Source organism: Ponticaulis profundi (assembly GCF_042659465.1).
GTDB lineage: Bacteria > Pseudomonadota > Alphaproteobacteria > Caulobacterales > Hyphomonadaceae > Ponticaulis > Ponticaulis profundi.
Genome location: NZ_JBHSSW010000017.1, coordinates 53,304 through 110,974 on the forward strand (window position 1 = coordinate 53,304; position 57,671 = coordinate 110,974).

General features: G+C 56.5%; 48 protein-coding genes (2 of these 48 cut by a window edge). 27 read left to right on the plus strand and 21 right to left on the minus strand.

Translation table 11 applies throughout. The features are described 5' to 3' along the window. Positions 1-173: the 3' end of a tRNA epoxyqueuosine(34) reductase QueG gene (queG, locus tag ACFQDM_RS12685; RefSeq protein ID WP_377379596.1), read on the plus strand. The gene continues 946 nt to the left of window position 1, outside the view; the window shows 173 of its 1,119 coding nt (coding positions 947-1,119); the start codon falls outside the window, past its left edge; the stop codon is at positions 171-173. Positions 174-176: 3 nt separating this feature from the next. On the opposite strand, the gene ACFQDM_RS12690 is transcribed toward queG, so the two are convergent. Next, positions 177-839 carry a hypothetical protein gene (locus tag ACFQDM_RS12690; protein ID WP_377379598.1) on the minus strand — a complete coding sequence of 221 codons (663 nt, stop codon included), beginning with the start codon at positions 837-839 and terminating at the stop codon, positions 177-179. Between the two features lie 53 nt (positions 840-892). On the opposite strand from ACFQDM_RS12690, the gene ACFQDM_RS12695 reads away from it, so the two are divergent. Then, positions 893-1,738 (plus strand): SDR family oxidoreductase, encoded by an 846-nt coding sequence (locus ACFQDM_RS12695; RefSeq protein WP_377379600.1) that lies wholly within the window; start codon positions 893-895, stop codon positions 1,736-1,738. A 46-nt stretch (positions 1,739-1,784) separates the two neighbouring features. On the opposite strand, the gene ACFQDM_RS12700 is transcribed toward ACFQDM_RS12695, so the two are convergent. The 4 genes from ACFQDM_RS12700 to ACFQDM_RS12715 are packed head-to-tail and all read right to left on the minus strand — an operon-like array spanning position 1,785 to position 9,863. After that, a complete protein-coding gene (locus ACFQDM_RS12700; RefSeq protein ID WP_377379602.1) occupies positions 1,785-3,941 on the minus strand; it encodes a M13 family metallopeptidase in 2,157 nt (718 codons plus the stop codon). Positions 3,942-4,000: 59 nt separating this feature from the next. Beyond that, positions 4,001-7,222: an efflux RND transporter permease subunit gene (locus ACFQDM_RS12705; protein ID WP_377379604.1), complete on the minus strand. Its 3,222-nt coding sequence runs from the start codon at positions 7,220-7,222 to the stop codon at positions 4,001-4,003. After that, on the minus strand, positions 7,219-8,439 hold the full coding sequence (locus tag ACFQDM_RS12710; RefSeq protein WP_377379606.1) for an efflux RND transporter periplasmic adaptor subunit: 1,221 nt from the start codon (positions 8,437-8,439) through the stop codon (positions 7,219-7,221). The genes ACFQDM_RS12705 and ACFQDM_RS12710 overlap by 4 nt, the downstream gene beginning before the upstream one ends. Next, a complete protein-coding gene (locus ACFQDM_RS12715) occupies positions 8,436-9,863 on the minus strand; it encodes an efflux transporter outer membrane subunit (protein WP_377379608.1) in 1,428 nt (475 codons plus the stop codon). Before ACFQDM_RS12715 ends, ACFQDM_RS12710 begins: the two co-directional genes overlap by 4 nt. A 198-nt stretch (positions 9,864-10,061) precedes the next feature. Here ACFQDM_RS12715 and ACFQDM_RS12720 point away from each other — a divergent pair, with 198 nt between their 5' ends. The 7 genes from ACFQDM_RS12720 (at position 10,062) to ACFQDM_RS12750 (ending at position 17,886) form a co-directional block, all read left to right on the plus strand. Then, positions 10,062-11,579, plus strand: a complete 1,518-nt coding sequence (locus ACFQDM_RS12720) for an ATP-binding protein (protein WP_377379610.1) — start codon at positions 10,062-10,064, stop codon at positions 11,577-11,579. A gap of 39 nt (positions 11,580-11,618) precedes the next feature. Next, positions 11,619-12,851 carry a phosphate ABC transporter permease subunit PstC gene (pstC, locus tag ACFQDM_RS12725; RefSeq protein ID WP_377379612.1) on the plus strand — a complete coding sequence of 411 codons (1,233 nt, stop codon included), beginning with the start codon at positions 11,619-11,621 and terminating at the stop codon, positions 12,849-12,851. After that, on the plus strand, positions 12,838-14,580 hold the full coding sequence (gene pstA, locus ACFQDM_RS12730; RefSeq protein ID WP_377379614.1) for a phosphate ABC transporter permease PstA: 1,743 nt from the start codon (positions 12,838-12,840) through the stop codon (positions 14,578-14,580). The genes pstC and pstA overlap by 14 nt, the downstream gene beginning before the upstream one ends. A 2-nt stretch (positions 14,581-14,582) precedes the next feature. Further along, positions 14,583-15,389 (plus strand): phosphate ABC transporter ATP-binding protein PstB, encoded by an 807-nt coding sequence (gene pstB, locus ACFQDM_RS12735; protein WP_377379616.1) that lies wholly within the window; start codon positions 14,583-14,585, stop codon positions 15,387-15,389. A 5-nt stretch (positions 15,390-15,394) separates the two neighbouring features. Continuing rightward, complete coding sequence (gene phoU, locus ACFQDM_RS12740; protein ID WP_377379618.1) at positions 15,395-16,099, plus strand: phosphate signaling complex protein PhoU; 705 nt, start codon at positions 15,395-15,397, stop codon at positions 16,097-16,099. 16 nt (positions 16,100-16,115) lie between these two features. Further along, a complete protein-coding gene (phoB, locus tag ACFQDM_RS12745; RefSeq protein ID WP_377379620.1) occupies positions 16,116-16,817 on the plus strand; it encodes a phosphate regulon transcriptional regulator PhoB in 702 nt (233 codons plus the stop codon). 94 nt (positions 16,818-16,911) lie between these two features. After that, complete coding sequence (locus ACFQDM_RS12750) at positions 16,912-17,886, plus strand: NADPH:quinone oxidoreductase family protein (protein ID WP_377379622.1); 975 nt, start codon at positions 16,912-16,914, stop codon at positions 17,884-17,886. Here ACFQDM_RS12750 and ACFQDM_RS12755 read toward each other — a convergent pair. Next, a complete protein-coding gene (locus ACFQDM_RS12755) occupies positions 17,876-18,835 on the minus strand; it encodes a hypothetical protein (RefSeq protein WP_377379624.1) in 960 nt (319 codons plus the stop codon). The genes ACFQDM_RS12750 and ACFQDM_RS12755 overlap by 11 nt on opposite strands. Positions 18,836-18,928: 93 nt before the next feature. Beyond that, a complete protein-coding gene (locus tag ACFQDM_RS12760) occupies positions 18,929-19,828 on the minus strand; it encodes a response regulator (RefSeq protein ID WP_377379626.1) in 900 nt (299 codons plus the stop codon). 432 nt (positions 19,829-20,260) lie between these two features. On the opposite strand from ACFQDM_RS12760, the gene ACFQDM_RS12765 reads away from it, so the two are divergent. Then, positions 20,261-20,602 (plus strand): P-II family nitrogen regulator, encoded by a 342-nt coding sequence (locus ACFQDM_RS12765; protein ID WP_377379816.1) that lies wholly within the window; start codon positions 20,261-20,263, stop codon positions 20,600-20,602. Here ACFQDM_RS12765 and ACFQDM_RS12770 read toward each other — a convergent pair whose 3' ends face one another. The 4 genes from ACFQDM_RS12770 to ACFQDM_RS12785 all read right to left on the minus strand — a co-directional run bounded on the left by ACFQDM_RS12770 (position 20,603) and on the right by ACFQDM_RS12785 (position 24,719). Next, the gene (locus ACFQDM_RS12770) at positions 20,603-21,082 is read right to left on the minus strand and encodes a hypothetical protein (RefSeq protein WP_377379628.1); all 480 of its coding nucleotides are present in this window, start codon (positions 21,080-21,082) and stop codon (positions 20,603-20,605) included. Between the two features lie 70 nt (positions 21,083-21,152). Beyond that, positions 21,153-21,980, minus strand: a complete 828-nt coding sequence (locus tag ACFQDM_RS12775; RefSeq protein ID WP_377379630.1) for a mechanosensitive ion channel family protein — start codon at positions 21,978-21,980, stop codon at positions 21,153-21,155. Positions 21,981-22,052: 72 nt separating this feature from the next. Continuing rightward, the gene (locus ACFQDM_RS12780) at positions 22,053-23,675 is read right to left on the minus strand and encodes a cisplatin damage response ATP-dependent DNA ligase (RefSeq protein WP_377379632.1); all 1,623 of its coding nucleotides are present in this window, start codon (positions 23,673-23,675) and stop codon (positions 22,053-22,055) included. Between the two features lie 45 nt (positions 23,676-23,720). After that, on the minus strand, positions 23,721-24,719 hold the full coding sequence (locus tag ACFQDM_RS12785) for a S1 family peptidase (RefSeq protein ID WP_377379634.1): 999 nt from the start codon (positions 24,717-24,719) through the stop codon (positions 23,721-23,723). 165 nt (positions 24,720-24,884) lie between these two features. Here ACFQDM_RS12785 and ACFQDM_RS12790 point away from each other — a divergent pair, with 165 nt between their 5' ends. Further along, on the plus strand, positions 24,885-25,559 hold the full coding sequence (locus ACFQDM_RS12790) for an SOS response-associated peptidase (protein ID WP_377379636.1): 675 nt from the start codon (positions 24,885-24,887) through the stop codon (positions 25,557-25,559). On the opposite strand, the gene ACFQDM_RS12795 is transcribed toward ACFQDM_RS12790, so the two are convergent. After that, complete coding sequence (locus ACFQDM_RS12795) at positions 25,556-27,211, minus strand: MFS transporter (protein ID WP_377379638.1); 1,656 nt, start codon at positions 27,209-27,211, stop codon at positions 25,556-25,558. The genes ACFQDM_RS12790 and ACFQDM_RS12795 overlap by 4 nt on opposite strands. A 104-nt stretch (positions 27,212-27,315) precedes the next feature. Beyond that, entirely contained in the window at positions 27,316-28,344 is a 1,029-nt protein-coding gene (locus ACFQDM_RS12800) for a ligase-associated DNA damage response exonuclease (RefSeq protein WP_377379640.1), read from the minus strand. Between the two features lie 127 nt (positions 28,345-28,471). Here ACFQDM_RS12800 and ACFQDM_RS12805 point away from each other — a divergent pair, with 127 nt between their 5' ends. Next, on the plus strand, positions 28,472-29,311 hold the full coding sequence (locus ACFQDM_RS12805; protein WP_377379642.1) for a carbon-nitrogen hydrolase family protein: 840 nt from the start codon (positions 28,472-28,474) through the stop codon (positions 29,309-29,311). A gap of 7 nt (positions 29,312-29,318) precedes the next feature. Here ACFQDM_RS12805 and ACFQDM_RS12810 read toward each other — a convergent pair whose 3' ends face one another. The 3 genes from ACFQDM_RS12810 to ACFQDM_RS12820 form a co-directional block, all read right to left on the minus strand. Continuing rightward, on the minus strand, positions 29,319-30,719 hold the full coding sequence (locus ACFQDM_RS12810; protein ID WP_377379644.1) for a mechanosensitive ion channel domain-containing protein: 1,401 nt from the start codon (positions 30,717-30,719) through the stop codon (positions 29,319-29,321). 87 nt (positions 30,720-30,806) lie between these two features. Further along, positions 30,807-31,289, minus strand: a complete 483-nt coding sequence (locus ACFQDM_RS12815) for a hypothetical protein (protein ID WP_377379646.1) — start codon at positions 31,287-31,289, stop codon at positions 30,807-30,809. Positions 31,290-31,304: 15 nt separating this feature from the next. After that, positions 31,305-32,327: an aldo/keto reductase gene (locus ACFQDM_RS12820; RefSeq protein ID WP_377379648.1), complete on the minus strand. Its 1,023-nt coding sequence runs from the start codon at positions 32,325-32,327 to the stop codon at positions 31,305-31,307. Between the two features lie 139 nt (positions 32,328-32,466). Between ACFQDM_RS12820 and ACFQDM_RS12825 the strand changes: the two genes are divergently transcribed. Together ACFQDM_RS12825 and ACFQDM_RS12830 are read left to right on the plus strand one after the other, a co-directional pair. After that, a complete protein-coding gene (locus ACFQDM_RS12825; protein WP_377379650.1) occupies positions 32,467-33,036 on the plus strand; it encodes a manganese efflux pump MntP in 570 nt (189 codons plus the stop codon). A gap of 21 nt (positions 33,037-33,057) precedes the next feature. Then, complete coding sequence (locus ACFQDM_RS12830) at positions 33,058-33,522, plus strand: nuclear transport factor 2 family protein (RefSeq protein ID WP_377379652.1); 465 nt, start codon at positions 33,058-33,060, stop codon at positions 33,520-33,522. Between the two features lie 111 nt (positions 33,523-33,633). On the opposite strand, the gene ACFQDM_RS12835 is transcribed toward ACFQDM_RS12830, so the two are convergent. Further along, positions 33,634-34,317 (minus strand): hypothetical protein, encoded by a 684-nt coding sequence (locus ACFQDM_RS12835; protein WP_377379654.1) that lies wholly within the window; start codon positions 34,315-34,317, stop codon positions 33,634-33,636. Positions 34,318-34,460: 143 nt separating this feature from the next. On the opposite strand from ACFQDM_RS12835, the gene ACFQDM_RS12840 reads away from it, so the two are divergent. Continuing rightward, positions 34,461-36,956: a ligase-associated DNA damage response DEXH box helicase gene (locus ACFQDM_RS12840; protein ID WP_377379818.1), complete on the plus strand. Its 2,496-nt coding sequence runs from the start codon at positions 34,461-34,463 to the stop codon at positions 36,954-36,956. Here the strand turns inward: ACFQDM_RS12840 and ACFQDM_RS12845 are convergent. Then, complete coding sequence (locus ACFQDM_RS12845; protein WP_377379656.1) at positions 36,953-38,323, minus strand: MBL fold metallo-hydrolase; 1,371 nt, start codon at positions 38,321-38,323, stop codon at positions 36,953-36,955. The two genes, ACFQDM_RS12840 and ACFQDM_RS12845, sit on opposite strands and share 4 nt — an antisense overlap. Before the next feature lie 267 nt (positions 38,324-38,590). Between ACFQDM_RS12845 and ACFQDM_RS12850 the strand changes: the two genes are divergently transcribed. Next, positions 38,591-39,385, plus strand: a complete 795-nt coding sequence (locus tag ACFQDM_RS12850; RefSeq protein ID WP_377379658.1) for an enoyl-CoA hydratase — start codon at positions 38,591-38,593, stop codon at positions 39,383-39,385. A gap of 46 nt (positions 39,386-39,431) precedes the next feature. Here the strand turns inward: ACFQDM_RS12850 and nhaA are convergent, their stop codons facing one another. Then, on the minus strand, positions 39,432-40,664 hold the full coding sequence (gene nhaA, locus ACFQDM_RS12855) for a Na+/H+ antiporter NhaA (protein ID WP_377379660.1): 1,233 nt from the start codon (positions 40,662-40,664) through the stop codon (positions 39,432-39,434). 300 nt (positions 40,665-40,964) lie between these two features. On the opposite strand from nhaA, the gene ACFQDM_RS12860 reads away from it, so the two are divergent. From ACFQDM_RS12860 to pdeM, 3 genes are all read left to right on the plus strand, one after another. Continuing rightward, a complete protein-coding gene (locus ACFQDM_RS12860) occupies positions 40,965-41,873 on the plus strand; it encodes a LysR substrate-binding domain-containing protein (protein ID WP_377379662.1) in 909 nt (302 codons plus the stop codon). Between the two features lie 106 nt (positions 41,874-41,979). Then, the gene (locus ACFQDM_RS12865; RefSeq protein ID WP_377379664.1) at positions 41,980-43,233 is read left to right on the plus strand and encodes an O-antigen ligase family protein; all 1,254 of its coding nucleotides are present in this window, start codon (positions 41,980-41,982) and stop codon (positions 43,231-43,233) included. A 45-nt stretch (positions 43,234-43,278) separates the two neighbouring features. Beyond that, the gene (gene pdeM / locus ACFQDM_RS12870) at positions 43,279-44,016 is read left to right on the plus strand and encodes a ligase-associated DNA damage response endonuclease PdeM (RefSeq protein ID WP_377379666.1); all 738 of its coding nucleotides are present in this window, start codon (positions 43,279-43,281) and stop codon (positions 44,014-44,016) included. Positions 44,017-44,026: 10 nt separating this feature from the next. Here the strand turns inward: pdeM and ACFQDM_RS12875 are convergent, their stop codons facing one another. After that, the gene (locus ACFQDM_RS12875) at positions 44,027-47,527 is read right to left on the minus strand and encodes a peptidoglycan-binding protein (protein WP_377379668.1); all 3,501 of its coding nucleotides are present in this window, start codon (positions 47,525-47,527) and stop codon (positions 44,027-44,029) included. Between the two features lie 224 nt (positions 47,528-47,751). Between ACFQDM_RS12875 and ACFQDM_RS12880 the strand changes: the two genes are divergently transcribed. From ACFQDM_RS12880 to ACFQDM_RS12915, 8 genes are all read left to right on the plus strand, one after another. Next, complete coding sequence (locus tag ACFQDM_RS12880) at positions 47,752-48,255, plus strand: MerR family transcriptional regulator (RefSeq protein WP_377379670.1); 504 nt, start codon at positions 47,752-47,754, stop codon at positions 48,253-48,255. Between the two features lie 79 nt (positions 48,256-48,334). Then, positions 48,335-50,125: an acyl-CoA dehydrogenase C-terminal domain-containing protein gene (locus tag ACFQDM_RS12885; RefSeq protein WP_377379671.1), complete on the plus strand. Its 1,791-nt coding sequence runs from the start codon at positions 48,335-48,337 to the stop codon at positions 50,123-50,125. A 69-nt stretch (positions 50,126-50,194) separates the two neighbouring features. Further along, positions 50,195-50,707, plus strand: coding sequence for a hypothetical protein (locus ACFQDM_RS12890; RefSeq protein ID WP_377379673.1), 513 nt, complete (start codon positions 50,195-50,197; stop codon positions 50,705-50,707). Between the two features lie 171 nt (positions 50,708-50,878). Beyond that, a complete protein-coding gene (locus ACFQDM_RS12895; protein WP_377379675.1) occupies positions 50,879-52,045 on the plus strand; it encodes an acyl-CoA dehydrogenase family protein in 1,167 nt (388 codons plus the stop codon). Positions 52,046-52,227: 182 nt separating this feature from the next. After that, the gene (locus tag ACFQDM_RS12900) at positions 52,228-52,662 is read left to right on the plus strand and encodes a PaaI family thioesterase (protein ID WP_377379677.1); all 435 of its coding nucleotides are present in this window, start codon (positions 52,228-52,230) and stop codon (positions 52,660-52,662) included. A 36-nt stretch (positions 52,663-52,698) separates the two neighbouring features. Continuing rightward, positions 52,699-53,904, plus strand: a complete 1,206-nt coding sequence (locus tag ACFQDM_RS12905; RefSeq protein WP_377379679.1) for an acetyl-CoA C-acetyltransferase — start codon at positions 52,699-52,701, stop codon at positions 53,902-53,904. Positions 53,905-53,910: 6 nt separating this feature from the next. Further along, positions 53,911-54,078 carry a hypothetical protein gene (locus ACFQDM_RS12910; protein WP_377379681.1) on the plus strand — a complete coding sequence of 56 codons (168 nt, stop codon included), beginning with the start codon at positions 53,911-53,913 and terminating at the stop codon, positions 54,076-54,078. A 32-nt stretch (positions 54,079-54,110) separates the two neighbouring features. Further along, positions 54,111-56,342 carry a 3-hydroxyacyl-CoA dehydrogenase NAD-binding domain-containing protein gene (locus ACFQDM_RS12915; RefSeq protein ID WP_377379683.1) on the plus strand — a complete coding sequence of 744 codons (2,232 nt, stop codon included), beginning with the start codon at positions 54,111-54,113 and terminating at the stop codon, positions 56,340-56,342. A gap of 58 nt (positions 56,343-56,400) precedes the next feature. Here the strand turns inward: ACFQDM_RS12915 and ACFQDM_RS12920 are convergent, their stop codons facing one another. After that, on the minus strand, positions 56,401-57,671 hold the 3' portion of the coding sequence (locus tag ACFQDM_RS12920) for a lipase family protein (protein ID WP_377379685.1). It continues 298 nt past the right edge of the window; the window shows 1,271 of its 1,569 coding nt (coding positions 299-1,569); its start codon lies off the right edge, out of view; its stop codon occupies positions 56,401-56,403.

Genomic DNA, 57,671 nt, shown 5'->3' on the forward strand with positions numbered 1-57,671 from the left:
TTGTACCGGATGTGGTCCGCTTGCTGTCAGACGAGCATCCTCTTATCCGCGGGGCTGCTATCTGGGCGCTGAGCGAACTTGCGCCGGATCAGTTCGTCATCGAACGAGACCAGCGCCTGCCAGACGAAACAGATGAAAGTGTTCGCCGCGAATGGCAGGGCCGGGCAGGCTAGCACCTATTCGCTTGCGAGCCGTTTGGCTTCACGGATGTCTCCCCGCAAAACAAGCGCTTCAATGTTTGTCTTGTCGATGGCGCGGGCCTGCTCAACATCACCCATGGCATCGTCATAGCGATCCTGACGCAGGCGGGCCTCGCCGCGCAGAAGATAAGCTGTGATATCGCCGGGCTGCATCTGGATCGCCTGATCGAGATCGGCTTCGCCTTCTTCCCATTTTTCCTGCAGCAAATAGGCGCGTGCCCGATCTATGAAGATGGTCGGATCATGCGCAGCAAACTGCATGGCATCGGTGAAGGCAATGACAGCTTCTTCGGGCAGTCCCGCGAGCAGCCATGCATTCCCGGCCTGTGCGAGATAGATGGCGCGGTCTTCGAGCGTGCCGCCATCGGGAGCGCCAGCAAGCGCTTCGAGCCGGTCAGCGCCTTCCACATACTTCCCAAGCTGGATAAGAGAGGTGGCCGTACAATAGCGGGCCGCAGGGCGATTGCCCTCGCTCAGCCAGGCCAGGCCGTCTTCATAGGCTTCTTCGGGTTCTTCGATCTGGCGTTCCAGACAAGCGTTCAAACGGGCCTGTTCTTCAGCCTTGATGTCATCGGCGACCGTCTGTGCATTCACAGAAATGGCAAACAGGCCATAGATGATTGGGAACAGGGATACCATATGACACTCCAGAGATTTGAGTATCTCGTGACGCGTTGCAGGGAGAAAAGCAAATGAAGAAACAGCAACTCACCCTGTTTTGTATCGGCTATGGATACTGCGCTCAGCAATTGGCAGAGACATTGGGGCCGAAGACGCAGATCTATGCGACCGCGCGAACCGACGAACAGGTGTCGCAATTGACCCTGCAAGGCATTCGCCCGGTTGATATCCGAAAGCCGGATCTGGCGGCGCTTCCGCAGGGTGCGCACTGGCTGGTATCCGCCCCGCCGGGGGAGGCAGGCTGTCCGGGCTTTGAAGCGTTTGGTGATGCCGCCAAAGAGGCAGGCTGGATCGGCTATCTGTCGACCACAGGTGTCTATGGTGATCTTGATGGTGGCTGGGCTTTTGAATGGAGTGCGCTCAATCCTCAGAGCGAGCCTGGCAAGCGTCGGGCGATCGCCGAAGCGCAATGGCTTTCCACGGATGGCCCGGTTCAGATCTTTCGGTTACCAGGCATTTATGGGTCTGGAAGATCGGCCTTTGATCGGCTGAAAACAGGCAAAGCACGCCGCATCATCAAGGACGGACAGGTGTTTTCGCGCGTGCATGTCGAGGATATTGTCAGCGCGCTTATGGCGAGCATGGAGCGGCCACGAACGGGTGGAATCTACCATCCCTGTGATGATGAACCCGGCCCGCCGCAGGATGTCATTGCGTATGCGGCGAAGCTGTTGGGCTTGCCGGTGCCGCCCGATCTGCCAATCGAATCCGTCAATCTGTCTCCGATGGCGCGGCGCTTTTACGACGAGTGCAAGCGGGTTTCGAATGCCCGCACCAAGTCAGAACTGGGCTGGGCACCGGCTTACCCGAATTATCGTGTCGGCCTGAGCAGCATTCACGCTCTTGAGACGGCATAAAAAAAGGAGGCCGACTGGCCTCCTTTCAATTGGCTATGAGTGTCTTCTACCAGATTGAGACGCGCTCTTCTGGTGGCAGATAAAGCTCATCATCTTCTGAGACGTCGAACGCGTCATACCATGCGTCCAGATTACGCACGATACCATTGATGCGGTAGTTCGCAGGTGAGTGCGGGTCCGTCATCAGCTGCGTGCGCAGGGCATCTTCCCGATAGAGGCGTTTCCAGACCTGTGCCCAGGCCATGAAGAAACGCTGGTCGCCTGTGTAACCGTCGATGATTGGCGCTTCCTCGCCGTTCAGGGACAGCTTGTAGGCTGTGTAGGCCATGGACAGGCCGCCCAGGTCACCAATGTTCTCACCGAGGGTGAGCGCACCATTCACGCAGACCTTGTCGTCGTCGTTATCGATTGGGCAGAAGCCATTGTATTGCGCAACTAGCGTTTTGGTGCGGCTCTCAAAGGCTTCCTTGTCGGCATCTGTCCACCAGTTGCGGAGCGTGCCGTCACCATCGGATTTTGCGCCCTGGTCGTCAAAACCATGGCCCATTTCGTGTCCGATGACGGCGCCAATCGCGCCATAGTTCACGGCTGGGTCAGCATACAGGTCAAAGAATGGAGGCTGCAGAATGGCCGCCGGGAAGACGATTTCGTTGCGGTTCGGTGAGTAATACGCATTCACCGTCTGAGGGTACATGAACCACTCGTCGGTATCGATCGGCTCACCAAGTTGAGAAATCATGTCCTCATACTGCCATTCGCTGACAGCCATTTCGTTTCCGAACGCATCGTCGCCAGCGACAGACAGGCTGTCATAGGTTTCGAAGGTTTCAGGATAACCGATTTTCGGCGTGAACTTGGCCAGCTTGTCATGCGCTTCGACTTTGGTGTCGTCGCCCATCCATTCCAGTTCATCCAGATTTTTCGCCATGGCTTTGCGAAGATTCTCAACGAGATCTTCCATTGCGTCTTTGGCTTCCGGCTTGAAGTGCTGCTCAACATAGATTTTGCCGACCGCTTCACCGACAGCGCCTTCCGTCGTCGAGACGGCACGTTTCCAGCGCTCACGTTGTTCCGGCTGACCGCGCAGGGTCTGGCCGTAGAATGCGAACTGCGCATCATCGATCTCAGACGGCAGGACATCTGCGTGAGATGACAGGAAGTGTGCGGTGAGATAAGCTTTCCACGCATCGAGGTCAGCTGTCTGCGCCACTGACAGAATGCCTGCAATGCCGCCGCCAAGCAGGGCTTGCTGTTCTTCTGTCAGACCATTTTCTTCGATTTCTTCTGCGGTCGGTGTGACCTGACGCACGACGAAGTTTTCCTGATCGGCGAGACCAAGACCCGCGAGCAGGGTTTCAACCGGGAAGTCGCCGCCGAGCGCAATCAGCTCGTCCTTCGACATTTTGTTGTAGGTCAGATTGCGGTTGCGACCGAGCGCGCGGTCCCAATGTTCTTCTGCGATCTGATATTCAAGCTGATAGACAGACTCTGCAGCTTCTTCCGCATTCTCATAGCCAGCTTTTTCCAGCAGCGTTGCGAGATAGCTTTTATACGCTTCGCGGATTTCTTCGTTCTTGGCGTTATCTTCCAGATAGTAAGAACGATCCGGCAGGCCCAGTCCGCCTTGTGTGACGTAGAAAATGTACTGGTCTGTCTGTTTGGAATCGACGTCGACCCAGCCGCTCACTGGTGAACGGAAGCCGGTTGCAGCAAAAATCTCGGCGAGATCTTCACGTGTTTCCATGGCTGCAATGCGGTCCAGATAGGGTTGCGCCGGTGCCAGTCCGGCAGCGTTGATCGCATCGACATCCATATAGGCGTTGTAGATTGCAGCAATCTTGCCTTCCAGCGTGTCAGCGGCAGGAGATTTCGCAGCAGCCTCTTCAATAATGTCGCGAACCTGCTCTTCGGCTTCGTCTGCAAGGCGGGTGAACATGCCATAATTCGATTTGTCCGCCGGAATTTCGAAGGTATCGAGCCATTTGCCGTTCACATAGCGGTTGAAGTCATCACCCGGTGTGACATCAAGATAACGGTCATCGAGTTCAATACCCCATGCGCCCAAAACCGGATGGTTGGTCGTGTCCGCAGCGGCTGTTTCCGCGCTGGCTTCAGGTGCTTCATCCGGATTGGCAAGCGCGATAGGCGCGCTCGCAAAGGTCAGTGCAGCAAACGAAGATGCTGCCAGGAGAATATTTTTCATTTTCTTCCTCTCAGGTTTACTCAGGCGAAAAGGCCCGGATCGCTCCCGGCCTTCAGCCATTACTCAGCAGGTGCACCATGATGCACGTGATCATCGCGGTCAGTCACGCCGGCGACTGCATGTGAGTCGTAGGTGGCTCCGATCGATTGATAAGGTTTGCCGCTCCAGAGCCAGCGGAAGACGCGGGCAACTTCGGCGCCGACGGCATAGAGCGCTGGCACAAAGAGCAGGCTGACAAACAGGGCGAAACAGACCGCTGCGCCAAGCGACATGACCATCGGTTTCAGGAACTGTGCCTGAACGGACCGCTCATTGATCATGGGCAGGACGCCGACAAATGTCGTGACGGATGTCAGCAGGATCGGCCGGAAACGAGAGACGGCAGATTCAACAAGCGCCTGCACAGCTCCCATTCCCATTTCGTCACGTCGCCGGTTGACGTTGTCGATCAGGACGAGGTTGTCGTTGATCACAACGCCGGCCGCTGCCGCGATCCCGAAGATTGAAAACATCGCGAACGGCACACCCGATATGAAGTGTCCGAAGACAGCACCGGCAAAGGAGAATGGCAGGGCCATCATCAGAAGCAGAGGCTGCCAGTATGACGAGAAGGCAATGGCCAGCAGGACATACATCAACAGAACCGCGCCGAGATAAAGCAGTCCAAGATTCGCGGTGAACTCAGCCTGACTTTCCGCGTCACCGAGGCGTCCGCGTTTGACTTCCGGGAAACGTTCTTCGAACTGTGGCCAGAAATTCTGCTCCATGTCCGACATGATCTGCCCGCGCACATCACCGGAAAGTTCCGAGAACACGGCAACAGACCGCACGCGGTCACGGCGATAGATGCGGTTGATACCCGGCGCGAACTCGGTTTCGGCGACCTGATCGAGCGCGATCTGACGACCATCCTCTGTACGGATGCGAAGATCGTTCAGACTGTCGAGCGACCGACGTGTCTCTTCCGGATAACGCACCATCACGCGAACATCTTCGCCGTCACGTGGAAGGCGTTGCGCTTCCTCACCATAATAGGCCTGACGGATCTGGCCGCTAATGGTGGTCAGTCCAACGCCCAGGGCCTCAGCGCCGGGGCGAAGTGAGAACCGCAATTCCGGTGCTGCTGAGGACAGGTTGTCGCCAATGTCATACGTGGTGTCATAAGTTGCGAGCTGATCTTTCACCATGTTGGCGGCTTCACGCAGCAGATCCAGATCCGGGTGGCTCAGCGCCACACGATATCCAGAGTCATTCTGGTTCACCGTGAAGGAGAAAGAGATTTCCTCAGCATCCGGGATGGGGCCGGTTGCTTCGCGAAGAGCATCAGCAAAGACCTTTGTCCGCATTCCGATAGGGCGTTCTTCTGGCGCCAGCGTGCCGATGAAAGCGCGAACCTGGCGTTCATTGGCAATGATCGCGGCGTCGAGGAACAGATCACCTTCGAGATCAGGATATTCGTCAGCCAGATCGATCTTCGCTTGATTATAGCCATTATAGAGCTGGTCCCGCACAGCCAGTGTCCGACTGAACGGCGTGCCATCTGGGAGCTCGATTGTGACCATGACCATGTCATCGTCGATCTGTGGCATGAAGCGGAAAGGCACATAACCGTTCGCGAGCAAGCCAATCGCCAGCATGAAGAGTGAGATGAAGAGAGCGACGGTCGCATACCGGAAACGGATGGCGACTTCGAGGACCGGCTTGAACAGATTCTCGGCAAACCAGATCAGACTGTCTGCGATCCGGCGCTGAAACTGCAGGAACATACCCTGTTTGCCGGAAAAGTCCTGCTTTTTCATGTGCGCAAGGTGCGCTGGCAGGATCAGCATGGATTCGATCAGCGAGAAGCTGAGGGCTGCAACCACAACATAGGTGATCTGAGCGGTAAACTGGCGCTCAGGGCCTTCCAGAAGCGCCCACGGCGCAAACATGATCATTGTGGTCAGAACGCCGAAAATAACGGGCTTTACGACCAGCTGCGTACCCATAACGGCGGCGGTAAGGCCTTCGCCGCGTCCGGCTTCAATCTCTTTGTGAATGTTCTCACCGACGACAATTGCGTCGTCCACAATCACGCCAATCACGAGGAGCACAGCAAAAAGCGAAAGCGTGTTCAGCGACACGCCAAAAAGCGGCAGGATCGCAAAGCCGCCCGCGAACGCCGTACAGATCCCGACGGTCACCCAGAAGGCAACGATCGGACGCAGGAAGAGCAGGAGAACGATCAGAACGAGCACCGTACCCACAAGGGCCGAGTTCGAAATCGTTGCCATCTGCCCGCGGAACATGTCGGCCTGATCGAACATGATGTCGGCCCGCACCGCTTCGGGCAGGATTTCTTCATTCGCCGTTTCCAGAAACTCACGGATGCTCTTGGAGTATTTCGCAATCTGCATGGTTTCCGGCGGCTGGATCATAATGAACGCCGTCGGATCGCCATCGAATGTGGTTTCGAGTTCTTCGTCGACAAAGCCGTCAATGACGGTGGCAACGTCTCCCACGCGAATGGTTGCGCCCGATTCCAGCTGGCGCACGATGATGTTTTCGAATTGCTCTTCTGTATCGGCGAGTGCGCGTGTCTGAAGGGAGAAGCGCCCGATATCGGTTTTGATGCCGCCGCCAGACGAGTTGACGGACGACCGGCGTACGGCATTTGCAACGTCAGAGAAGGTCAGATTGTAGCGGCGCAGCGCTTCTTCCGACACCTCAATGGAGACTTCTTCATCGAGCGTTCCCAGCACCTGGGCCAGCTCACCACCTTCAATGGAGGCGATGCGATCACGAAGGTCATCGGTGATGCGCTTCAGCTCCATCCGGTCGACCTTACCGTGCACAGCAATGCCCATATACTGGTCTTCATTGCGCCAGCGCTGGACCTGTGGCGGGTAGGTCGCCTGTGGCAGGTTGTTGATGGTGTCGACGCGAAGCTTCACTTCCTCAATGAATTTTTCGAGGTCGTAATTGTTGTAGGTCTGCAGGTTCACATAGCCGACGCTTTCGCGCGCTGTGCCGGACATCTCCTTGAGACCGTCCAGGTCGGCCATGACCTCTTCAAGGCGCGTAACGATTTGCTCCTCGACATCCGTTGGAGACGCGCCGGGCCATGAAATCGAGACCGACACGCCGTTAAAGTCGGCTTGCGGGAAAACTTCACGTTCGAGGCTGTTAAAACCGATGACGCCAAGAACAAAACTCAGCACCATCAACAGGTTGGCGGCAACAGAGTTGCGCGCCCACCAGGCGACGATGCCCTTCATCGGACGATCGGAGCTGCCACTCATGACTGTTCATCCGTTGTGTCTGCAACGGTATTGGCCGAGCTGGCCTGACCGCCAATGTTGATTTTCATACCATCAAACGGAGCCTGAATCGGCGACGTAATCGCGTATTCGCCGGCCTCTACGCCGGAGCGCACATATACGCCTTCCGGGCTTGTGTAGACGACATCCACGGTTCGAATCGACATGGTGCTGTCGTCCGGATTGGCGATGAAGATCTGGTCGCGTTTGCGCAGAGCCGGGCGCGGGGCCATCAGAACGTCGTGCAGCATCTGGCCTTCGATTTCGGCCGAGACGAACAGACCGGGTGCGAGCGGTGCATCTCCATCAGCGCCTTCGCCAAACGGGTCATCCACGGTCGCAATCGCCGAAACGAGACGCGTGGCCGGATCGACGGCAGCCGATGTCCGGGTGACGCGTCCTTTCCAGGTGCGCGGCTGACCGGCGACATTCGTCGTGAAGGTTACGGCAGGGCCGCGATTGTCAGCGCTTTCTTCAAACGCCAGCGACAGTCCCAGACGACCAAGTTCGTCGTCGTTCAGGGGCAGGGTAACTTCGGCAATGTCTGTTCCGAAAATGCGACCAAGCTCCTGACCCGGGCTGACATACTGCCCGAGATCAACTTCTTTCGTGCGGACGCGTCCGTCAAAAGGCGCTCGAATAATGGTTCGTTCCAGCGCGAGTTCAGCGTCACGCAATTGCGCTTTGGCCGCTTCCAGCGAGGCGCGTGCCTCTGCCAGCTGTGGTTCGCGAAGCGCAAGTGGTGATGGATCGCCTGTGCCGAGTTCTTCCCAGTCACGACGTGCAATGTCTGATTCAGCCTGTTCGCGGACAAGCCCCTGTTCCGCACTTGCGACCTGAGACTGCGCGCGAATACGTGCCAGCTGGTAGTCTGCATCCTCAATGCGGAAGAGAATCTCGCCCTGACGCACAAAAGCACCATCGATAAAAGATGGTGACACAGATGAAACGCGGCCGGAAATTTGCGGTGAGATCGAAATTTCTCGCCTTGGTCTGACTTCACCCTGACTGGACACAGTGAGTTGCAGGTCAAGTTGCTTCACGGGTTCGTAGAAAACAGCGAGTCCCAGCGGTGCTTCGGCCGCTTTTTCCGGCTTGGGCTTCAGCGCACCAAGTGCGATGAAGCCACCAAAACCAAGGACACCCAGAATGGCGACTGGCAGCCCGACAGCCAGGATCGCAGATCCGGTTTTGCTCATAAATCAGATCCTTCAGAAAATTGATCTTCCAATTCCGTATTTTCTGGCAGATTTCCCCCTAATGCCAGATGAAATTGAACTCGATTGATCGCACGCGCATTTTGAGCGGTGATCAGACTTGCTTCCGCATTGATCCGACGTGTTTGCGCATCAATGAGGTTAAAAATGGTCGACAGACCGTTTTGATACTGGCGTTCCGCGAGGATTTCAGCCTGTTCGGCTTCGTCCAGGGCGCGTGCCTGTGACTCGACCTGAGCGGCAAGGAGTTCGTCTGCGGCCAGCGCATTCTCGACTTCCTGCCAGGCGGTCAGCACGGTGGTAACATAATTGGCAGCTGTCAGGCGAGCCTGTGCTTCAGCGGCTTCAATGTTTGCCTTGATCGTTCCGCCGTTGAAGATCGGAGCGGTCAGGGAGCTGGCAACCTGACCTGCAATGAAGGCCGGGTCGAGGGCGTCGACGATGTCAGCGTTCGACGTGAACAAGCGTGCTGTCAGATCGAGTGATGGGCGCAGGGCAAGCCTTGCCTCTTCAACCCGGAAGCCTGCTGCTGCAATGCGTGCTTCAGCCGCGTTGATATCGGGACGACGCGCCAGGAGGCTGGTCGGGTCACCGGTGCCTTCAATATCGGTCAGTTGGATGACGCCGTCGCTGGCTTCGATTTCATTCGCCGGGTAGCGGCCGAGGACGACTTCGATGGCGCGGCGCGCTTCACCGGTCGAACGCATCTGATCGAGCTGCGAGGCGCGTGCGGTCTCAACTGCGCTTCGTGCGAGACGAACATCCAGCGCGCCCGTCAGACCATTTCGAAAACGACGTTCGGTGAGGCGCAGCGTACGCTCCCGGGCGTCCAGTGTCTCGTCGGCAAGGTCGAGCTGTCGAACGGCCGTGTTCAGCTGGATCCAGGCAATCGCTGTGCTGGCTGTGATGGAGAGGCGTGCGGCCTCAAAATCAGCTTCCGCAGCAAGCAGGTCTGCATCAGATGCGGCAACACCAGCGGCCAGTCGGCCCCAGAGGTCTGGTTCCCAGCTGGCAATCAGGGAAAGTCCGAAGCCCGGTCCTTCTGATCGTACCGCATCGTCATTCACGTCGATTACGTTGCTCGTCCAGTCTGCATCGGCGCCACCATTCAGAGAGGGCAATGTGCTGCCATATTCAGCAGCGGCGGCTGCGCGGGCAGCCTGAACGCGGGCAGCACTGGCCTGCAGATCCGGACTGTTGATAAGGGCTTCACCGATGAGGGATGAAAGGGTGGGATCATCAAAGCTTGCAACCCAGTCTCCCGTGACCGGAATGGGCGCGCGTTCACCATTCGTCCAGCTGGCAGGACGCTCCGGTTGCGGAACTGCCCATGGTTGCTGGCCGGTCGTGGTGCTCGCACAGCCGGCGAGAGCTGCAAAGCTGAGTAGTGTGAGCTGAGCTCGCATCAAAAACTCCTGTTCTTGGCTCTCGAATAAGACGTAGATTTCTGACTGTCAACAAAAAGTTATCGTTTAACGATATAAATTGGGAGTAATGATTTCAGAAAAGAAATCTCCCCCTATCGTCATGAAGTTGATACGTTGTTTTGCGACAAGTGGTTTTGGTGTGAGTCCGGTATTACACGGTGCAGTATAGGAAAATCTGTGGATTTGACAGAGGACGTGGAAGAAAACGGGGCAAAAGAGAAGTCCGCTCGATTTGAACTCGCTTTGCGTGCGCGTCGACGGGACTTTGCTGTGCTTACAGCCCTTACGATGGCGATTTTGCTCATCCTGTTTGCATCCGGAACACTTGCGCTGAGTGAGGCGCTGACGGCTGCGCTGATTTTCATTTTCTCGGCGACGGCGTTCTACCTGTCCTCGGATGCTGACGCGCGTGATGGTCAGATCATGACCCAGTTCGCTGCGGAGCGCCGACAGGACGCTATGGGCGAACGCGCTTTGAGTGCAGGTCGACAGGTTTCTGGTGAAGATGTTCGCACCTTGATTGAAGCGTATCCGCAACCGGCCCTGATTTCTGATTTTGATGGGCGGGTTTATTTCGCGAACGCAGGCGCTGGCGATGTTTTCCGTCTGCCAAAAGGTGGCATCGGCATTGGCCCTTCCATCATCCGCCGTGTCGACATGTTGCGTCGCCTCGACGCGATTAAGGCGGGGCGACCGCCGGAGCCGATGGAAATCGAGATTGAAGGTACGCCGGATCGGCATTTCTCCGTCTGGACGGCGCCGCTTTCGATTCATGGTGAGCCACGTGTCCTTGTCGTGCTCATCGAACTGACGGAACTCAGACGGGCCGAGAAGGCCCGTGCTGACTTCCTGGCCAATGCATCGCATGAATTGCGTACGCCGCTGACCTCGCTGGCTGGCTTCATTGAGACCATGCGCGGCCCTGCCAAAGATGATCCGGAGGCCTGGGATCGGTTTCTGGAAATCATGTATGGTCAGACCGAGCGCATGCGCCGCCTCATTCATGACCTGTTATCGCTCTCGCGTATCGAGCTGTCTGAACACCGCCGTCCCGACAAGGTTGTCGATTTCGGTGCGCTGGTCGAAGAGAATTACGAAGCCATGTTGCCGGTGGCGCGCGAGCGCGGCATCAAGCTCGAATTCCTGTCTTCGGTTGATCAGGCAAATGTCTATGGCGTGAAAGACGAACTCACTCAGGTTCTGCAGAACCTCATCGATAACGCGATCAAGTATACAACGCCGGGATCGAGCGTGCTGGTCGAGATTGCATCCGGACTGGATCTGGAAGAGGCACGTCTGTTTACGTCGCGGCGCTGGAATAACGCAGCGCGCATTTCGATCAGCCAGGCGCGACCCGATGCCGATGTTCCATTGGTCGCAATTCGTGTGAGCGATGAAGGTCAGGGTATTAACCGTGAACATCTGCCACGTCTTGGTGAGCGTTTTTATCGTGTCGATGAAGGACGTGATCGCACTGTGGGGGGGACCGGGCTTGGTCTTGCCATTGTGAAACACATCATCACCCGGCACCGGGGCGGCTTGCTCGTTGAAAGTGAAACCGGGCGAGGGTCGGCCTTTGGTATCTGGTTGCCGATGGTTGGACAAAAGCTTGCACAGCTCAAGAATTCAGATAACACAGACGCTCCGGCTTCGGATGAAAAGACGTCTTCCACTTCTTTACCGGATGCGTCTTAGGTCGCCGGCATTGCCGTCCTCCGGTCGTTTGTAATCGCCATGAATTATCCAGCCTATCAGCAAAGCCTCACGCTTATCGCTTTGATTGTCTGTTTTGCCTTTCTGGCAGGACGGATCTGGGCTGTGCAGCTGGCGCGCAGGCGCGCAAATCATCTGGCGTCATTGCCGATCTATTACGGATGGTATGGTGCGCTTGGTGCATTGTTTCCGGCCATGACGCTGGGCCTGCTCGGCTGGTTTCTTCCAATCCCATCGGCTGTTCTGAATATCGCGATTCCTCTGGCATCCTTTGTCGGAGCGATGGTCTGCCTGTTTCAGATCAGTCCCCAGCTGACGGCTCAGCGCCGGGTCGAGCGGATGATACGCTGGCTGCTCATGGCGAGCGGTGTTGTCGCGATCATGACAACGCTTGGCATTATACTATCGCTCGTCTTTGAGACGTTTCTCTTCTTCGGTCACCCGGATGTCAGCGTGATCGACTTTTTCACCGGCACAGAATGGAGTGCGCAGACATCCAGCCGTTTTGGCGCTGTACCGCTTTTCTTCGGGACATTCTTTGTCGGACTGATCGCGCTGGTGATTGCGGCGCCCGTGGGCCTGTTCTCTGCGATCTATATGTCAGAATATGCTTCTCCGCGCACCCGGCAGATTCTGAAGCCGTTCCTTGAAGTCCTGGCCGGTATTCCGACCGTCGTTTATGGCTTCTTCGCGATTCTGGTCGTGGCGCCTGCCGTCCGATCTGCGGGCGATGGTCTGAATGATTTGCTGCGCCCCTTTTTTGGCGGCGCAGATGTGATTGCGACGCAACCCAAGAGCGCGCTTGCCGCCGGTATCGTCATGGGGATCATGATTGTGCCGTTCATTTCTTCACTCTCCGATGATGTCATTCGTTCCGTGCCGCGCAAGCTGCGCAATGGCGCGATTGGTCTTGGCGCGACCACATCTGAAACTCTGAAAGATGTTGTCCTTCCGGCAGCTTTTCCAGGATTGATGGCCGCCATGCTGCTCGCCGTTTCCCGTGCGATCGGTGAAACCATGATCGTGGTGATGGCGGCTGGCGAACGCGCCAATATCACGCTTAATCCGTTTGAAGATGTGACCACTGTGACGGTTCAGATCGTGGCACTGATGACGGGTGACCCAGCATTTGACAGCCCACGTACACTTTCCGCCTTTGCGCTTGGGGCGGTGCTGTTCTGCATAACGCTCGCGTTCAACGTGCTTGCGCAATGGATCGTGGATCGACAGCGGAGGCGTTATGCCGGTTTCTGATCTGCAGGCTGTCACGCGTACCGATGCTTTCGAAGCCCGTCTGAAAAAGAGACGGCGTGCGGAAATGCGTTTCAAGACTTACGGCCTGACGGCGATCGGTTTCGCGGGCCTGTTGCTGATCGTTCTGCTGACGTCGGTTGTGCTGGAAGCGCAAAGTGCGTTCACACGATACAATCTGCGTCTGGAGATCAAGCCCGAACGCGCTGATACCCGAGTCATTTATGATCAGATCCGTGGTCAGATTTTCGATATTTTCCCGGAGGTTGAAAACGATCGGAATGAGCGCATCGAAGTGGGTGGACTGGTCACCATTCTTGCAGCGCAGCCTGTCGCCGAGAAACTGAAGACAGCCGAGATCGGACGTGCTGGCCGCCTGAAGAAAATACTGGTGCCGATTTCTGATCAGGCCGACATGTATTTGAAGGGCGAAATCACAGGTCAGGTGACCGGCCGTGTCGAGGTTGTTCAGCGTGAAGAACAAAGGCTTCAGGCTGATTTCTCCCGTGTTTATGCCTCGTTCCGCACGAAGCTCTCTGCCGAGATCTCACGGTTTCGTTCCAGCATGCTGGCGCCTGCAGAGCAGGAATACAAACGCTTGCTCGCCCGCAGTGAGCGTGCGCCGGACGATGTATCCTTGCGTGAACGGATGGCAGGCGCGAAAGACCGGTTCGACGCTGCGCGCGCCCAAATGGCGGACATGCAGGCAAGGCTTGCCGCAGATGCTTATGAATTCCGGTTTACCGATCCGAGTCTGTTGATTGAACTCGACGACGGGACATGGCGCGCGACGGCGATCGCAGGTGATCATCTGGATATCGAGCCTCTGTTGACCTGGGCAGTGCCGCAGGAGCGCCAGGGGCAGTATCTGCTTGTTTCATCTCCGCGCATCGAGCGTCCGATCACAGACCGGCAGATTGCTGCGACGCAGGCGCTGAAGCAGCTGGGCTATCTGTCCCGCGATTTCAATGTGCCATTCCTGTTTCGGGCGGATTCGTCCGAAGCCGAGATGGCCGGCGTCCTGGGGGCTCTGATCGGGTCCATCCTCATCATGGTCGTGACCATGTGTCTGGCGGTGCCGGTGGGGATCGCTGCGGCGATCTATCTGGAAGAGTTTGCCCCGCGAACATGGCTGACGCGTCTGATCCAGATCAATATCAACAACCTCGCGGCGGTGCCTTCTATCGTTTTCGGCTTGCTTGGGGCGGCAATCTTTATAAATGGCGTCGCAATCGACATCCCGTTTACCGACTGGAATTTCACGCTTGGTGGTGGCCTTGGCCGTGGCTGGCCGGTTGTGGGCGGGCTGGTGCTGGCATTGATGACTCTTCCTACGATCATCATCAGTTCGCGCGCGGCGCTTGCAGCGGTTCCCGATTCCATACGTCAGGCCGCACTCGGCGTTGGTGCGTCCAGATTGCAGATGGTTGGCCATCATGTGCTGCCGCAGGCCGGTCCGGGTATTCTGACCGGCTCAATTATCGGCCTTGCGCAGGCTTTGGGCGAAACAGCGCCGCTTCTGCTCATCGGCATGGTCGCCTTCATCGGCGACTTGCCAAATGGCCTGAATGAGCGTTCCACCGCGTTACCGGTTCTGATCTATCAATGGTCCACACGGGCAGAGCGTGCCTGGGAGCCGATGACGTCGGCAGCGATTATCGTGCTGCTTCTGGTGATGCTGGCGATGAATGCGGTCGCAATCTGGCTGCGCCTGAAGTATGAGAGGAAATGAGCATGAATGACATGATGCCCATCTCTGACGGTCAGGCGGGAATAGCCGGTCTGGATCGAAAGATCGTCGTAAAGGACGTGACCGTTCGCTATGGCAGCAAGGTCGCGATTGATGACGTGTCTCTGCAGATCAAGGACAACAATGTTACGGCATTGATCGGACCATCAGGTTGCGGCAAGTCGACATTCTTGCGGTGCATCAACCGCATGAATGACACGATTGAGGGCTGTCATGTGACCGGCAGCATCCAGATCGATAATCAGGAGATCATGGCCTCCAGGGTCGATCCGGCTGTCCTGCGCGCACGTGTCGGCATGGTGTTTCAGGATCCCAATCCTTTTCCGAAAACCGTTTTTGACAATGTTGCCTATGGCCCGCGCATTCATGGTCTCGCATCCTCGAAAAGCGAGCTTGAAGAGATCGTGCAGCACAGCCTTGAGCGGGCAGGGCTCTGGGAAGAGGTCAAGGATGGTCTGCACAAGATGGGGACAGCTCTATCGGGCGGTCAGCAGCAAAGGCTGGTGATTGCGCGGGCGATTGCCGTGAACCCTGAAATCATCCTCATGGATGAGCCATGTTCGGCGCTTGACCCGATTGCCACCGCCAAGATCGAAGAACTGATCGATGAGTTGCGCCAGAATTATTGTATTCTGATTGTGACCCACTCCATGTCACAGGCTGCACGCATTTCGCAGGACACGGCGTTTTTCCATATGGGACGCCTTGTCGAGACGGGACCAACGGAGCAGATATTCACAAATCCGCGTGAAAAGCGGACCCATGATTATGTTACGGGACGATACGGATAGGCATTATGGTTCAAGGGCATACCGTTAAGGCATTCACATCTGAGCTGAACGCGCTGACCCATGACGTGTTGCGCATGGGTGGACTGGCTGAAGCCATGATTTCCGATATGGCAACCGCCTTTGCCGAAGGCGATCTGGAGCTTGCGCAGCGTGTCATCGGTGCGGACCGTGAGGTCGACGAACTTGAGGCGCGCATTGAGCGCGAGATCATGCGTCTTCTGGCTTTGCGTCAGCCAGTTGCTCAGGATTTGCGCAGCATCATTGCCGCTCTGAAAGTCTCCAATGATCTGGAGCGTATCGGGGATCTTTCCAAGAATGTCTGCAAACGCCTCATCGAGATGGGTGATGATCTGACAAGCGTCGGCAAGGGGAGCGTCGAGCGCATGTCGCGCGCCGTTCGCCTGCAGCTGAAGTCGGTTCTGGATGCGTATTCAACGGAGAATCCGCAGGAAGCAATTGATGTCTGGCTCAATGATGAAGAGATCGATGAGCACTATAACAGCATGTTCCGGGAAGTGCTGACCTACATGATGGAAGACCCAAGAATGATCAGTATGGGCGCACATCTACTTTTTATTGCAAAAAACTTGGAACGCATCGGTGATCATTGTACGAACATTGCGGAAGTGGTTCATTTCTACGTGACCGGCGACGAGTTACCACTCACGCGCCCGAAGGTCTCTGAAATGGGCCGCACAAAAGAGGCTTAGCTGCGGTAGCGTATCCATGACACCTTACATTCTCATTGCAGAAGATGAGCAATCCGTCGCCGAATTGTTGCAATACAATCTGAAGCGCGAAGGCTATGAAACGGGCGTTGCCAGAGATGGCGAAGAAGCTCTCGTGATGATGCGGGAGCGGGCACCGGACCTTTTGCTGCTCGACTGGATGCTGCCGAAAGTGACCGGCATTGAAGTGTGCCGTCAGGTGCGGTCTCGATCAGAAACGCGAAACACACCGATCATCATGCTCACCGCGCGCGCCGAAGAGACCGATCGCATTCGCGGGCTGGATCAGGGCGCTGACGACTATGTCACCAAACCTTTCTCGCCGACGGAACTGATCGCGCGTATCCGGGCCGTGTTGCGTCGTATTCGTCCGGGTCTTGCTGACGATATCCTCACGTGCGGTGACATCGAGATCAATCGTGGTTCACACACGGTGATGCGCGGTGGCAAAGAGCTTCATCTTGGTCCGACCGAGTTTCGCCTGCTTGATTATCTGATCCAGCGTCCGGGGCGAGTTTTCTCTCGCGAGCAATTGCTGGACGCTGTCTGGGGCGCTGACGTGTATGTCGAGGCTCGCACGGTCGATGTGCATATCGGACGCCTGCGGAAAGCTCTGAACAAATACTCGGATGTGGACGTGATCCGCACAGTACGTTCAGCAGGCTATTCTCTGGTTCCCGACCGCGAAGCCGCAAGTTAGATCCGACTTCCCTCAAGGGCATGCTTGTTCTCCGGTGAGAAACCCGCCAGTCTGAAGGCAAGGCGGGAATAATTGCCATTCAGGGAGGATACGCATGAAGGCTCTGGTCTGTTCAGAGATCACCGAGGATATGTCCGGCATCGCCGTGACAGACATTGATGCGCCAAAGCCTGCGGCTGGAGACGTCAAAATCCGCGTTCACGCGGCCAGTATCAACTTTCCCGATATCCTGATGTGTCAGGGCAAATACCAGTTCAAGCCTGACCTGCCGTTTACACCCGGGATGGATGTCGCTGGCGAGGTTGTCGAACTGGGGGAGGGCGTGACCGGGTTTCGTGTTGGTGATCGGGTTTGTGGAGGAGCCAAGACGGGTGGTTTTGCCGAATTTGCCTGTCTCGCTCCGGAAGCTCTGCGCCAGATCCCGGATAATTTCAGCTATTCACAAGCCGCATCCTACGGCGCCGCCTATCTGACCGCTTATGTCGCGCTGGTTCGACGCGCGCGGCTGGAAGCGGGCGAAACACTGCTCGTGCATGGCGCTTCCGGCGGTGTTGGTATGGCCGCCGTTGATGTGGGCAAACTGCTCGGTGCGACCGTCATCGCGACCGGCGGATCAGACGACAAGCTCGCCAAGGTCAAAGCCTATGGCGCTGACCATGTGATCAATACTACGAGCGGCTTCCGTGAGGAGGTGAAAGCGCTGACGGATGGCCGCGGCGCCGACGTTATCTATGACCCGGTGGGTGGTGATGTGTTTGACGAGAGCACGCGCTGCATTGCCTTTGACGGCCGACTTCTCGTGATTGGATTTACATCCGGTCGCATCGCCGATGTGAAGACGAATATTCCTCTCATCAAAGGCTTTTCGGTCGTTGGCGTGCGTGCCGGAGAGTATGGCCGCCGGTTTCCCGAAAAGGGCCGTGAGAACATGGAAGCCATTTGGCAATGGGCTGCGGACGGGAACACCCATCCCCATATTCACGCCGAACTGCCACTTGATCAGGTTATTGGCGGCATGAATATGCTGACCGATCGCCAGGTCGTCGGAAAGGTGATTATTACGCCTTAGCCTGCCGGATGGGAGCGATGTCGTCGAGATCGAAGGCATCGTCATCGTCGTCGCTCGGTTTGCCTGCGATCTGCTCTGAGGTTGAGCCCGTGTTGATCTTGTCGAGCAGATCCTCGGATTCCGGATCGAGCCCCAATCCGCGATTGCGATAATGGGCGAGCTTTTTGCGAACGGCGACGTTCATCAGGCTGGCGACCGCCTGACGCGCGCCATGATAGGATTTGGGCAGGACAGCGAGCTGGGTGAGGGCGTTGATACCGGTTTCCAGCACATGGGGCTCAACCAGATTGGATGCGCCAACGCCGTCGAGATAAAGCTTCACGGCAGCGGCCGTGCGCGCCAATGGCTCGTCCTGCGTTTCCTCAGCAAGTCGCATGGTGCGTTCTGCTGTTTCGCGCACCCGGGCGATCAGCCCCATCCGCTCATCTGAGAGCTCACCGCATGCCGAGCGCAATTCGCTCACTGCTCTGGCGAGATCGTCTGCATCGGGGGCAGACTTCATCTCGCGGATGGCGTGCTTTTCAAAGTCGTCCAGACGGCGTCGCAAACCTGCATAGCTTTCGCTGTCATGACGTCTGCGACATGGACCAACATAGTTGGACGCCGTGATAAAGGGGCGTGGTGCCTCGATCAGTTGACGCAGTTTCGTCTTCAACTGTGCTGGCGCGACCGGGCGCATGACAATCTCGTCCACACCGGCATCGCGTGCCTGAAGGATAAGCGATTTCGTGGCCATGGACGAGAGCAGAACAATTGGCAATTCGCGGATGGAATTGTCTGCGCTTCGGCGCAACTGCTCGACAACGTGCAGGTTCAGAGGCTCATCCTGTCCGTGCGAGAGAAGCGCAATATCGGCATCGAACTGGCCCGTGCCGTATTCAATGACCTGTTCAGAGTTTTCGAAATGAACATTGTCGTTGGACAGGCCAATTCCGCGCAGGACTTCCATGAGAATCGTTTTGGAGAATGCGTGGTGATCTATCGCCAGTATGTTTATCCTCGATGGAATAAAGTCCCGGCCGGTTCGCTTTGATGCCATGGCTTAGACGGCTTCACGCAGTTTTTGCTGAACGATGGTTTTCAGGCCTTTCGCGATTTGCAGTCGATCACTGTCAGACGCACCTTTCTTGCCACCCATCAGGAGGCGCAGCGCATCCATGTGTGCGGAGATAACAGCAGCCTGAAGGTCGCCGCTCGCGCCGACCCCGGCGATATATCGGGTTACACAATGCGTTGCGAGTTCGAGGGCGTCGTCACGCAAACGCTTGGCGATCTCATTCGCTTCTGCCGCTGTGTTGAACAGGGTACGCACTTCGGTTCGGTTTTTCGGATCAATCGCACGTGCCAGGCTATGAATTTGTTCTGCGCAACGCTCCAGCATGCGCATATTCAATTCGACATCGACTTTATCATCGGTTGTGTGAAGCGGATCTGAAATCCGTTTCAGAGAGCCTCTGTATTCCAGCGTACGTTTGCGGCGGCGGCAGGGGCCGACATATTTCTTTGCTTCGATGAAAGGGCGAGGGCGCAGCAGGACTTCATCCATGCGCTCCTTGATCACCTGATGTGAAACAGGCTTGGCGGCGAATTCATCAACACCGGCCATGCGTGCTTCCTTGACGGTTTCCAGACGCGGGTCGCCCGTCACCATGATGACAGGGACGGACCGGTCAGGAATGTTGGCATCGCGGCGAAGTCGGGAGACAAGTTCGGTACCGCTCATGTCTGGAAGGAGGTTTTCCAGGATAATGACGCGTGGATGCCAGACGCAGATTGCGTCGACAACTTCGGCAGCGTTCGCAGCCGAATAAATTTTCTGATAGCCCAGATTGCGCAGCACTTCAGTAATCATGGCGCGCGCGTAGTTGTTTGGCTCGCCAAGCACGACTGAGATCTCAGCTGGGTTGAATTTGGTTTTCACGGTTTTGATCGATGATGACATTGTCTGTTTCCACTACCCTGGAGGCAGTCTGGCAGAGAGGGCTGAAAATTCCTCAACGTCATTCGGTCAAATTTTATCGAATAAGCAAATTTTCCACTTTTGGTGTATGTGACCGGTGGCATTGGGGCGGTGAGTGCGCGTAGAGCGCACAAAAACTGTAAAAAGCGCTCGCTAAGTCTGGTATTTTGGAGAAAATCATACAAAATACATCACATGTGTAAGTGATGGGGTGCGCTCGCGTGCCGACCAAGCAAAGCAGGAAATACCGTGTCTGACACCGATAAACTCGACCAGCGCATTCAGCTCGTCGCCTCGAAGGACTTCAACCAGAAAGTCGATGCCTGGCGGCGCGGTCAGGATGATCTGCCGTCTCGATCAGAAGCGATCCGCCGCCTGGTCTATCTTGGTCTGATACATGAAGAGGAATATCCAATGCGCCTGATTACAGCGATTGTTCGCCCGCATCGTTATGAAGCCGTTCGCGATGCTTTGTCGGAAATTGGCGTGACGGGTATTACCGCAAGCCAGGTGACAGGCTTTGGACGTCAGCGCGGACAGACTGAAATGTATCGCGGCGCCGAATACGAAGTGAAAGAAATTCCGAAGATCAAGATTGAGGTCGCTGTCCCATCCAGCCTTCTGGAAAAGGCACTCGACACGATCACCAAGTCAGCTGAGACCGGCAAGATTGGTGACGGCAAGATCTTTGTATCTTCTCTGTCCGGCGCGGTACGCATCCGCACGGGTGAGCGGGACGAAAAAGCGCTGATCTGATCAGCGCTTCTTTTTCTTCTGTCTGTTTTTGAACGGATAACTGAGCAGGCGCCAGATGGCCCAGAGCGGCAGAACAATCAGCGCGCCGATCAGGGCTGGCATCCAGCCATGCTGCAGAACCCAGAGCAGGCCTGAGAAAATCGTCACAATGATTTCGCGGGCCGCGTCCAGCATGTTTTCGCCCGCTGTCTGTTCCGGCGACCAGCCAACGCGTGTGAGCAGGCCAACCACGATACAGATGACGATGAGTTGTGCGACGTCGCTGAAGCTGACGGCAAAGACTTTCGCCAGAAACGGCTTCCGGTCTGCAGGCGGGTGATCAACAACGGTGGGTTTACCGTGATCCGTCGCGGGTGCTTGCGATTCGGCGGCTTCTGACTCTTTGTGATCTTTCGGAGATGGCATGTCCGATCCGAGCGATGGCGCTGTCGGGTGAACACCATGCTGAGGATTTGGCGCAGATTTGTCTTCTGGGTCCATCACTTTGTCTCCGGTCAAAAAAAGAGCCGCATCGAGGCGGCTCCTTTCTAACATGCATATGCGGCTTTGGTTAAGCGGCAGTTGGTTTCTTGACCACAGTCGTGTGCGGATAAGGGATGGAAACGCCCTCAGCGTCGAAGGCTTCCTTGACCTGTTTGATCAGGTCGAACTTCATCGCCCAATAGTCTGATGCCGCGCACCAGGTCCGCGTCGAGATGTCGACAGAGCTATCGCCGAGATTTGTGACCTTCACGAAAGGCTCCGGGTCTTTGTGAGCGCGCTCGTCAGCAGTAATAATGCGGGTGATGATGGCAATCGCCTTGTCCATGTCATCGTCATAGTCGATGCCGAACACGATATCGCAGCGGCGAATGTCATAACCGGAATAGTTGGTAATGACGCCAGAGATGGCCTCGCCATTCGGTACCATGATCTTCACATTGTCGACGGTCGCGAGAACGGTCTGGAACAGGTTGATGTCCTTAACGGTGCCGGCAACGCCTGCCAGATCGACATAATCGCCGAGCTTGTACGGGCGGAACAGCATGATCATCACGCCGGATGCAATGTTACCCAACGCGCCCTGCATGGACAGGCCAATCGCCAGTGTCAGAGCACCAAGCACAGCGGCGAAGGATGCGACCGGGATGCCGAAAATGCCGAAGACGGCAATCAGAACAGCGGCTGTCATGCCCCATCGAACGAGCGACGCAAAAAAGCTGCCCAATGTGTCATCAACGTTTTCACGCTTTGTGGTCTGACGGCGGACCACATCGGCCAGCCAGCCTGCAACACGCAGACCGATGATGAGCATTACGAGCGCGATGATGACGTTCACGGCGCCTTCAAATACCATGGGACCATACTGTTCCCAGAGAATCTGAGGATCAATTTCCATTTCTTCCCTCCTGAAGCGGTGCTGAATTAAGGTGTTAACCTGAGTTCGTGACAGTTTGCAAAACTGAGCAGGTCATGCGGTCAATAAAACCTCCAGCGAGGCGAGTGTGTCAGCTTCGCGTGTCGGTTTGTCCCAGCGAATGCGGTGAAAGCGCGGAAAGCGCATGGCAATGCCGGATTTATGTCGGGGTGATTTCTGTAGGCCTTCAAATGCGATTTCAACAACCAGACCTTCGTCTCGCGTGGCGGTAACCGCCCGAACGGGACCAAAGCGGTCTATGGTGTTGTTACGCACGAACCGGTCTAGCAGTTTCAATTCTTCGTCGGTAAAGCCGAAATAGGCCTTTCCGACAGGTGTGAGCTCATGGCCATCATCTTTCGGGACCCAGACCCCGAAGGTGAAATCCGAATAATATCCTGACCTGCGACCATGTCCGCGCTGGGCATACATGATGACGGCATCGACCAGGAACGGGTCGCGTTTCCATTTGAACCAGGGACCGCGGGGACGACCGGCTTCATACACAGAATCCCAGCGCTTGAGCATCAGCCCTTCAATATCGGGATGGGGCGGGTTGTTTCGCAGCTGCTCCATGTCGCTGATCTCCGAGACCGGGACGAGCGGGGAGACATCAAACCGATCAGAATTTGCCCGCTGCAGGAAGGCTTCGAGCCGGCCGCGTCGGTCACGAAAGGTCAGAGATCTCAGGTCATCTTCCTCATCTACGAGTATATCATAGGCCCGGATGAAGGCGGGGGCTTCAGTCAGAAGCTTTTTTGAGACTGTCTTGCGGTTCAGGCGCTTCTGGAGTGCAGAAAAGGAGGCGACATTGCCATCTGGTGCGCGCACAAGCAACTCACCATCCAGCGCCCCCTGAAACGTCATGTCCTCCAGAATATCCGGAAAGCTATGTGAAATATCATCTCCGGTGCGGGTAAACAGTCGCCGGGTCTCACCTTCGGAGACGGCCTGCACGCGGATGCCATCCCATTTCCATTCGGCTGCGAACTGTTCCGCCGTGATGAGCTCCGGGTCGATGGCGTTCGGGTCGTCACGCTCCTGCTTGGAAACGAGCGGATGGGCCAGCATGACAGGTCGAAAAGGTGCTTCGATGTTGGGTGACGGTTTTTCGCCTTTGCCATCAAGCCATGCGAAGAGATCTGAATAGGGCGCTTCCAGCCCGTGCCAGATATCTTCGATCTCATCGATTTTGACACTGCCATAATTTGCGAGCGCCTGTTTGGCGAGCCGTGCTGAAACGCCAATGCGCAAACCACCGGTCACCATCTTCAGCAGAGCCCAGCGTTCGCTCGCATTCAGCACGTCCAGCCAGCTTTCCACCTGTTGCAAGGCTTCCCGGCTCGCCATCAGGCGAAGACGCTCAACAACATCGTCGAGCGTCGGAATGGCGTTTGCGCCGGGGCGTTCCGGCCAGACAAGGCTGACCGTCTCGGCAAGATCGCCCACATAGTCATACGAGAGTTTGAAGAGCTGCTCATCCATGCGGGTCATGACCAGTTCGCGGATCATGCCCGGTCGAAACGCCCGGATTTTGAAATCTCCCGTAAGAACGGCCAGCGCCCAGCCGCGCGCCGGATCAGGCGTCTGGCGGAAATAGTCAACCAGAAGCGCCAGTTTGGCATTGCGCGATGGTGTCAGCACCAAGCGGTCGAGCAGGGCAGCGAAAGCTTTCATGTCTTGAGAGATAAGGCGCGATTGGCCCGAGGAAAGGCGGGACGCCTAAGTACGTTTGCAGGCGTCTGCATTCTGCTCGCAGGCGACCATCGTGTTGATGGCCCAATCCCGGTAGGTGGACAGATTGGTGTAGCTGGACATGTAGTTTCCAGCGCACATCTCTCCCTGGCGGTTGGTTGCAACCGTCGATAAAACACCCATCAGAACGGGCTTGCCATCGTCCTCAACGATAAGCGGGCCGCCACTGTCGCCAATACACGGGCCACGACCTGCACGACTGGAGATGCGGATCAGCTTTTTCTCGATGGAGAATATGTCGAGCTCCATCTTCTGCAAGTGATCGGACAATTCACCGCCAAAGGACATAAGCCCCCAGCCGCCTACGCGCGCTGTACGAAACCGGACGGTGCTGAAGGGCGTGCTTGTGTGCCCCCAGGACACAACCGGCACCGCATCGATAAGGTTGAGATCTTCTTCAGCCACTTTCAGAAGCGCGATGTCGTTATCAAACTGGTCGCTGCTTGTGCCGAAACCGCCATGGCAGACAGCAAAGTCCACCTTTACAGAGCGTATCGCGTCCGATGACAGCTGCTCGCTGCCAGCTTTCAGATAGACCCGGTCATAGCCTTCAGAGACGCAATGTGCGGCGGTGACAAACCATTCCGTGCTGATCCGCGTCGCAGAACAATGGCCTTTGGCAACTTCCGTCGGTGAAATGTCGACTTCAGGTTCGAGCTTTACAATGCCGGGCAGATCGCTGGCGGGCACATTCATCCGGCGAAAATTGCGCCACGGTGTTGCGTAGCTGGTTGCCAGTGTTCTGGTGTGTGCGGACGCCGCGAAGGGCTGATGATCAACCGACAGGAGCGGGCCACATGGCTTCAGAGCCGCATCGACAGGTTCGGTCAGGTTCGGCGTTGTGAGCTTTGCACTCATTTGTTGTTCGGGGATGCCTGCAGGTGACATAGACACGCCAGCAAAGGCGATCAGCCCTAACGCTGCGCCGGACGCGACCAATGCTGTTACCCGCTTCATTGCGAACATGTGTCTTCCCTGAACGAGTTCTCAATGTTGATCCGGAACGCCGTCTCGTCAATGTGAGTCACGAAAACAGCGTAATTATGACCGCAATTTCACGGCGATTTGACCTCGCTTGCATAGTTGGCGGCTGCCGGGCTAGTCAGAGAGCCAGCGAAATGGAGGCAGGATATGTGCGGGCGCTTTTTTCGACATGATGTCAGTTGGGAAGACTACCGTTCTGCGCTCGAGATCATTGTGCCGGAAGGCGTCGACCCGCCAGAGGCGAAATACAATATCGCGCCCATGACATGGAATCCGGTGATCCGCCGCGATATCGATACGAAGAAACTCGAATTGTTTCCCTGCCTCTGGGGGCTCGTGCCAAGCTGGTGGAACAAGCCACTCTCAGAAAAGAAATTCTCGACCTTCAATGCTCGGGCAGAAAGTGTGCATGAAGCGGCCAGTTTTCGCGGTGCTTTCCGTCACAAGCGGTGTCTGATCCCGGTGAGCGGATTCTACGAATGGATGCGCAATGGGAATGACAAAATGCCGTTTGCGATCGGATTACGAAACCGGCGCTGGTTCTGTTTTGCCGGGCTGTGGGATTGTACCCATATCGATGGTTCAGAAATCAACACTTTCACCATTCTGACCACGACGCCGAATGATGTGATGGCGGGTATCCACACCCGCATGCCCGTGATTATCCATCCGAAGGACTATATGCGCTGGATCGATGGCGATTATCGCAAGCTGGACGATCTGTTCGAGCCTTACCCGGCCGCTGAAATGCATGCATGGCCAGTCGACCGCAAGGTTGGCAATGTTCGAAATCAGGGAATGGACCTGATTGAGGAAGTCTAGCGCGGAATGGTTGGGCGACCTGGGTCTATCGTCATATCTGAGCGTTGATCTGTCTCGATGATTTCATTGCTGACCGGACGTTCCAGCATGCGCTCGATTTTGAGCGGCCATTCGCCCTGGTGTAGGTCCTTCAGGGCCAGCAAGCTGCCGCGGTCTGCATGTGTTTGCCGCTCATTATGCAGGATGTAGTCTCTCCAGCGCGGGAAGCGGTAGCGTTCTACCCAGATTTCCGGCTCATGGAGATCGCGAGCAAGTGTCCAGTCCTGTGCACCATCACGCACGCGGACGCGGTGGCGTTCATTCATCAGGTTCAGGAATTTCGGCAGGTCGGCTTCGCGGATACGATAATAGACGCCGATGGCAACAGGGCCGCTACGCTGCGTAATATCGAGATTGACGTCTGGTTCTTTCCAACGCCCGACCGGATCAAGGTTGATTTCTTCCACATCCGGAATGGGCATGAAGAAACCGGCGAGCAGGCCAATTCCCTGAATTGCCATCATGATGAGCATTGCATTGGCGGTGCCATATTCGTCGGCCAGCTGACCTGACAGCCAGCTACCAAAAGTCATCGACCCGAAAATGGCCATCTGGAACAGCGCGAGCGAGCGGCCGACCACCCAGCGGGGCACAGACATCTGCACGGTCACGTTCATGGTCGCGACTGCTGTCAGCCAGCCCGCGCCAGTAACAATCAGGCCAGGCACCGCCATGAGCAGATTGTGGCTCTGCGAGACGGTCACGGCACCTGCAATCACGCAAATGACGGAAATGCGCAGAATATTCTCATTGTGGAACCGATCGCGCAGATGGCGATTGGACAGAGCCCCGATCACGGCGCCGATGCCGAAAGATCCGGACAGAATGCCGAACATGGCGGCATCGCCCCCCAGAATGTCGTGGGCAACAAGGGGAAGCAGGCTGAGCACCGAGCTCGCCGCAATCCCAAACAGGACGCCGCGTAACACGACAAGACGGACCGGCGGCGACATGGAGACATAGCGTACACCTGCGGCCATGGAGGCGATCAGGCCTTCGCGCAGGCGCGGCTTGGTTACATCGTCCGGTTTCCAGCGGATGAGGACGAACAGGATGCCGAGATAGGTAAAGGCATTGATGGTGAAGGCGGCTGCTGCGCCTGCAGCTGCCACAATGGCGCCGCCCAGAGCTGGTCCGGCAGAGCGAGCAATGTTGAAGCCCATACTGTTCATCGAGACTGCAGCGGCTATCGTCTTGCGGGGTACAATGTCACCAACAGTTGCCTGCCAGGACGGGGCATTGATGGCGGTGCCGCAACCAATCAGAAAGGTAAAGCCAAGCAGGATCCAGGGCGTCAACAGGCCAAGCCATGCCAGAACGCACAACAGTACCGACACGCTGAACATGCCGATCTGCGCCCAGAGCATGACAGAGCGGCGGGAATAATTATCTGCCAGCGCACCAGCAAAGAGCGCCAGGATCAGAATGGGAAATGTGACCGATGCGTTGACCAGTGCGATCTGCGTTTTGGAGCCGCCAAGCTCAACCATCAACCAGGCCGCGCCGACGCCCTGAATGAGACTGCCGAATTGTGAGGTAACATTCGCTACCCAGATCCGTCGAAACAGCGGAATGGAAAACGGAGCAGGGGCAGACTCAGGCGTTTCTGACATAGACCTTGTGTACATGGCTCCGTGTTTGGGGACAATCAGTCACCCGTTGGCGTGATGATCTTCATCCGCTCCGCGAATAGATTTCCGCGGTGCAAGCTGCGCTGTCAGTCGCCGACTTCTTCGTCATAACCGACCAGTCGAAGTGGGCGGGCCTTGAAGCCTTCGAGCTCGGCCCAGCGGCAGAGGGCATCTTCACGCCCGTGTGTGACCCATAATTCTTCGGGGTTTACGTCTTTTACGGTCTGCGTGAGTTCATCCCAGTCTGCGTGATCTGACAGGATGATAGGCAGTTCCACGCCGCGCTGTTTGGCCCGCTGACGAACGCGCATCCATCCGGAACAGAAAATCGGCACCGGGTCCGGAAAGCGTCTCGCCCATTTGTCGGCAAAGGCCGAGGGTGGTCCCAGAATGATCTTCCCGGCGAATTTGGCCTGTTCTTCTTTGGCCTGACCCTTTTCAAGCGTGGCAGGCTCGAGCGGTCCAAGTGGCACGCCGTGATCTTCATAGAGCTCGCAAAGCGCTTTCAGGGCGCCGTGAATGTAGATTGGATCATGATAGCCTGCTTCCCGAATGAGCGAGATAACCCGCTGTGCCTTGCCGAGTGCATATACGCCGACGAGATGTGCGCGGTCAGGAAAGGTTTGCAGGCTCTGCAGAAGCTTTGCGATTTCAGAGCGGTCGTCGGGATGTCGAAAGACCGGTAAGCCGAATGTCGCTTCACTGATGAAGACGTCGCAGGGGACGACTTCAAAGCTTTGACAAGTCGGGTCCTGGCGACGTTTATAGTCACCGGTGCAGACCATGCGCAGGCCTTTGTATTCGACGACGGCCTGCGCTGAACCGAGCACATGCCCGGCAGGGGCAAGCCAGACGCGTACGCCATTGATCTCTGTGATTTCACCAAATTCGGCAGGCTGGCGACGTGCTGTAAAGTCGGTGCCATACCGGGCGGCCATGATGTTGAGCGTCGCAGGTGTTGCCAGAACCGCCCCATGACCGGCGCGGGCATGGTCGGCATGGCCATGTGTGATCACCGCACGATCGACCGCGCGAACGGGGTCGATATAGAATTCGCCCGGCGGGCAATAGAGGCCTTTCGGCGTGGGGTGTAAAAGCTGGTGCGGGGTGATCATACTTTCAGAATTGGGGCGGCTATGTCCCTTCGGCAAGTCACAACGTCATGGCGCGGGCTTGCATTCAGTCTGGAATTCATCGTCAAACAGAACTGGATTGTGCATTCAGTCGTGAAGAGGTCGTTCGATGACGAAATTGAAAATTGCCTGCGTTCAGATGCGGTCCAGCCGCGACATGGCTGAAAATATCGAGACGGCTTCTCGGCTGATCGAGCAGGCTGCTGCCGAAGGTGCCACGCTGATCTCGACACCGGAGATGACGACACTTCTGGAACGCAGCGCCAAATCCCTGTTCGAGATTGCGACGGATTTTGCAAACGATCCATCCATTCCTGTGTTCAAAGCGCTCGCCAAACGCCTGAAGGTCTGGCTGCACATTGGTTCGGTGCCGGTGCTTACCGATGGCGGGAAATGTGCCAACCGGGCGCTCTTCATTTCACCGGATGGTGAACTCTTGGCGCATTACGACAAAATCCACATGTTCGATGTCGAGTTGGGCGGCGGCGAAGCCTATCGCGAATCCAGAAGTTACAAGCCCGGTGATCGAGCTGTGATGGTGAAAACGCCGTTTGGGGGCGTCGGGCTGTCGATTTGCTATGATTTGCGGTTTGCTCATCTCTATCGAACGCTTGCCAAGGCAGGTGCTGACATTCTGATGATCCCTGCAGCCTTTACAAAAGTCACCGGACAGGCCCACTGGCACGTGTTGCTGCGAGCGCGGGCGATTGAAACCGGCTGTTTCGTCGTTGCGGCTGCGCAGGGCGGCCTGCATGCCGATGGCCGCGAAACCTTCGGGCACAGTCTGATTATTGCGCCATGGGGGGAGGTTCTGGCTGAAGCTGAGCATGCTAAGCCCGGCATTATCTGTGCAGAGATCGATCTCGAAGAGGTTGCCAGGGCGCGCGGACGGGTGCCTGCTCTGACGCACGACCGAGAGATCACTCTGGATGTGATTGACGCGCTTTAGCGGGGCGCTATTCGACCGGGCGCTCCTCGTCCAATAAATCGGGTTCTCCCTGTTCGGCGCGCTCTTCGGAGACTTTTTCATCGAGGTGACGGTCTGGAGAGACATCATCCAGACCCGCTTCCTGCACGGACATGCGCGGCGTAACGGGCGCTGGCGGAGGTGCTTTCGGCTCAGCCTGTTTCTCTGAGGACGGTGGCAGAGCAAGACCTGTTTCGGTCTCGACACGCAGGCGGTAGATCGGTTCCGGAAGGCTGAAACCACCTTTTTCCAGCGCATTCTTTGTACGCGCAATCGCAACGCCTCGTGCTTTCAGGAAGTCCGTGTCTGCCTGGTTCAGCCAGGCGTAGAAGCCCAGAACAATGTTGGAATCGCCCACTTTCTGCATGGCTGCGAAGGGTTCGGGCTCCGGTAGAATGAAGTCGAGCGATTTCAGCGTATCCACGCCGGTCTTGATGGCGGCAAGTGGGTCATCATTCGCGTCAACGCCCAGTTCAAAGGAAAACCGTCGTTCCGGATTGCGGGTATAGTTCAGGATCACGGCCTTGAAGACGGTCGCGTTTGGAATGCGCAGATGATTGCCATCCATGGTCATCAGCACGGTCGCCCGTGAGGTGAGACGGACGACTTTGCCTTCCTGCCCGTCAATGACCACATGCTCATTGGCCCGGAAGGGCTGGCGAATGGAAAGCATGACGGACGAGATGTAATTTTCAAGACCGTCGCGCACGGCAAAGCCGATTGCGAGTCCCAGCACACCGGCGCCGCCGAGGATCGCGCCCATCAGGGCTGTCGCGCCGATAATGTTCAGCGCTGTGATCAGGGCGATGACGAGCGCAATAATCCGCACAGCCTGCGTGACCAACTCAACAAGGAACGGGTTGGGAAGAATGCGGCTCCAGAAGCTGTTCCAGCTCGCCCAGAGGTGACCGATCAGCGCGATCACAAAGAAGACGGCGAAGGCGATGCCGATGAGTGGTAGGCCGCGCAAAAGGTCGGTCAGCACAGACTCGGTCTGCGCGACAATCGGCGATACATTCGTGCTGATGGCGCGCGAGCGTTCGATGTCAGCCTCGACGGTGACCACCCCATCCAGGCGCAGAGCGAGGGCTTCGGCTCGTTCCGCGCTGGCATCATTCGGGACCATGCCATCCAGCCAGACCACGCCCTCACGAACCGTGACATTGACCCCGGAGAGCGCATCAATTTCAGCAAAGATTGCCGACAGTCGCTCCGCAATCGCGGTATCGGATGGGCGAGTGGCATCCGTTTCAATGACGGTATCGGATGTCGGGGGCGTGTCGTCGCCCGGCAATTGGGCCTCCGCCGACAGGAATATGGCCATGAGTAGCGTGCAGCAGGCGGAGATCAGGCTGGCACGAAGCCAGGGGTAAAAAGTGGTTTGATGCAATGGAAAGCCCTCCATCAGACAAATGCCCTGAGAGAGAAGCCGGTTCCTCAAAAGCTTAGTCTTTTTTGGAAATACGCTCGTACATCGCTAGTCGTTTTCAAGTTCCGGACGCGGCGCGTTGGGATCAAGCCGCTTTTGCGTCACGGGTGGCTGGGTGAAGGTGTATCGAATGTTTGCGCCTGTCGGATCTTCATACTCGACCCATTTCTGATGCGGATTGGCGAGCTTCTGGGCGGTCGGCGCATAACCCATTGCCTGCATGCGGTTCGTGGTGACTTCCCATTCTGAGACGTCCCAGACACCGATATCCAGGGTCATCGGCGCGCAAGCCAGGGCGTCGGCATCTGATTGCAGAAACCCCAGCGCGACCGACGGCAGGCGTTTATGGGCGAGATACATCATGCGTCCGGCGCGCCCGGAGGTGACGCCGGTGACATAGAAGTCGAGGCCATTGCAGTAGAACGCCTTGATGAATTCCAGATCAGGGGCCTGGCGCTCAATCGTCAGAACATGTTCCTTGCGATCGCGTTTCAGCCCATCGGCTTCATTTCCGAACCAGACCCTGACCATTTCCGCTCCTTACGCTTATCCCTGCGTATAGGCGTAATCCTTGTCTTTTGTCATGTCCCGCACGGCTTTCATCACGTCATCTGGCAGGGTGAGATCAATGGCTGCAAAGATGTCGTCCAGCTGGCTCTCCTTCGACGCGCCAACAATGGTTGAAGCCACGAAATCATGCTGCTTGGACCAGGCGGTTGCGAGGGTAACTGGCGACATGCCGGCTTCAGCAGCAATCGCCATCACTTTCTCTGTCGCAGAGAGTGACTTCTCATTGACGAAGCGTCTTGTCATTTCAACGAAGCGGCCGCCCGCATTGATGAGAGATGAAAACCGGGCACCTTCCGGTGTCGCGCCGCCGAGATACTTGCCGGAAACAACACCGCCAGCAAGCGGGGAATACGGGATCAGGCTCACACCCTCCTTGCGACAGGCAAAGGCGAGATCATCCATGAAGCGTGTATTCAGAAGCGAGAAATTATTCTGGATGGTTTCATAGCGCGCAGCGCCCAGATCTTCGGACGTTTTGAGCGAAGTCATCAGCCCCCAGGTGTTCTCATTCGAACAACCAAGCACGCGCACCTTGCCAAGGCGCACGAGTTCGTCGAGCGTCTCCATGGTTTCTTCATAACCGGTGCCATGATCGGGCCAGTGTGTCTGGTAGAGGTCGATATAGTCGGTCTGGAGACGAGTCAGACTGGCATCCACAGCTTTGGTGATGTTGTGGCGATCCAGCGCCGTCATGCCCGCGCGTTGTGAGCCAACCACCCAGCCATGAGATGGCCCGCACACTTTGGTTGCGAGAATGATCTTGTCGCGGTTCTGGGTTTTCATCCAGCGCCCGAAGATTTCCTCGGTTCGGCCTGCATAATCCTCGCGCGGTGGCACGGGATAGTTCTCTGCGGTGTCGAAAAAGTTGATGCCGGCCTCCAATGACCGGTCCAGAATGCGAAACGCTTCAGCTTCATCTGTCTGAGAGCCAAAAACCATCGTTCCCATGCAAATGTCAGATACGACGATGCTGCTTCGCCCAAGGCGTCTGTGTTGCATGAATTGTCCTCCCCAAATTCTTTGCCTTCAGCATAACCAGAAAGCGAAATCGGCAAAGGCAATTTTTGGTGATCGCTTGCCGGTTGACACAGGGCTCGCTAGATCGGTCGTCGTTATCTGAACACGAAAAGGTGCGCCCTTGATCTTCCTCACGCTCATTCCGCTCAGTCTTGGTCTGTCGACCGATGCGTTTGCTGCTTCTCTGGCGCGAGGTGGGCGCGAGCGTGGCGCACGCTTCCTGCGCGCCGTTCAGTCCGGTGCGGTATTCGGCACCGCTGAAGGTCTTATGTGCCTGGTCGGCTGGTTCGCTGCTTCACTGTTTGCCGATCACATTCGCGCGCTCGATCATTGGATCGCGTTGATCCTGCTCGCCATTATCGGCGGCAAGATGATCCATGAGGGTTTTGAGCGTGATGATGATGACGAAGAGGCCGTACCGCGCTCAAACGGCTGGCTAGGGACGATTGTAACAGCGATAGGCACGAGCATTGACTCAGCCGCCGTTGGTATCGCGCTCGCGCTCTCAGGCGTTACCGTCTGGTCTGCCTTGATGATCGGCAGTTTCAGCTTTGTGGCCAGCACGGTTGGCTTTCTGCTCGGGCCGATGGTGGGCGAGCGATTGGGCAAGCGCGCCGAAATCGGCGGTGGCGTGATCCTGATCCTGATTGGCATTTCGATCTGGTTGAGTCATACTTTCTTTGCAGGCTAGGGTTTTGCAAAGGGGGAGGCGATGTTTCGACGATTAACGTTTCTGGTCATGGCGCTCGGCCTTTGTGCGTCCGTCCATGCAGATGAAGCAGCCTCACCCGGTTCCGTTCAGACTGTTGAGGCCTTTTTCGAAGCCTATGATGAGGCCGACACAGACCGGCTTTCTACGCTTATTGCTGAAGATGCGGAAATGTTTGTCCAATCTTCTGACGGATTTATGTTCTACAGAAAAGGCAGAGCTGATGTCCTTGCCTATCTGGCAGATGTCTTCCCGGGCGAGCCAGCTGATACGCGGCGAGTGCTAATCCCGGCAGGACATGTCGTTGTAGTTAGCCGCAAAACAGACTTCCTCGCACCTGAGCACCAGAGCCATGGCGAACGGCGTCTTGTTCAGATCAAGCTCGAAGAACAGAAAGTCTCTGTTCTACTGAACATTTTGCTCGATCGGGGCGATCCTGCGTATTTCTCAAAATGGATTCGTCCCTAGCCCCTTCATCATGGATTGATGGAACTTCGCCCCAAGGGGGGTGGCAGAATGTGCTGAGAGGGGCTCGAACGGTCTGGCAATCAAGCTGAGAAGAGGTGGCGTTTGTCGCTTCTATCGGCCAGGAAAGGTCAGGTTCTCGATCAGCTCGACGCGCTGGTCCTTGTCTTCCTTGAACATCACAGAAAGCCGCATATCCGTCATCACGCGCTGAAAATAGGACCGGCCATTTGATGCCTGTGCGCAACTTGCTTCGACGGTCATGTCCGTCACCTTGGCGACGGGTAGCGGTTTGACCGGTTCGTTCAGTCTGATCAGAACATCAGTGATCTGACCGCTTGCCTTATCGATAGTAAGCGTTGCGGTCGATTTCTCCATCACCTTGCGGGCTGTCTCGTCCTCGGCGTCCGTAGGCTGATATGTGATCACGGCCTGTTTGCCCGTTTCCGACGCCAGTTGGACGTCTCCCTTCACGTCTGCTGCTTCGACATTGCACCAGATGTCGCCACCAGTATCGCCGCGCATGCTTTCCAGAATGGTATCGATCTGCTCTTTCAGGTCGTCGCGTACCCAAAGCAGTTTCAGCTGCTCCTCAGGCGTATCTGCGCTGCCGTCATAGTGAAATGTGAAGAGCTTGATGCCATCGAGCGTCGTGAGCGTTTTGTCATAGGCGACGACCGGTTTCGCTTCGGCAGGATCGGCCAGCACGCTCTGGAACAAAGGGTGCCAGGCTGGATTGGCAAGGGCTTGCCCGGCGAACAGGACGGAGCAGGCGACGCAGAGGCTCAAATATTTCACGCGAGAAGTCCTTATCGAAAATCAATATAAACCTCTCACGGTTCGGTATTTCCGGCAACAGGAAATCGCAGTGACGGGCACGCCGATATGGCGCGTGCATGGAAAGACTGGTCCCGATGAAGACTCGGTCCTATCTTGAGCGTATGCCCGATGGAAGTGACCGCCATTTTCTGCCCGACCGGTTTGAGGACTGGTTTGCCTCACGGGGATGGTCGCCGCGTGAGCATCAGCTGGAACTGGTGCGGGCCGCTGAAGATGGGCAGAGCGCTTTGCTCATTGCGCCAACGGGCGCTGGCAAAACACTGGCTGGCTTTCTGCCAAGCCTAATTGATCTTGAGAAACGCAAAGCCCAGCGCAATGACACGCGCCCCGGCTTGCACACGCTTTACATTTCGCCGCTGAAAGCGCTTGCGGTTGATGTTCACCGCAATCTGGAAATGCCCGTTGCCGAAATGGGGCTGGATATCCGCATTGAGACCCGAACAGGGGACACGCCGCAATCCAGGCGTCAGCGCCAGCGTTCCAACCCGCCAGACATTCTGATGACAACACCAGAGCAACTGGCTCTGTTCATTGCCTCGGACCGGGCGAGCGAGTTCTTCGCCGATCTGAAATGCGTCATTGTCGATGAAATCCATGCGATCGCGCCGACGAAACGCGGGGATTTGCTGGCGCTTGGCATTGCCACGCTTCGACACTGGGCACCCGGTCTGCGTCTGACGGGGTTGTCCGCGACGGTGGCCGACCCGAACCATCTGACCAGCTGGATGGGCGGCGCGAATGTTATCAAGGCAAAGGGGGGCGTGAAGGCGCAGGTCGATCTTCTGATTTCCAGGGAACGCATTCCCTGGTCCGGTCATTCCGGGCGATTTGCCATCCATGAGGTGTATGAGGCGGTGAAATCCGCCCGGATGGCACTGATTTTCGTCAATACGCGCAGTCAAGCGGAATTCCTGTTTCAGGAGCTCTGGACCATTAATGACGACGGTCTGGCCATTGCGCTTCATCATGGCTCGCTCGCCGTTGAGAAGCGCCGAAAGGTTGAGGCAGCGATGGCCGCAGGTCGCTTGAAAGCGGTCGTTTGCACCTCGACGCTGGATCTCGGCATTGACTGGGGAGACGTCGATCTCGTGTTTCAGATGGGCGCGCCGAAAGGCTCATCGCGTCTGATACAACGCATTGGCCGGGCCAATCACCGCTTTGATGAAGCCTCGCGCGCCATTCTGGTCCCGACAAACCGGTTTGAGGTGCTGGAATGTCAGGCCGCCAAGGAGGCTGTGGAAGCACAGGCGCTGGATGGCCCCGCCCGAAGGCAAGGCGGGCTGGATGTGCTCGCCCAGCATGTGATGGGGCGCGCATGTGGTGAAGGCTTTGAGCCCAATCAGCTATTCGAGGAGGTCACCAGCATTGCGCCCTATGCGCATATCGACTGGGAAACCTTTGAACGTGTGCTCGATCTGGTTGCGACAGGTGGCTATGCGCTTCGCAGCTATGACCGGTTCCGACGCATTGTGAAGCACAAGGATGGACTGTGGCGCGCGCGAACCGCTCGTGATGCTCAGGGCCACCGCATGAATGTCGGCACCATTATTGAAGCGCAGATGTTGTCTGTCCGCGTGGTGGGCCGCCCGAAACGGGGGGCAGATGGCAATCTGCGCCTACCGACCGGCTGGTTGGGCCAGAAGCTCGGTGAGATCGAGGAAGGCTTTGTCGAGTCATTACAGACGGGTGATACCTTTCTGTTCGCAGGTGAGATCCTGCGATTTGAGGGTATTTTCGAGACGAGCGCTGTGACCACACGCTCAGCCGATCCGGATCCGGCTGTCCCTTCCTATGCGGGTGGAAAGTTTCCGCTGTCCACGTTTCTGGCAGACCGGGTCCGTCACATTCTGCACAATGAAGCCGGGTGGAAAGACCTGCCTGATCAGGTGGCGGAATGGATCCGCATTCAGAAAGAACGCTCGCTCATTCCACCAGCAGATCAGATGCTGGTGGAGACATTCCCGCGAGCGGATCGACATTATCTTGTCTGTTATCCGTTCGACGGACGCCTCGCGCACCAGACGCTGGGTATGTTGCTGACGCGCAGGCTGGAACGGGCCGGCATGAAGCCGCTGGGCTTTGTTGCAAGTGAATACGCCATGGCGATCTGGGGACTTGAGCCCATGGGTGACATGGATATGAGCCAGCTTTTCCATCAGGACATGCTCGGTGATGATCTGGAAGAATGGCTGGATGAGAGCTTCATGATGAAGCGGACTTTCAAACAATGCGCGCAGATTGCCGGCCTGATCCAGCGTCGACAGCCCGGCGGAGAGAAAACGGGGCGGCAGGTCACCTTCTCAACGGATCTGATTTATGACGTGCTCCGCAGTCATGAGCCCGATCACATCCTGCTTCAGGCCGCACGCGAGGAAGCGGGCGAGGGACAGCTCGACATTCTGCGGCTTGGCGCATTGCTGGAGCGCATCAGGGGCCGGATTGCGCATATCGATCTGCCACGCATCTCGCCTTTTGCTGTACCGGTCATGCTGGAAGTCGGCCGCGAACCGGTCGCGGGCGTCAGCGCCGCAGAAGCCATTCTGAAAGAAGCCGAAGATGACCTCCTCGCAGAGGCATTTGGTGAGGAAGCGCCTTAGTCATCAGATGTGACTGGTTTGTCCGCTGCGCGCCAGGCACCGATGGAGCCAACATAAACATCAAGGCCTTTCTGGCCCGCCGCCTTCAGAGCAGAGGCGGCAAGAGAAGCCCGCGCTCCGGACCCACACATCACTGTGATGCCGTTATCGCTGAGATATCGAGCGGGATCTTTCAGCACGTCTCCGACATAGACATGCTCAGCACCTTCAATATGTCCGCTTTCAAATTCCTCAATGGAGCGGACATCGAGAAGCGTCCAATTTTCTGTCGATACGGCGAGGCGGCTGGCCACCGCGTTCGTGTCTGCGGTCGCGATCAGGTCTGTTTCCGTGCCGGATGCGGCCTTGCCGAGCAAGCCGGTTGTGAAGCCCTCGATTTTCTGAAAACCGATCCGGTTCAAATGCTTTACGGCCTCACGGGCAGCGTCTGCTGTCTGGCTGACAAGACCAATGCGCATGTCCTCTTCCAGAAACCAGCCTCCAAAGGCTGCAATCATATCAACTGGCAAAAGTCGACTGCCTGGTATGTGCCGGGCAAGGTGGGCTTCAATCGGGCGAAGATCGAGCAGTATGTCTGTTTCCGGGGGCTGCAATGCGTTGAGCGACGCAGCGGGAATCTGAGAACCTGACTGGCCTGGCGTTCCGCCATCCAGATTGAGTCGTTCCATCAGTTTAAAATAGGGTGGCTGGTAGTGGGTCTCTTCGAGCTTTGCGGAAATGAAGGCATCGCGGTCTGAAATCTGCAGGCGCGGGTTATTGGAGCGCTCATGTCCAAGCGTTGAAAACTCGCGCTCTGCCATGCCGGACCCGCAGACCGAACCTGCGCCATGTGCCGGGTAGAGGATCGTCTGATCCCCGAGGCCGAGTAATTTCTGAAGACTGTCGAACAGAAGGCCTGCTACTTCTTCAGCCCGATGTGGATAAAAATCGGTGCGCCCGACGTCGCCGATAAACAGCGCATCACCGGTAAACACTCCGACGGCGCCATCCGGATAGGCGGTGTCAAAAATGGCAATGGAGATAGAATCGTCAGTATGCCCCGGCGTCTCCAGGACTTTCAGCGTTAGCTGCCCGACATCGACACTGAAACCCTCCGTCACGGTTTGGGCATACTGGACCGGGCCAGCTGGATTGGGACCGTGATAGACCTCCGCACCCGTCAGGCGCGCGAGATGCGCTGCGCCCGAGATGAAATCTTCATTGCGGTGCGTCTCAAAGATATGTCGGATCTGCACACCAGCGGCTTGCGCGGCGGCAAGATAGAGTTCGACGTCCAGCTGCGGGTCGATCACAGCGGCATTGTCACCAGCGCCAATGAGATAGGAGAAATGGGCGAGCCCATCTGTCTTGAATTGTTTGAGCAGCATTAACGCCTCCGTCAGTCTTTGATGCGCAGTGACAAACGGCTCAGATCATAAAAAGTTCGAATTTTATAAGATACGCACAAACGTTTGTCTGCGACGGGTTTGGCGTGAAGCTGCTCAGAAAAACACTGAAAGAAACGAGAGTGAGCTTCCTGATGTCTCATGAGAATCTGACTGGAATTTACTTGCTTGTTTCGCTGTGCGAACTAGTAATTTCGCAAGGCGGCGTTCTGGGCGCGGCCAACTCATAAGGACATAGGGAGCATCGCCATGAGTGAAGAGCTGGTTGTCACCGTTGAAAACGGTGTCGGAACACTACGGTTTAACCGTCCGGATTCCATGAATGCGCTATCGCCATACATTTTCAAGACTGCCGTAGAGACACTTGAAGCCTGGGCGATCGATGAGTCTGTAAAATGCATTGTCGTGACCGGCACAGGCCGCGCTTTCTGCGCCGGCGGTGACGTGAAGGCGATGAATTCCGGCCAGAATGTTGGCGGCATGACGACCGAGCAAAAGCTCACCCGTCAGCGCGGCCTGCACAAGTTTTCAGGTCTGCTTTACAGCATTCCAAAAGTGACCATCGCTGCCGTCAACGGCGTTGCAGCAGGCGCGGGATTTGCCATTTCGCTGGCTTGCGACCTTCGGATTGCCTCTGACAAGGCGCGTTTCACGACGGCATTCTCGAAAGTCGGCTTCAGCGGAGATCTTGGTATCACCTGGCCTCTGACGCGAATTCTCGGCGAAGGCAAAGCCAAGGAATTCCTGCTTTTGTCAGAGATGATCTCTGTCGATGAAGCCTATCGCCTTGGTCTGGTGAACAAGGTCGTTCCAGATGATGAGTTCCAGGGCGCCGTTGATGAACTGGCAGCCCGTTTCGCAGAAGGCCCTCAGATCAGCTATCGCCTGATCAAGGAGAACGTTTCCAAGGCATCGACGCATGACTATGCCGAGCTTCTGGAACGTGAAGTCTTCACGCAGGTCTATTGCATGGAAACTGACGACCACAAGGAAGGCGCGCGGGCATTCGTCGAGAAGCGTAAGCCGGTCTTCAAGGGTCACTAAAAAAAGGGCGCCCGTCAGGGCGCCCAGTCACAAGATGTCGGGGGTACTATGACATCTGAGGAGATTGCCTGGCCGATGGCGTGCTCGCATGCGCTTCAGGCTTTGTCTGAGGTGATTTCGTCGAGAGGAAGAGTATCCCCACACCGATGAGCGCTGAGAGCGTCGATCCTGTCAGGACGCCCAGGCGCACATCATTCATCATGGCCAGCGAGTCGAAGGCGAGTGTGCCGATAAACAGGCTCATGGTGAAACCAATTCCGGTCAGCAGCGACAGCCCGTAGATTTGTGGCCAGGTGATACCGTCCGGCATGCGCGCAATGCGAAGTTTTACAGCCAGATAGCTGATCAGGAACACGCCGATCTGCTTGCCGAAGAACAGACCTGCGGCCACACCCAGCGTCAGAGGTGACATCAGATCCTCAAGCGCAAGCCCTTCCAGAGATACGCCAGCATTGGCAAAGGCGAAAAGCGGGACGATCAGGAAAGCGACCCAGGGGTGCAGACCGTGCTCCAGCCGTAGCAGGGGCGAATGATGGTCGCTCTTGCGGCCTTCAATGGGAATGAAGAGCGCGGTGATAACGCCTGCAAGTGTGGCGTGGACACCTGATTTCAGAACAAACACCCACATGATCAGGCCGACCAGAACATAAGGCGCGATCTTTTTGACACCCGACATGTTCAGCATCAGCAGACCGAGCAGGGAAATGCCTGCGCCGGACAATGCCATGAGCGACAGATTATCCGTGTAGAACAATGCGATGATCACGATGGCACCAAGGTCATCGATAATGGCAATCGCCAGCAGCAGGATTTTCAGCGCGGTGGGAATGCGACTGCCCATCAGTGCCAGAATGCCGAGCGCAAAGGCAATGTCGGTTGCAGCAGGAATGGCCCATCCGGACATATTCTCAGGCGCGGACTGGTTGATGAAATAGAAGATCAGCGCAGGCCCGACCATGCCACCAATCGCGGCAAAGAGCGGCAAAGACACTTTGTCCGGAGACGAAAGCTGGCCCTGCAGAATTTCACGTTTGATCTCCAGACCAATGGTGAAGAAGAAGACGGCCATCAGACCATCATTGATCCAAAGCAGCAGAGGCTTGTTCAGCTCGAGTGCGCCGATCTGAAGGATCACAGGCGTGTCCAGAAAGGCCATATAGCCTGAGCTGGTCACAGAATTGTTTGCCACGATGGCGAAAAGTGCGGCGGCGATCAGCAACAGACCAGCTGACGGCTCCCAGTTAAAGAACTGGCGCGCGCGCTCCATTACAATTGTCATACTCTCTTTCCGTTTCTGAAAAGCCCGTGCGCGGCCATAGCGCAGCAGAGCCTTCAATCATTCTGGTTTCGTCTGCCATAGCGGGCAGATTGAGGGCGTGTTTTGCCCCTCCGGAATGTACGGCGCCGTATTCCGCAGGCTGGTCGTAGCGCGGGCTACGACCAGTTGGGAGTGTTGATCAGCACGAGGAGAATTTGGGGATTCACGTCCGTATAAAGCTGACCACACTAGTCAGATGAAGCAATGTGTTCCATAATTCAAATAGAAAGAAAAACACTGATTGATCGGAAAAAGTGATAAATGCGCCCAACGCTCAGACAATTGCAATATCTGGTTGCCATAGCTGAAACCGGTCGTTTTGGTGAGGCTGCGCGCACGTTGAATGTCAGCCAGTCGGCGCTGTCCGCACAGATTGCAGACATGGAAGAGGGGCTTGGCGTTCACCTGATCGAACGGGGGCGCCATGGCGCGGTGATGACACCGATTGGTCATGCCGTTCTGTCGCGTGCACGCATCGTCTTGCGCGAGGTGGAGGAACTCCGCGCGCTCGCCCGGCAGAGCGGTGCGCAGCTTACGGGCCGTGTTCATCTCGGCGTGCTGCCGTCGATCGGGCCTTATCTGTTGCCGGTGGCCGCGCGTCAGCTGCACCAGAAATTTCCCGACCTGCGACTGGTCGTGCGTGAAGAACGCACCAATGATCTGGACGAAGGTCTGGAAAGTGGCCGCCTGGATGTCATCATCTCGACGGCGAATGAGCACAGGAGCAGCGCATCCATCCCGCTCTTTCGTGAAGAGCTCTGGATCTGTTCTGCGCCAGATGATCCCTTGAGCCAGTCGGAAACGCCGGTCAGCATCAAGGATCTCGCGGGGCGTCAGTTTCTGAGCCTCGGGAATGGACACAGATTAAGTCAGCTCGTGCAGACCATCGCGTCTGAAGCCGGAGCGATTGTCAGCACGGAGTATGAAGGCACCAGCCTTGATGCTGTCCGTCAGATGGCGGTGATGGGGGCGGGGATTGCCCTTCTGCCGAGCCTTTACGCCTTTTCAGAAGCACAGCGAGATCCGGAGTTTGTGGTCCGCCGGCTGGATCATCCATCAGCGTGTCGCGAAATTGCGCTTTGCTGGCGTGAGACGTCGCCTCTCACGGATGCCTATACAGTGCTGGCCTCTGAGTTTGCGCAGACCGCGAAGGGCGTGCTGGAGCGTTAGGTCCGGCGCCGTCTGACCGGCTCAGGATTTGCACATTTTCAGACAGGCGTCCCGTCGCGGGACAAGTGTGGTGTAAATGTTCGGAACAGCAGCTCATCAAGCGTCCATGCCCTATTATCAGGCCCGGCCTGAAACAGGGCCACGTGTGCCGGATCTTGAACGCGCTGCGCCTTTCATTGCCATGGTGTGTTTTGTCCTGTTCTCTCAGGGACTAGAGAGCTTCATTGGGCGCGAAATTTCCATGACGCTGATGGGGCGCATGACGCTGGTCATGACCTTTGCGACCAGCTTCGTCATGTGTGCAATGGCGCTGCGTTTCCGTCCGCGCGTGTTTCTCTTCACGCTCTGGGTCAATTTGCCATTTCAGCTTTACAGCCTGATCGCGCTGGCAAGCACGGCCTGGTCGACATCGCCATCAAACACGCTGAAATCGTCGATCCTGCTGATTGCCTTTCACCTGATCGGCACGTCCATGGCGTCCATGTGCTCCTGGCGGGCGATCTGGAAGGGCCTCGCCATGGCCATTCTGCTGCTCGCCTTTCTGTCCGTTCTGGTGATCCCGTTTGGCGGGATTATGGATCACACCCACCCGGGCGCATTCCGCGGGCTATGGCTGGAAAAGAACGCGACCGGTGAAGCGTTCGCAGTGGGCGCAATTGCCTGCACGATTGTCGGGGTTGCAGATCGCAATCCGCTGTTTGGGATCGGAACACTCTTTCTGATCGGCCTTTTGTTGCTGACAGGGTCTGCCGGAGCGCTCGCAACCAGCGTGCTTGCGATCTGTGCGTTCTTTTTCGTGGAAGCCATTCGTCGGGGGCCGGTTCGTTTTTTCCTCGGCAGCTGGTTTGCCATCATCGTCATTGGAGCGGTTGTGGCTCTGCTGATCGGCATGGGCCTGAACGCGGCAGAATTGCTTGGCCGTGAAACCAACCTGACAGGCCGGACGCAGATCTGGCCAACCATTGTCGAGTTTATTCAGAACCGCCCCATGCTTGGTTATGGTTTTCAGGCATTCTGGGTCGAGGGCAGCGCGACCAAGACACAGGTCATGCATGACGCCAATTTTGAAGCGTTCAATGCGCACAATGCGTATCTGGAGATGATGCTCGCCTTTGGCATGTTTGGCAGCTTCTTCCTCTGGGCTTCCATTCTGCGGGCAATTTTGCAGGCTTCATCGGCAGTTTTTGGATCGAATGGTGCACGTCGGTATGTGCTGGCGTTCTTTGTCTTTGCACTCATCCTGTCTCTCACCGAAAGCATGCTGGGCGATGCGGCTGGCGTCACAGCCTTTGTGCTGGGGGTGATGGTGCCAAAAACCGCGCTTGGTTTTGCGCAGGCCAAAGGGCGCTTTCGTCACTGAGGACGTTGATTGACGTGCCAGGCCGGATCGCACAATCTTAGCTCCATGATCCCGGCGCAAACTCAAGATTCGATCGAACCGCAACCGGTTATCCGATTGTGCGGTCACGACCTTCTGCCTCTGGCGGAGGGCGCGCTCTGGTGGGCGGCGCAATCCACCCTGATTGTTTCCGATCTGCACCTCGAAAAAGGGGCGAGTTACGCGCGTGGCGGGCAGTTCCTCCCACCTTATGACTCCACTGCAACGCTGGCGCGCGTTGAGCGTCTGGTGCGCGAAAAACGTCCGCGCCAGGTGATCTCGCTTGGCGATAGTTTTCACCGACGCGACTCCGCGGCGCGCTTGTCCGACGACATGGTGGCGCGCATTCGCGCCCTGACCGCGCAGGTGGACTGGCACTGGGTTGAGGGCAATCACGACCCTGACCCGCCTGAGCATCTTGGTGGTACGCCGTGCAAGACGCTTCACCTTGGCCGACTGGTCTTTCGCCATGAGCCCAGTGGAGAAAAAGGGGAGGTGGCTGGCCACCTTCATCCGGTGGCACGCCTTGCCGGGCGAGGCAAAAGGCTTCGTCGCCGTTGTTTTGTCAGTGATGGGAATGCGCTGATCCTGCCAGCCATGGGAGCCTTCACAGGTGGGCTGAACGTCACCGAACAGCCGTTTGAAGATGTGTTGTCACCTGATCGCCAGGTGTTTCTGTTGGGCCAGACGCGCACCTATCAGGTACCAGCGTCGCGTCTCGTACCAGACCGGGCGCAAAAGCCGGTCTGGCGATTTCAGGGATAAATCAGGTTGATCAGAGGCCGACGGAAGCGTTGCGAAGCTGGCGCAGCAAAGTCGGCGTCACGGCACCACTTTGCGGTAGGCTGTTTGCGGCCTGAAATGTGATGATGGCCTGACGGGTCTGACTTCCGAATTCGCCATCTGCGCCGCCTGCATTATAGCCGAGCAGGTTCAGGAGATCCTGAGCTTCGCGGATCATGGCACCATCTGATGACAGTGAGGCAGGTGTGGCTTCTGGCGTCACGCTGGCTGTCATGTTCGCAGGTGCAGCCTGCGGAAAGCGGCCATTTGCCATCGCATCGGCCTGGGCGGGTGCATACGCGCTTGCCAGATCAGCCGTCTGACGTGCCGTTTCCGGACCGACCTGCTGGCTGAGTTCATTGACTTTCGCCAGTGCTCCGGTGTCACCCATTTTGTGCGCGACGCGGTACCAATAGAGCGCTTCGCTCGGGTTTGCATCAACGCCAAGGCCCTGCTCATACAGCACACCCAGATTATACTGACTGTCGACCAGGCCGTGATCGGCCGCTTTGCGGAACCATTGTGCAGCACCCGCATAGCTCTGCTGGCCGCCTTCGCCTTCGGCATAGAAGACAGCGAGGTCGTGCATGGCTTTGACATTGCCGCCATTCGCCGCGCGCTGAGTCCAGATGCGCGATTGTGCAAGATCTTTCGGTACGCCTTGTCCGCGTTCAAACAGTTTTGCGAGGCGATATTGCGCAATCGCGAGGTCTGCGTCGGCAGCTTGCATCACCAATGAAGCGCCGCGAGCGATGTCACCGGACTCCAGCGCGGCAATACCGTTGCGATATTGCGTGATTTCAGCAGGTGCTTCCGCTTCGGCAGGCGTCGCCGCTGGCGGTTCAGCAGGCGCAGGAGCTGGTGCTGGCGCCATGTCAATCGGTCGGGAGACAGGCGTCGGCGTTGGAGCGCTTAGCGCAGCAAGCTGCTGCGGCTGAGGTTCAGGCTTGCTCGAAGGCGGAGGCACCAGCGTTGCTTCTTCCTGTGGTGCGCTTTCTGTCGTTTCGAGCGTTGCAGGTGTTTCTTTCAGAGGCTCTGAGGATGGCGTTTCGGCGCTCATCTCCTGCGCAATCGCAGCTTCCTCGTCGGTGCTGTTTTCCAGCGCAAGACCTTCGACATCACCGTCCATTTCCATCGGAATGTCTGAGGTCAGCTGTCCCGCGTCGGGGACGATCACGGTGTTGATGCCTACATCACCATTCGGGCGATCGGTCGAGAGCATGTCCGCCGTTGGCGCCTGCTTGCCGCGCATCATCATATAGCCAGCCGTGCCAGCGGCCGCCAGCGCGACCACAGATGCCGCTGCGATCAGAGGCAACTTTGAGCTCCCGCCACTGGTCTTGAGTGCTGCGCGTGGGCTGTGTTTCTTGGAGCGACTGGTGTCCTGGCTCGCATTCGCGGCCGCGCGGGCACGCGCCAGATAGTCGTTCGGGCCAGCGCCCTGTTGAGCTTCAAAACTGTCAGAAAAATCATCCGGCTCGTCTTCGGCGGCGTCGAGATCATAATCCGGGTCATGGGCTTCCAGCGGTACGCCAAAGTCGTCGCCGAATTCATCCAGATCGGTCGCTTCCGGCGCTACGAACGCGTCGTCGTCATTCGCCCAAGGGTCAGACGGGTCGACCGCTGGTTTGGCGGCGGCTTTCGGAACGTCTGGTTCGAAACCGAAGTCATCTTCATCCGGTGCGTCGAAGCTTTCCGGTTCCTGCGGCTTCGGTTTGGAGAGGGCTTCATCTGCCTCTTTAAGACTGTCGCTGAAAGCTGCGGCTGCTGCGAACTCGTCATTCTTCGGGCGTGAGACGCCTGGCGGAGACGAAAAGTCCTCCATGGCTTCCAGGCGTTCGGCCAGTGATGCCATCGCTTTCTGGATCGGGCTGACAGAGGACGCCGTTGCTTCTTCTACCTGTTCAATGCGCTCACGAACGCCGCCAATGGCGTCATTCATACGTTCGGACTGGCGATTTTCTGATGAGCGGATTTCCTCGCTCAGCTTCTCGAGGCTTTCGTCCTGTTTGGCAGACAGCTTGCGCGTCAGTGTGGAAACGTGATCAGAGAAATCCTTGATCGCTGCGGCGCTGCGTTCTTCAGAAGCATTCACGCGCGCGCTGAGGGCATCAGCCAGGTCGTTCATCTGACGGGTGACCGTAGAGAGCTCTTCGCTGGAATTGCTGTTTTCCAGCTCTGTCATGCGGCGGTGCAGGGATGTCGCCAGATTTTCGAGCTGGTTGCGAATGTCGGAGGACAGCTCTGAACTGTTGCGCTGCTCGACCTGCTGCACGCGGCGATCCAGTGTTTCCGTCAGGCGCGCCACTTCCTCGCCAATCGCTTCAACAGACGTGTTCTGGCGCTGTTCGGCGCGCTTCATGCGCTTGTGCATCTCGCTGACGGCTGAGTTGATCTCAGCAAAAGCTTCCGTCGGGATGCTGGCAGCATGATCGATCTGCTCGGCGAGTTCGCTGCGAATGCCGGCAATGGTGTTGTTCAGCTCGCTGGTGATGTCCTGCAGACGCTTGTCCATTTCCGCACGGATGGCAGAAATAGTGCCTTCGCCGACTTCATCCTTGATGTGCGCCATTTGCTCATCGAGCTTGTGCACGGTGTTCTCAAGGTCTTCGATTGCAGCATTGGTCGTGGACTCGGCCCGGTCCAGGCGCTCGGAAATATCTGCGAGACCGCTGCTCTGGCTATCGGCGCGATCCAGGGCCTCTGAGACGAGGTTCTCTGTTTTCTCGATACGCTCGCCATACCGATCAATGCTTTCAGAAGCTTTGCTGAGCGTTTCGGTGACCTTGCTCTCAACATTGCTGAGGCGTTCGGAAAGGTGGCGGGTGGTGCCTTCGGTGCGCAGCTCTGCCTGCTCGACGGCCTTGGTCACACGTGTGGCTGCTTCATCCAGCGTGCTCTCGACATGCTTTGTCAGCCCGTCCATGCGGCTGTCGACATCGTCGAGGCGCGTCTGGACCATGGACTTGGCCTCGTCGCTGCTCTGGTGAGCATCTTCAACGCGGTGCGCGAGGCGCTCCAGAGCAGACTCGAGCGACTTGAGGGCACGCAGATTCTGAACGCTGGTTTCATCTGACTCCATGCGCGCAATGCGTTTTTCCAGCAATTCCTGCGTCTGACGCAGATCGTCAGAAGCCAGTTCAATCCGGCCTTCCATGGCCGCCTGAGAGGACTCGCTGTTTTCCAGCCGTGCCAGCAGGCCAACGACAGATTGATCAATACCTGTAATGGCGAGAGTTGAGCGGGCTTCGACCGCTTCAATGCGGCGTGTCAGCTTGTCGAGTGCATCCAGATTGAAATCCGGTGCGGTCAGATCATTGGAAGGTTTCTGTTCAGCTGAGCCCGACATTTCTCTCTCCTGGCGTTCGCTCTCCAGCAGCAATCTGTTAAGGTAGTCACCCAGCGTAATGCCTTCGCTCCGGGCTGCGTGCAAAGCCGCTTCCCGAGCCTTGGTGTCGATACCTTTGACGCTCCATGGACCGCGCGTAGCCATGGCTGCTCCTCGATTCGGCGGATTAACCGCGACGCTTAACTCTGCATAAAAAGCGTCATTTCTTATTAAGGGCGGGTTAAGGCTGTTAAATTCTTGTGAGAAATCGGATTTTTCGAACTGCAGAAAGCTGCGACGAAAGTCGTAAACATATTTGTGATCTGCTTGACGTTAACGTTCGCGTAAAGTAAGTTTACGTGCACGTAAATCAGGGAGGAAACAATAAAATGAAACGTACATCCGACATCGCAAAATCCGTCGAGAAACGCATTTACTCTATCAGTGAGCTCGCCCGTGAATTCGGTGTGACACCGCGCGCTCTGCGTTTCTATGAAGACAAGGGCCTGCTGCAGCCGGACCGTGAAGGGCTGAACCGCGTTTATTCCAACCGGGATCGCGCTCGCCTGAAACTGATCCTGTCTGGCCGTAAGGTCGGCTTTTCGCTGAACGACATTCGTGAAATTCTGGATCTTTATGATCTTGACGACAATCAGCGCGCTCAGCTGCGTCAGGCTTACAAGAAGCACAAACAGCAGATCGAAGTTCTGAAACAGCAGCGTATTGAGATCGATGAAGCCATCGAAATGCTGAAGAACGGCATTGGCTGGATGGAAGAGCGTCTGGAGAAATTCGGCCCGACTGATGACGAAGCCGATTCAGCGCGTGCCTATGACGCAGTGGCTCGCAAGCACCTTTCCGACGAACGCGTCTCGACGCACGGCATAAAATGAGCTAACGCTCACTCTCGTTTCGGGCTGGCTTACGAAGAGCCAGCCTGAACTGTTGTTTTTACAGCTCGGGAGAGACTGAATGCCTCGCTACACAGCGCCCGTTCGGGATATGCAATTCCTGCTTCATGATGTGCTGACCATCGAAAACTACGACAATCTGCCAGGCTTCTCTGACGCCTCGCGCGATGTCGTCGACCAGATCCTCGAAACCGGTGCGAAATTCGCTGAAGAAGTTCTGTTTCCGCTGAATAAAATCGGTGATGAACAGGGCTGCGTTCGCAATTCCGACGCAACGGTGAAAACGCCGGATGGCTTCAAGGAAGCCTATGACCAGCTGGTCGAGAGCGAATGGTTGTCTCTGTCGGCCGATCCGCAATATGGCGGCCAGGGCCTGCCAAATGTCGTCAACGTCGCGAGCAACGAGATGCAGAGTTCCGCCAATATGGCGTTCTCCATGTATCCGGGCCTGACGCATGGTGCATATCAGGCGCTGCTGGCAGGCGGCTCTGAAGAGCAGAAGCAGACCTATGTGACGCGCATGGTCAATGGCGGCTGGTCTGGCACGATGAACCTGACCGAACCACAGTGTGGTACCGATCTCGGCCTCATCAAGACAAAAGCCGTTCCACAGGAAGATGGCTCTTACAAAATCACCGGTCAGAAAATCTGGATTTCCGGTGGTGAGCAGGACCTGACTGAAAACATCATTCACCTTGTTCTGGCGCGTATCGAAGGCGCTCCAGAAGGCATTAAGGGCATTTCCCTGTTCGTGGTGCCGAAATACATGGTGAAGGAAGATGGCTCTCTGGGTGACCGTAACGGCATGACCTGCGGCGGTCTGGAAGAGAAAATGGGCATTCACGGCAATGCGACCTGCGTCATGAACTATGACGGCGCAACAGGTTGGCTTGTCGGTGAAGAAAACAAAGGCATGCGCACCATGTTCGTCATGATGAACGAAGCGCGCCTTGGTGTTGGCCTGCAGGGTCTGGCCCAGTCCGAGATTGCCTATCAGAATGCTGCCGACTTCGCGCGTGATCGCGTACAGGGTCGGGCTCTGTCTGGTCCGGCAGCACCTGAAAAACCAGCTGATCCGATCATCGTCCATCCGGATGTGCGTCGCATGTTGATGGATTCGCGTGCGTTCAATGAAGGCGCGCGGGCATTCCTCTACTGGACAGCACTGCACGGCGACCTGCTTCACAAGTCTGAAGACGAAAAGGTCAAGGAAAAGGCTGGCGATTACATGGCGCTCATGACGCCGGTTCTGAAAGCCTTCCTCACCGATCGTGGTTTCAAGTCCTGTAACGAAAGCCTGCAATTGCATGGCGGTATTGGCTACACCAAGGAAATGGGTGTCGAGCAGTATGTCCGCGATGCACGTATTGCGCTGATCTATGAAGGCACAAACGGCATTCAGGCGCTCGACCTTGTTGGCCGTAAACTGGCCGCAGATGGTGGTCGTGCCATCTTCTCGTTCTTCCGTGAAATGGACGATTTCCTGGGTGAGAATGAAAGCAATGAAGCGCTGTCACTCTATACCAAAGGTCTGAAAGACGCGCGTGATCGCCTGGACGAAGGTACAAACTGGCTGATGAAGAACGGACTGTCGAACTTCGACAATGCCGCTGCTGCATCAACTGATTACCTTAACCTGTTCGGTCTGACGGCCATTGCCTATATGTGGGCAAAAATGGCGAAGGTTGCACTTGAGAAGAAAGCAGCCGGTGAGACAGATCCTTACTACGACACCAAGCTGAAGACGGCGACATATTATGTCGAGCGCCTTCTGCCTGAGACGGCGGCCCATCTTGCGAAGATGCAGGCGGGTTCTGAGTCCATGATGGCACTTGAAGCCGACGCGTTCTAAGCGCATCGTCTGACGGAATTGGTCCGGCGACTCGTTCGCCGGACATTTCCAGACAGGTGGGCCAGGAATATGTACGCGAAATCGATCAAACTTCTGGCTGGCCTCTTTGCATGCGTTCTGGTTTCCGCATGCTGGGAAAGTGAATATCCGTTGCTGACAGGCGAGGGCCTGGTCATGCCTCTGGAGAGTTCAACCGGAAACCTGCTTCTGACATGTGGTGATGATGAAACGGTTCCGCTGGTAATCGGCGAAACGCATGCGAGCTATGGTTTCATGGTCGAGCTGTCCATGGTGTCGCTCGACATGGAAGAAGATGGTCATCCGCTCTATCTCGTTCAGGCAGAGTTTGCTGGCGGAGATGATTATTTCTATCAGATTATTGGCCTGTCATCGGATATGCAGGACCTGATGGGTCTTAAGCCGATTGAGGATTATGCGAAGGCTGAGTTCAAGTCCCGCGAGGCGCTGATGGAAGCGGCAACGGACATGGTGACGCAGAACATGTTCAGCCTTGAGCAGTGCGCCCTCACAGAAGCCTCCGACAGCGAGGTTCTGACGCTTTTCCGGCGCCAGCTCAACTAAGCAATACCAGCGATTGTAGCCTGGGCTGCCCGTCCGACCGGATTTCTGGTAAACTCCTGCAAAACCCGCAAAAAATCTGCATTCCTGACCTAACGTCACGGGGCGACAAGAGCAAATAAGGCGGGGTATACCGTTGACGCAAACGTCAACCCATCAGGAGGAAACCACGCCATGATGCAGAGCCCACTGGATATCCCACCGGCCAAATGGCGCCAGGATGAAGAAATCGGCATTTTTTCAGATTCTGTCGGCCAGTTTTTTGAAAAAGAATGCGCCCCACATGTTCAGGACTGGCGCAAGGAAGGCCTCGTTCCGAAAGAGATGTGGAAAAAGGCCGGCGAGATGGGCATTCTGTGTGCGTCTGTCTCTGAAGAATATGGTGGCATGGGCGGTGACTTCCGTCACGAAGCGATCATCGCCGAGCAGATGGGCTGGAAAGGCATTGATGGCTTCGGCATCACTCTGCACAATGCGATCATCGCGCCATACATTGAGACTTTCGGTACAGAAGAGCAAAAGCGCAAATATCTGCCGAAAATGGCATCTGGTGACGTGATCACCGCGATCGCCATGACAGAGCCGGGTACAGGTTCTGACCTGCAGAACATCAAGACCACGGCCAAGAAAGACGGCAATGGGTATGTGATCAACGGTTCCAAGACGTTCATTTCGAACGGCCAGAACGCGAACCTGATCCTTGTTTGCGCGAAAACTGATCCAAGCCAGGGCGCCAAAGGCGTTTCCATCATGCTGGTCGACACCGATGAAGTCGAAGGCTTTGAGCGCGGTCGTAACCTCGACAAGATCGGCCAGAAAGCGGCTGATACGTCTGAGTTGTTCTTCAACGACGTCAAAGTACCAGCCGAAAACATTCTGGGTGGTGATGAAGGTCAGGGCTTCGTTCAGCTGATGACCAAGCTGCCGCAGGAACGTCACATGATCGGTGTTCAGGGCATGGCGACCATTGAGCGCGCTCTGGATGTAACGGTTGAATACGTCAAAGGCCGCAAAGCGTTCGGCAAGACGATTTTCGACTTCCAGAACACGCAGTTCAAACTGGCTGAATGCAAGACGGAAGCAACGGTTGCGAAAGTGTTCGTGGACCATTGCACAGAGCTCCTCCTGAAAGGTGAGCTTGATTCCTCGACCGCCAGCATGTCGAAATACTGGGTCTCTGACCTTCAGTGCAAAATCGTCGACGAATGCCTGCAGCTGCACGGTGGTTACGGCTATATGGACGAGTATCCAATTGCTCAGATGTATGCGGATAGCCGCGTTCAACGCATTTATGGCGGCGCAAACGAAGTCATGAAAATGCTGATTGCACGTACCCTGTAATCACAAGCAAAATTTCAATGACGCTTGTGTCATTTTTTTTGAAGTCTGGCCGAAAACGGACTCGCAGTCGGCCGGACTTCACGATATTGTCCTCTCATAAAAGGGAGGAAAATGGGTGCCTGAGTTTTCGAACTCAAAATCTGGTTGTCATCGGTCATTCGCGGCCTTTCGGAGCGTGTTGAATGGCTGAATTTGATCCCGCCAAATTCTTTTCCGGCCAGCATGGAACCGCGCCGCCTTCCGCAGCGCTTCTGAACTTTGAGTTTCAGGAGGCAGATGTGGAGCGGGGTTGGATTCGGATCAAATTCACCCCACGTCAGGAATTCCTGAATCCAGCCGGTGTTATTCAGGGCGGCTTTCTCGTCGCCATGCTGGACGACACGATGGGCCCCGCTGTGATCGTCAAATCCGGCGGCACCAAAATGACGACTTCCATCGATATTCACACGCATTTCATGCGTCCCGTGAAACTCGCCCCGGTATATTGTGAAGCCGAAGTCACAAGACTTGGTCGATCAATTGCCTATATTGAAGGAAAGCTTTTCGACGAGGCTGGCCGTTTGTGTGTGCGGGCCACTTCGAGCGCGATGATCATGAGTTTTCCGACGTCAGAATAATTCAAAGAATTAGCAGTCCAAAAGGAGAAACATCCAATGGCAGAAGCATATATCTATGACGCGGTGCGTACGCCGCGCGGAAAGGGCAAGGCCTCTGGTTCCTTGCATGAAATCACCTCGCTCAGCCTCGCGACGCAGACGCTTCAGGCGCTCCGCGATCGCAACGACCTCGATACGTCCAAAGTCGATGACTGCATTCTGGGCTGTGTTGGCCCGGTGGGTGAGCAAGGCTCGGACATTGCCCGTATCGCTGTTCTGAACGCAGATTATGCCGAAACAGTCGCGGGCGTTCAGGTCGACCGTTTCTGTGCATCCGGTCTCGAAGCCTGCAACATCGCAGCAGCGAAAGTCATGACCGGTGAAGCGGACATGGCAATTGGCGGCGGCGTTGAAGCCATGTCACGTGTCCCAATGGGCTCGAATGGCGGTGCATGGCCGGTTGATCCAAGCATTGCCATGAAATCCTATTTCGCGCCGCAAGGTGTGTCTGCTGACCTGATCGCGACCAAATATGGTTTCTCACGCGATGATGCGGACGCCTATGCGATCGAGTCCCAGCAACGCGCTGCCAAAGCCTGGGAAGAAGGTCGCTTTTCGAAATCCATCGTGCCTGTAAAAGACCAACTCGGCGCGATCATCCTGGATCATGACGAGCACATGCGCCCGGATGCCGATATGCAATCACTTGCAGGCCTGAACCCAAGCTTTGCCGGTCTCGGCGGCATGGGCTTTGATGAAGTGGTCAAGCAGCGCTACCCGGAAGTCGAAGCGATCAACCACATTCACCACCCGGGCAACTCTTCCGGTATCGTTGACGGTGCGTCTGCAGTGCTGTTCGGCTCGAAAGAAATGGGCGATGCGCTTGGTCTCAAGCCTCGTGCAAAAGTCCGCGGTTTCGCGTCTATCGGTTCTGAACCATCCATCATGCTGACCGGCCCGTCTTTCGTGACGGAAAAAGTGCTGAAAAAGCTCGGCATGGAAGTCAGCGACATTGATCTTTACGAGCTGAATGAAGCCTTTGCTTCTGTGGTTCTGCGCTACATGCAGGCGCTCGACATTCCGCACGACAAGATCAACGTGAATGGCGGTGCGATTGCAATGGGACACCCGCTCGGTGCAACCGGCGGCATGATCCTCGGCACCATGGTTGATGAGCTGGAACGTTCCGACAAGGAAACGGCTCTGGTCACGCTCTGCGTTGGTGCAGGCATGGGTACAGCAACGGTTATTGAGCGCGTCTGATCTGTCATGTCCGATCGAATGATCCGCACACTGCTTTCGCTCTTTATGGGCGGCGTTACAGGCTTTCTGATGGGCTCTCTGTTTGGCGACAAGCTGCAGGGCATTCTGATTGGCCTGATCCTGGGTGCGGTCTTCGGTCTGTTCGTGAAAGGTGATCAAGACAAGACAGATTGAATATGGGGGCGACCCCGATTGGAGGACAGAATATGAACCTCGAAACATTTACTTTTGACGTTGATAGCGACGGTCTCGCAGTCGCAAGCTTCGACGTTCCAGGCCGCAGCATGAACACGCTGACGGCCAAGGCAATTGCCGACATTACGGCGATTACCAAGGAAGTTGCGACCAATGACGCGATCAAGGGTCTGGTTGTGACGTCTGGCAAGTCATCCGGTTTCTGCGCTGGCGCAGACCTCGGTGAAATGAATGAAAGCGCAGGCGGCGGTAAAGCGGCCTCTGAGATGAGCGAAGATGAGCTTCTGAAAGCCGCGTTCGAGCGTGGTTTCTCACTCAACAAAACACTTCGCGAGCTGGAAACCTGCGGCAAACCGGTTGCGTGTGCCCTGAATGGCCTCGCGCTCGGCGGTGGTCTGGAAGTTGCGCTTGCCTGCCATTACCGCGTTGCTGCCAACGATAATCCGAAGATCCAGTTTGGTCTGCCGGAAGCCAAGATCGGCCTTCTGCCAGGCGCTGGTGGTACGCAGCGTCTGCCACGCCTGATCGGCATCATGGAAGCTTCCCAGTACATTCTGGAAGGCAAGCCAATGAAAGCCGAAAAAGCGGCTGAACTGGGCGTCGTGAACGAACTGGCTCCGACAGCTGAGCTGGTGGATCGTGCAAAAGCCTGGCTGAAAGCCAATCCGGAGGCGAAAGCGCCTTGGGATCAGAAAGGCTTCCGCTTCCCAGGCGGCGTGCCGAACCAGCATCCTGGCGCAACGCAGATTGCGACCATGGGCAATGCGATGATTTCGGCGAAAACCTATGGCAACTATCCGGCTCAGGTGAACATTCTGAAGTGCATCTATGAAGGCTCTCAGGTGCCGATTGATGCCGCGCTTCGCATTGAAACGCGTTACTTCATCAACACCCAGCAGCGCCCGGAAGCCAAAGGCATGATCCGTTCGCTCTTCCTCTCCATGCAGGAGCTTTCCAAAGGTGCATCTCGTCCGGCAGGTCCGGCCAAGTATGAACTGAAGAAGGTCGCTGTTCTTGGTGCAGGTCTGATGGGTGCCGGTATTGCGCACGTTCAGGCGATGGCAGGCATCGAGACTGTTCTGCTGGACGTTGATCAGGCCAATGCTGAGAAGGGCAAAGCCTATTCAAAGCGCATTCTGGACAAGCAGGTGTCGCGTGGAAAAATGACTCAGGAGAAGGCTGACGGCATTCTCTCGCTCATCACGCCAAGCACGGACTATTCGCTCATCAAGGGCGCTGATCTGGTGGTTGAGGCTGTCTTCGAGGACACCGAGCTGAAAGCCAAGGTCACGAAAATGGCTGAAGAGCATCTGGCTGATACAGCGGTCATGGGCTCGAACACTTCGACCCTGCCGATCACAGGTCTTGCTGAAGCATCCATCCGCCCGGAAAACTATATCGGCATCCACTTCTTCTCGCCGGTAGAGCGCATGGGCCTTGTCGAGATCATTCTCGGTGACAAGACCACAGAAGAGACGCTGGCCAAGACCATCGACTATGTTCTGAAGATCCGCAAAACACCGATTGTGGTGAATGATTTCCGTGGCTTCTACACCTCGCGTTGCTTCGGCACATACACGCAGGAAGGCATGGAGATGGTTCTGGAAGGCATCAAGCCTGCCATCATCGAGAATGTCGGTCGTCAGGCTGGCATGCCGATGGGACCTCTGGAAGTCTCCGACAGTGTCGGCCTTGATACCGCACTGAAGATCGGTCGTCAGATGGCGAAAGCTGCTGGTATGGACGCCAATGAAAATCCAGCCAGCCAGTTCCTCGCATGGCTTGTCGAAGACAAGGGCCGTGTCGGTCGCAAGGCTGGCAAGGGCTATTACGAGTATGGTGAAGACGGCAAACCAACCCGCCTCTGGCCGGATCTGTCTGAAAAGATCGATCTGAAGATTGAAGAATGCCCACCTGAGCTGAAAGAAGAGCTGACCAAGCGCTTCCTCTTCCGTCAGTGCATCGAAGTGGCACGCTGCTTCGAGGAAGGCGTTATCACCGATGCGCGTGATGCGGATATCGGCTCGATCCTGGCATGGGGCTTTGCGCCATACACTGGCGGTTGCTGTTCGTATATGGACCTGAAATGGGGCATTGCAGACTTCGTGAAGGAAGCTGATCGTCTGGCCGATGCCTATGGCGAGCGTTTCCGTCCAAATGCGATGCTGAAGGAAATGGCAGAGAAGGGCGAGACCTTCTACTCCCGCTTCCCACCAGCTCAGAAAGAAAAAGCTGCGGCCTGATTTCCGCATAGCTTCTGAAAACGGAAAAGCCGGGCATCTTGCCCGGCTTTTTTGTTGCCTACTGGCTGCGTCGCCGCTCTGTGACCGCCGTATTGTAAAGCCAGGCGTGGCCATTCGGGCTGAGCTTTGGATTGGAAGGCTGCTTTGCGCGCATCTTCTTCACGGCATTCAGATAAAACATGTTGTCGTGATAGGTTTTGAAGTCTGACCGCAGCGTGCGCAGTTTCAGATCCACCCGCATATCATTCCCATCGATCGGTTTGCCGTCGGCCTGAATGACGAGGAGCCGCCCGACATGTTCATAGCGCTCAAACTGGAGGGCGGTGCCGGCCGTACGACCGCGCTTTGGAATGAGGGGGACAGGGTCATTGTTAACCGCAATGCGCAGATTGTCCGGCACGATGCGGGAAAAGTACAAAAAGAAGGGTTTGTTGCCGACACGCGGGCTGCCGGAGACCAGATGCGTGATCGTCGTGAATTTGTGCTCGTAATTGGTCTGCATGTCTGCGGCCATCAGCGTTGCCATCGCACCGCCGAGTGAATGGCCGAAAATGAACAGATTGGATTTCGGTTCACGCGCAAGCTCTGAAGTGATCTTCCCGCGGAACTTCATATAGGAATCATAAAACCCCTTATGCACGAGCAGTCCTTTTTCCACGGAACGGCTGGTATCGCGGCTTGATATGAAGGATGGCGAGATCAGTTTCGTGCGAGCATCGCTGCGAATGGCGTTGACGATTGTCTCCCCAAAATTGTCTCCGCCCGTGCCCCGGAACGTCACGATTATGGCGGAGCCCTTACGGGTCATGGTCATTCTCAGGCGCTCACCATTCAGTCCGCCCGCTTCAAAAACGCCGTCACCAATCAGCGTGAAGCCATTGTCCTTGAGCTTGTCTTTAACCGTTCCGGCGCCGTCGCTGGAGACCATCTGGACATGCTCTTGCATGGAGACGGCCGTTTGCGCTTTGTCAGTATCAAAGGTCGTTCCAACGGAAAGAACGCTGCCATAACCATCATTCAGGACCAGGCCCTGTGTGATCGGCTGTACTGGCTTTGGCGCAGATGCCGCCCGCAGGCGCGCCTGCCGGTCTGCTTCCTGGTCGGCTTTTTGCTGTTCGCGCGCGGCCTGTTCGGCTTTCTTGTCGACCAGCGTCATCCATTTTTCAAACTGCCAGGGGGATTTTTCCAGCGGGTCGCGGGTTTCGCCGGACCCAAAGTTCAAAATCGGCGGCGGATAGCGATCCTCAACTGTGCCCCGCCACTCTGTGCCGTTCTTTCCTTCCCAGCTTGGAAGTGTCGTATCTGACCAGGTCCAGCGGCCACTGAAGC

Coding starts and splice junctions, on each gene's coding strand:
- ACFQDM_RS12690 (WP_377379598.1), bottom strand. CDS start 839: ATGGTATCCCTGTTCCCAATCATCTATGGCCTGTTTGCCATTTCTGTG.
- ACFQDM_RS12695 (WP_377379600.1), top strand. CDS start 893: ATGAAGAAACAGCAACTCACCCTGTTTTGTATCGGCTATGGATACTGC.
- ACFQDM_RS12700 (WP_377379602.1), bottom strand. CDS start 3,941: ATGAAAAATATTCTCCTGGCAGCATCTTCGTTTGCTGCACTGACCTTT.
- ACFQDM_RS12705 (WP_377379604.1), bottom strand. CDS start 7,222: ATGAGTGGCAGCTCCGATCGTCCGATGAAGGGCATCGTCGCCTGGTGG.
- ACFQDM_RS12710 (WP_377379606.1), bottom strand. CDS start 8,439: ATGAGCAAAACCGGATCTGCGATCCTGGCTGTCGGGCTGCCAGTCGCC.
- ACFQDM_RS12715 (WP_377379608.1), bottom strand. CDS start 9,863: ATGCGAGCTCAGCTCACACTACTCAGCTTTGCAGCTCTCGCCGGCTGT.
- pstC (WP_377379612.1), top strand. CDS start 11,619: ATGAATTATCCAGCCTATCAGCAAAGCCTCACGCTTATCGCTTTGATT.
- pstA (WP_377379614.1), top strand. CDS start 12,838: ATGCCGGTTTCTGATCTGCAGGCTGTCACGCGTACCGATGCTTTCGAA.
- pstB (WP_377379616.1), top strand. CDS start 14,583: ATGAATGACATGATGCCCATCTCTGACGGTCAGGCGGGAATAGCCGGT.
- phoU (WP_377379618.1), top strand. CDS start 15,395: ATGGTTCAAGGGCATACCGTTAAGGCATTCACATCTGAGCTGAACGCG.
- phoB (WP_377379620.1), top strand. CDS start 16,116: ATGACACCTTACATTCTCATTGCAGAAGATGAGCAATCCGTCGCCGAA.
- ACFQDM_RS12750 (WP_377379622.1), top strand. CDS start 16,912: ATGAAGGCTCTGGTCTGTTCAGAGATCACCGAGGATATGTCCGGCATC.
- ACFQDM_RS12755 (WP_377379624.1), bottom strand. CDS start 18,835: ATGGAAGTCCTGCGCGGAATTGGCCTGTCCAACGACAATGTTCATTTC.
- ACFQDM_RS12760 (WP_377379626.1), bottom strand. CDS start 19,828: ATGTCATCATCGATCAAAACCGTGAAAACCAAATTCAACCCAGCTGAG.
- ACFQDM_RS12765 (WP_377379816.1), top strand. CDS start 20,261: ATGCGCCTGATTACAGCGATTGTTCGCCCGCATCGTTATGAAGCCGTT.
- ACFQDM_RS12770 (WP_377379628.1), bottom strand. CDS start 21,082: ATGGACCCAGAAGACAAATCTGCGCCAAATCCTCAGCATGGTGTTCAC.
- ACFQDM_RS12775 (WP_377379630.1), bottom strand. CDS start 21,980: ATGGAAATTGATCCTCAGATTCTCTGGGAACAGTATGGTCCCATGGTA.
- ACFQDM_RS12780 (WP_377379632.1), bottom strand. CDS start 23,675: ATGAAAGCTTTCGCTGCCCTGCTCGACCGCTTGGTGCTGACACCATCG.
- ACFQDM_RS12785 (WP_377379634.1), bottom strand. CDS start 24,719: ATGTTCGCAATGAAGCGGGTAACAGCATTGGTCGCGTCCGGCGCAGCG.
- ACFQDM_RS12790 (WP_377379636.1), top strand. CDS start 24,885: ATGTGCGGGCGCTTTTTTCGACATGATGTCAGTTGGGAAGACTACCGT.
- ACFQDM_RS12795 (WP_377379638.1), bottom strand. CDS start 27,211: ATGTCAGAAACGCCTGAGTCTGCCCCTGCTCCGTTTTCCATTCCGCTG.
- ACFQDM_RS12800 (WP_377379640.1), bottom strand. CDS start 28,344: ATGATCACCCCGCACCAGCTTTTACACCCCACGCCGAAAGGCCTCTAT.
- ACFQDM_RS12805 (WP_377379642.1), top strand. CDS start 28,472: ATGACGAAATTGAAAATTGCCTGCGTTCAGATGCGGTCCAGCCGCGAC.
- ACFQDM_RS12815 (WP_377379646.1), bottom strand. CDS start 31,289: ATGGTCAGGGTCTGGTTCGGAAATGAAGCCGATGGGCTGAAACGCGAT.
- ACFQDM_RS12820 (WP_377379648.1), bottom strand. CDS start 32,327: ATGCAACACAGACGCCTTGGGCGAAGCAGCATCGTCGTATCTGACATT.
- ACFQDM_RS12830 (WP_377379652.1), top strand. CDS start 33,058: ATGTTTCGACGATTAACGTTTCTGGTCATGGCGCTCGGCCTTTGTGCG.
- ACFQDM_RS12840 (WP_377379818.1), top strand. CDS start 34,461: ATGCCCGATGGAAGTGACCGCCATTTTCTGCCCGACCGGTTTGAGGAC.
- ACFQDM_RS12845 (WP_377379656.1), bottom strand. CDS start 38,323: ATGCTGCTCAAACAATTCAAGACAGATGGGCTCGCCCATTTCTCCTAT.
- ACFQDM_RS12850 (WP_377379658.1), top strand. CDS start 38,591: ATGAGTGAAGAGCTGGTTGTCACCGTTGAAAACGGTGTCGGAACACTA.
- nhaA (WP_377379660.1), bottom strand. CDS start 40,664: ATGACAATTGTAATGGAGCGCGCGCGCCAGTTCTTTAACTGGGAGCCG.
- ACFQDM_RS12860 (WP_377379662.1), top strand. CDS start 40,965: ATGCGCCCAACGCTCAGACAATTGCAATATCTGGTTGCCATAGCTGAA.
- ACFQDM_RS12865 (WP_377379664.1), top strand. CDS start 41,980: ATGCCCTATTATCAGGCCCGGCCTGAAACAGGGCCACGTGTGCCGGAT.
- pdeM (WP_377379666.1), top strand. CDS start 43,279: ATGATCCCGGCGCAAACTCAAGATTCGATCGAACCGCAACCGGTTATC.
- ACFQDM_RS12875 (WP_377379668.1), bottom strand. CDS start 47,527: ATGGCTACGCGCGGTCCATGGAGCGTCAAAGGTATCGACACCAAGGCT.
- ACFQDM_RS12880 (WP_377379670.1), top strand. CDS start 47,752: ATGAAACGTACATCCGACATCGCAAAATCCGTCGAGAAACGCATTTAC.
- ACFQDM_RS12885 (WP_377379671.1), top strand. CDS start 48,335: ATGCCTCGCTACACAGCGCCCGTTCGGGATATGCAATTCCTGCTTCAT.
- ACFQDM_RS12890 (WP_377379673.1), top strand. CDS start 50,195: ATGTACGCGAAATCGATCAAACTTCTGGCTGGCCTCTTTGCATGCGTT.
- ACFQDM_RS12895 (WP_377379675.1), top strand. CDS start 50,879: ATGATGCAGAGCCCACTGGATATCCCACCGGCCAAATGGCGCCAGGAT.
- ACFQDM_RS12900 (WP_377379677.1), top strand. CDS start 52,228: ATGGCTGAATTTGATCCCGCCAAATTCTTTTCCGGCCAGCATGGAACC.
- ACFQDM_RS12905 (WP_377379679.1), top strand. CDS start 52,699: ATGGCAGAAGCATATATCTATGACGCGGTGCGTACGCCGCGCGGAAAG.
- ACFQDM_RS12910 (WP_377379681.1), top strand. CDS start 53,911: ATGTCCGATCGAATGATCCGCACACTGCTTTCGCTCTTTATGGGCGGC.
- ACFQDM_RS12915 (WP_377379683.1), top strand. CDS start 54,111: ATGAACCTCGAAACATTTACTTTTGACGTTGATAGCGACGGTCTCGCA.